This is a genomic window from Bradyrhizobium retamae (assembly GCF_001440415.1).
GTDB lineage: Bacteria > Pseudomonadota > Alphaproteobacteria > Rhizobiales > Xanthobacteraceae > Bradyrhizobium > Bradyrhizobium retamae.
The window spans coordinates 1-48,194 of sequence record NZ_LLYA01000178.1 but is presented as its reverse complement, the minus strand read 5'-3'; the positions used below and the strand labels follow the sequence as shown (position 1 = coordinate 48,194).

Genomic DNA, 48,194 nt, shown 5'->3' with positions numbered 1-48,194 from the left:
CAGCCTTGAGCCCGGCCGATCACCGGGCTACTTCAAAAATACAGTTGCTTCCCGGCGACGAATTCCTTTTGTCACCGTCACCAGCGGATTGAGATTTGTCTGAAGCCCGGTCGGGCCGACGCATCTCCGCTGGCTTGACATCAGCCACGGATGCCAGAACCACACGACTTCGCCGTACGCAGCGCCCTCAACCGCCACTCCGATCGGCGAGATGCCGACTGAGTTTCTGGCGAAGGCCTTGAAACGCCGGTCGTCTGCGTAAACGTAAAATCACTCACGGGAGAACCCGCCCTGCGACCACGATCGCGCCCGACGCCGCTGCGTCCACCGCATCCAACCCCGCGTCCGTGACGATCGCGATACGCCCCTCTTGCCGGGGTGGATGGCCGAACTGATAGCGGTGATTTGGCCTGCGGCGAAAGCGGTTATTTTTCCGGACACGACTGGACGGGTAGCATCAGGTTGATCTGGTTCAACAAATTAGCTTAAGCGCGCAGGCCTATTCAGCTAGCTCGCACTATTAATGCACTATCACCGCAATCTACTGATGTGTCCCCCCGTGGTGTCACTGCGAGCTTTGACGGAGCAATAAAGCCCCATAAAGTTCGATCCGATCGATTTGACCGTCATCGGTCGGATGGCCCGTCGTCCCTTCTCGATAAGCATTGCTTGCTCAGAAGCAATTGGAGGATAGTTCGAATGGCTGACGCTCGATGCAGTTGTGGTGCAGTCACGCTCTCACTTCCAAAAGAACCATCCAAGATAGTCGTTGCTTGTCACTGCATCGACTGCCAACGCCGAACCGGCGCGCCGTTCGGCGTTGCCGCTTATTATCCCGCTGATGTTGTCACCATCTCAGGAACCTCAAAGGAGTTCACGCACGCCGCCGCAAGCGGCGGGAAAATCCATAACTATTTTTGTCCACAGTGCGGCTCAACAGTCTACTGGAAACTCAGCAATCTGCCTGCGCTGATCGCCGTTGCAGTCGGCGCGATGGCAGAACCAAAATACCCAGCCCCCGTCATATCGGTTTTCGAGCAGTCGAAACATGATTGGGTTCAAATTGATGGTGCCGTGGAGCATTTCCGGCAAAACCGCCTTCCAAAAAATTCAAACTGAGACACAACCGAACTACAACGCGGGACTACGGTGACAGTGCACTTGAATGCGCGGCGCGAGCAATCCTCGGCTGGATTAAGTCACTGTCACCGCAATCCCCGGTAAGCTTAGAGCTTAGTGACGCTTATCACAGTCTGAGGAGCTGACCTCCCTTAACGTCCTCGCATCATCAACTGACGGGATCGCTTATTCGAGGAAGGGGAGGAAGAGCTGTGGGCGCATTCACGAGCGAACTGACGATTACGCATCTCTCCGGTAACGATACGCATGGCTGGCGCTTATGGCGCTTGGCAGAGCCCCTCATCTATGAGGTCGGAGGCCGCGGCTCCGGTCGCGTCATCCTCGTTTCGAAAGGCTTCATCACCGACGGTCCATCCATTCCACGATTACTGTGGTCGATCCTACCAGTTTGGGCAAGCTGGAGCCGCGCGGGCGTCGTTCATGACTACCTGTGCTACCGAATCGCGCTCAACAATCCCCATCCTGAAGCGCCGACGCGCGACCATGCCGACCGAATTTTCTTCGAAGCCATGGAGCTCCTCAACGTCAGCTGGGTTCAGAAGTACCTGCTCTACTGGGGCGTACGCTTTGGGACTTGGTATAAGGTAAGGACCACCATGATCGACCACAACACCACTCCCAACGCTACGCAAGTAGTTGGGCGGTAGCGTCCATGCCCGTACTTGCTTCCGACGTTGGGCCGGTGCGCGACGCGAGGTGCTGCCGCTGCACCTTGGCGACGACGCGGCCGATTATTCCTGACCCCAGCTCGGAATTTCAGTCCAGAGCACTCAAATGCGCTAAGCGAGCAACTCTGATTAAGTGCACTATCACCGTAACTCGCAATTACCGGCGAAGCGCTACACCAAGGCGGTGGGAGTATCAGCAGTCCGCGACCTTTACGGTACGATGCAACACGAGTCGGCTTCACGAGGAATTCTCGTAACTACGGCCGACTTTGGACCAGACGCTCATAAATTCTCTGCAGGAAAACCAATCACTCTTCTTACAGGCGCCCACGTACTCCATCTTCTCGACAAGCATGGCATCAAAGCAAAGATCGACATTCGAGAGGCACGGAAAGTTCTGAACTTGCGGGACTACGGACGCTAACGGGCGTTGACGCTACCGCCGGGAGATGCAGAGAGCCTGAGTCGCGGCAGAATACGCGCTACGCGAGCAATCCTCGGCCGGATTAAGTGCACTGTCCGTAATCCCAGGTCGATTGCATTCATGGGACTTCCAGAGTGTCAACGGCAGGCTGATTACTTGACCGCCATATCCTAGCGGGATCTTCTCATTGGTGTAGAAGCGTTTTCGCGCAACTCAGCCTTGAATTGTGATAAGGAAACCATGATTACTAAGTGGTTCAACTGGATGCCCCAAAAATGGCCGCAAATCGTCAGCTACTGCTAACAAGACTTTCAGACCGCCTTCACGCGTTGTTTGACAATTCAATCAACCTCTCGGACGTGGCCGACAAACCCGCGAAGGAGAGGGAAAATTTTTTCCTGACACGCGCACTCTCTGCCTTGGCGCTCATGGACGATGCGGGACTGCTGCCAGATCAGGCCGCAAAATGTGTAACTGATGGCAGCGCAGACGACGGGATCGACGCGCTTCACATCGACGACAAGAGGAAAGTTATCTACTTCGTCCAGAGCAAATGGCGATCTGGCGCAAAGGGAGTTGAGCTTGTCGATTTCACGAGGTTTCGAGATGGAGTAAAGGGCGTTCTCGAACTCAAATGGACTGCTGAAAACAAAAATCTTCATCCGTTTCGCACAAAGGTCGAATCCACACTAAAGGATATCGAGACGACCTTTGTAATGCTGATCGCACATACCGCCGACAAGAATATCGCCAAGAACATCAATAGCAAAATCTCAGATTTCGTCAGCGAGCAGAACAAAATTCAAAGTGACTTTCTGGAATTCAAGGAGATAGATTTCGCGAGCGTGACTCACATCGCCAGATCGAAGGTACGCGCTTCCGATATTGATGTGTCTGTGATGCTAAGAAATTGGGGTCGTCTGCAGAAGCCGTATGACGCAATCTACGGTGCTGTTTCAGCGGTGGACGTCGCGAAGTGGTACGAAGACAACGGGACAAAACTCTTCGCTGAAAATCTTCGGTACGTTATTGAAAAATCAGAGGTGAACGAGGGCATCGCGGAGACGGCAGACAAAGAGCCGGCACATTTCTGGTATTTCAACAACGGTGTCACCGCGATATGCGACTCCTTTGCTAAGCAGCCCATTGGAGGAACTAAGACCGACACAGGAATATTCGACGTCAAGAAGATTAGCGTAATCAACGGAGCGCAAACCATCGGCTCACTCGCTAAGGCAAAAAATGGACAGACGAGCCTCGATGACGTGCTGGTTCACGTCCGGATCATTTCGCTGCAAAATACACCCGAGGGGTTTGCATCCGGCGTCACCCGCTCGAATAACACTCAGAATGACCTCAATGCGTCAGACTTCGTTGCCTTTGATCCAAATCAAGATCGGCTGAAGCGAGAGGCCGCCCAGTTAGGAATAACATACGCCTTCAGACGTGGTGAAGCAGACCCCGCCTCCGCCTCTGGCTTCAACATTCGGGCGGCTACAGTCGCCGCAGCGTGTGCGTCAGGCGATCTTCGATTAGCTGTAGCATCAAAACGGTATATTAGCGGATTGTGGGACGACATTAAAAAGGAACCCTACATTAAGCTGTTCAATGACAGCACGACAGCCGTCTACCTGTGGAACATTGTTCAACTGATGAATACGGTAGACGACACGTTAGCGAAACAAGCAGACGGCTTGGAAGGCAGAGAGCGCCTCATCGCGGTGCACGGCAATCGGTTTATCTTGTTCTGCGTCTTTTCACATATCGATCTGACCCAGCTGGCAAAGCCGGCGACTAATCTGAGTTCACTTAGGACAACTTGCGAGCAGCTAGCTGTACAATATTTGGAGGCCGTTATCCCCGCGATTGCTGGGAATTTCCCTGACTCTTATCCGGGCAACATCTTCAAGAACCAAGATCGGCAAGAAGAGTTGTTGGGCGCGATTGAAAGCTGACGCTCAACGATACCCAAACCGCTACCTACGGGGATCGAACAGGCGAGGGCTGAAGCGGAAAGCTTAACAAGCTCTGCGCTCAACCCTCCTTCTCAGCCTTCGCCCGCAACTTCATCTCTCGTAGCGCACTGCGCCGCCCTCGCGGTTGTTTTGCGGGCTGCGCTCCACGGCCATCGCGTCATCGGGCACGTCCTTGGTGATGACGGACTCCCGAGCCGATATAGGCGCCCTTGCCGATTTTGACGGGAGCCACCAACGAGGAGTAGGTGCCGACGAATGCGCCCTCACCGATCAGCGTCTTGTGCTTGAAGAAGCCGTCATGGTTGCAGGTGATGGTGCCGGCGCCGAGATTGGCGTTGGCGCCGACATGGGCGTCGCCGACATAGGAGAGAGGTTGACCTTGGCGCCCGCCTCAATCGTCGCGGCTTTTGTCTCGACGAAATTGCCGATCTTCGCGCCGTCGCCGAGCGAGGTGCCCGGCCGCAGGCGCGCATAGGGACCGACGGAAGTGTTCTTGCCGATCGAGGCCTGAACGATGTGCGAGAATGAATGGATCACCGCGCCGTCGGCAATGCTGACGCCGGGGCCGATTACCACGAACGGCTCGATCGTGACGTCGTTGCCGAACATGGTATCCGCGGCGAGATAGACCGTCTCCGGCGCGATCAGCGTCACGCCGGCATCGAGGGCCGCCTTGCGCAGCCGCGCCTGCATCACCGCTTCCGCCTCGGCGAGCCGGTTCTTGTTGTTGATGCCGCACTTCGTCCTCGCTGGAATTACGGAGCCAGTGCATTTAATTGACGCGTGTGGGTCGGGCTCACCGGAAAGGCGCTATCGCGCGGTAGTCTTAAGAGTTAAATGCACTGTCACCGTAGTTTAAACGACGGCTGGCTGCGGGTCGACTGCGCCATGCTCGGCATGAAGCGCAGGAACGGCGAGGCCATGCGCGCCGCCGGCGAAGGCCGCCGCCGCGCGCTGAGTGGGCACGGCGCCCGCCTCTTCACCATCCCCGGCCGCGGTGGCACAATGCCGTCGCGGTGATTCCTTATGCCGGCTTCACGGCCAGCCGCCTCAACGCTGCCAGCCCGAGGACCGGCCCGGGCACCAGCATCAGGAAAACATACTGCGGTCCGGCGGTTTCGATCAGCCAGCCAAGCAGCGCGATCGAAACGATCGTGATCGAGAAGCCGATGCAATTGGCGATCGTCAGCGCCGAGCCGACGAGCCTCGGCGGGGCGAAACGGGCGTTGAGCGTGGAGAATTGCGGCGAGTCGCCGGCAATGACCACGCCCCAGAACAACAGGAAGGCGAGGAACACCGGCAAGGGCGCCAGGAACGCCAGCGGCGAGACGAGGCAGCACAGGCCGGACGCCGACAACTGCATAAAGGCAACGCGCGCGCTGCCGATCCCCTGCGAAAGATAGCCGCCGACCACGCAGCCGAGAAAGCCGGTGGCGATCGCCGCGAAGCTCCACACCGATACCGTCGCAGCGTCGCTGCCGAGGCGCGCCGCCAGCAGCACCGGCAGGAACGCGTAAAAGGCGTAGAGCTCCCACATATGGCCGAAATAGCCGAAGGCCGACGCCCGGAATTCGGCCGAGCGGAAGATCGTCGCGAATGCGGCCGGGTCGAACTTCGCGCCCGCTCTGAGATGCGGCCCGTCCGGCACGAGAAGAAACATTGCCAGACCGCCGGCGATCGATACCGCCGAGACCGACAGGATCACGCCCTGCCAGGGCAGATCGCCGCCCAGGCCGCGGATGAGATGGGGAAGCGCCGTTCCGAGCACCAACGCCCCGACCAGCCAGCCGAGCGCGAGCCCGAGGTCGCGGTCGCACCAGCCCGACGCGATCTTCATGCCAACGGGATACATGCCGGCGAGAAAGAAGCCGGTTGCGAACCGCGCCGCGAGCAGGGGCAGGAACTCGCCGCCGCTCGCCAGCGTCGCGGCATTGGCCGCCGCGCCGGCGAGCGTGGAAAGGAAGAAGATGATACGCGGCGAGTAGCGGTCGGCGATCGCTAGCCAGGCGAAGACCAGCGTGCCGGCGATGAAGCCGAGCTGCACGGCGATCGTGATGTCGCCGACGGCGGACGCCGGCAGGCCGGCGCTGCGCTGCAGGTCGGGCATCACCGCATTCCCGGCGAACCACAGCGATGTCGCGGCGAACTGCGAGATGACGATCGTCGGCAAAATGCGGGCAGGAACGGCAGGCAAGGCGGAATTCTCATCATGAGGTTTTGATGGTTCCTAACACGCTGCGGCGCGCGGCAGCAGTGACAGGGTGTCGGCCTATCCCTAGGACTTCCGACGTTCGCCCTCAGCCTACAAGGCGGCCTTCACCGGAGGGATACGTCCGGAGCGCGGACCTGGCAGAACTAAGATCCATCTCCCAACACGATGACAAAGCCTTTGGGAGAACCCGGGGCTTTTTTTGCGACGCTGCATGTCCCCTTCCCACTCAACCGGGCGTCATTGGCCCGACGCCCTCCGCACAAAATTGAGACAACTCAATAACTTAATTCCGATTTTATTATTGCCGATTGAGACAGTCCTAAGCGGAAAGCCTAACAAGCCCTGCGCTTAACCCTCCTTCTCGCCCGCATCTTCATTTCGCGGTACCGTGCCGCGCCGCCCTCGCGGTTGCTCTGCTGAGTGCGCTCCACAGCCATCGCATCGTCGGGCACGTCCTTGGTGATGACGGAGCCCGAACCGATATAAGCGCCGTTGCCGATTTTCACCGGCGCGACCAGTGAGGAGGTGGTGCCGACCGAACGCGCCCTCGCCGATCAGCGTCTTGTGCTTGAAGAAGCCGTCGTAGTTGCAGGTGATGGTGTAGGCGCCGAGGTTGGAATTGGCGCCGACATGAACATCGTTGACATAGGAGAGTTGGTTGACCTTGACGCCGGCCTTCAGCGCCGCGGCCTTGGTCTCGACGAGGTTACCCATCCGAACGTCCTCGCCGAGCGAGATGCCGGGCCGCAAGCGTATAGGGACTGACGGACGCCTTCTTGCCGATCGAAGTCTGCATAGTGCCGTCTTTAAGAAACAGTCGCGCTCTGCCGGTATGCAAGGTAGCTTGGTGCGAGGGCTCGGTTCCAACGGGACGACAGTGCGCGCCCGTACTTTTCCGGATAGACGGTCCCGAAATCCGCATCAGAATAGCCGCATTGCAGCGGCGCGGTATTCAGTTCACCTAGTGTTTGCGTTGCGCCCGGCAGTCCGAAATGGCTGCCGGGCTTTTACATGACTACCTGTCAGGCTTCTCCAGGGCAGCTTCCAATTCTGTGACGATGTCGTGCAGGAGCCCAATTGCAAGCGGGTCCGTGACTTCGCGCTCCATCACGCGAAAACGCATCACCCGCTCTTGAAGCTCACGCTGTTCCCTGTCGTCGTCCATGACGCGCTCCGCACTTGAAGCATGACGCCGAGCGAGACCGATGGTTGCAGGAACTTGAATGAATATTCATCAAGGTTAACGCGTTCCCTTCGGCGCCAACCGAGGTGGCTAGAGCATTCTCCGTTCTGATTGAATCAGAACGGAGCTCTAGTTTTTGTTTTGACGCGTTTCTTCACGCGAACCGGGATCCACTTCGCTCGAAAACGCTCTGACGAGCGGTCGCAATGCAGCCGATGCCAGCCGGGTTTGCAGGTCAAATACCGAACGAGTGCCTCATCTGCCTCAGCATCGATATGGTTGCATCGGTATACCGACCATGGGTGAGATACTGGTCTAGCTGCGACGCACCAAGCAGCATCAAGGCTGCCATTACAAAGCCTTTGAACATAGTGGGCCTCTCCAAGGAGACCGCCAACCGGGCTGGTCGGGTTAGAGCCTTTCGGAATTCGCTGTCGCCGATCGCGACCTATCCGCAATGGCGGAATGCTGGCACCAATTGGTAGCCAAACTGCTAAATCGTGTTGCTAAATCGTGCTGCGATGGCGTGGCGGAGAAAGCTTAACACGCACTCCGCTTAACCCTGTTTCGGCTTCTTCGCCCGCAACTTCATCTCGCGGTAGCGCGCTGCACCGCCCTCGCGGTTGCTCTGCGGGCTGCGTTCCACGGCCATCGCATCGTCAGGCACGTCCTTGGTGATGACCGAGCCCGAGCCGATATAGGCGCCGTTGCCGATTTTTACGGGAGCCACCAGCGAGGAGTGGGTGCCGATGAAGGCGCCCTGCCCGATCGTGGTCTTGTGCTTGAAGAAGCCGTCATAGTTGCAGGTGATGGTGCCGGCGCCGAGGTTGGAATTGGCGCCGACATGAGCGTCGCCGATATAGGAGAGATGGTTGACTTTGACGCCGGCCTCCAGGATCGATGCCTTGGTCTCGACGAAGTTGCCGATTTTGGCGCCATCGCCGAGCGAGGTGCCTGGGCGCATGCGTGCAAAGGGACCGACTAACGCCTTCTTGCCGATCGAGGAATGCACGATGTGCGAGAACGAGTGGATCACAGCGCCATCGGCGATGGTGACGCCGGGGCCGATCACCACGAACGGTTCGATCGTGACGTCGCTGCCGAATGTCGTGTCGGCGGCGAGATAAACCGTTTCCGGCGCGATCAGCGTCACGCCGGCGTCGAGCGCCGCCTGGCGCAGCCGCGCCTGCATCACCGCTTCGGCCTCCGCAAGCTGCGCCTTGTTGTTGATGCCGCGCACTTCATCCTCGCTGGTTTCGATCACGACGGCCTCCAATCCGATTTCCCTGACGATGGCGACGGCATCGACCAGATAATACTCACCCTTGCTGTTGGCATTGCCGATCCGGTCGAGAATTTCCAGCGCGCGGGCGCCGTCGAACGCCATCACGCCGGCATTGCACAGCGTGACCTTGCGCTCTTCATCTGTCGCGTCGGCATGTTCGCGGATCGCCATCAGCCGATCGCCCTGAAGCAGCAACCGGCCGTAACCGGTCGGATCGGCGGCGCGGAAGCCGAGCACCGCGAGCGCCGCGCCTTTCTGCAGCGGCGCGCGCAGCCGGGCGAAAGTTTCAGGTGAAATCAGCGGCGTATCGCCGAACGCCACCAGCAAATCGTCGGCGCCGCGCGCGATCGCCTCACGGGCGGCCAAGACGGCGTGCGCGGTGCCGAGCCGCTCGGCCTGAACGAAGGTCGCAGCATCCGCGCGAACGCGCCTGACCTCCTCAGTGACCGCCTCGTGGTCCGGCCCGATCACGACCGCGAGCGAGGCGCCCGCGCCGTGCGGGGCCGCATCCAGCACATGCGCCAGCAGCGACTGGCCGGCGACCTGGTGCAGCACCTTTGGGAGCGAGGATCGCATGCGCGTGCCCTCGCCGGCCGCAAGCACGACAGTCAGGCTGGATCGAACGGTCATTCTGGTCCTCAGGCGAACAAGGTTGTCGGCCGTCTTTAATTGTTTTCCCCCGGAGATCAAACCGATTCGGCGCCCCGAAAACGTCCGGATTCAAGTGGGCGTCGCTTTTCCTGTTAATGTTTGCCCTGTGATTCGGCGGGCCTTGAGGAGGGCCAGGGGCGCTTGGCCAAGAAACCAGACCATCTCGCAGACTTTGAGGCGGATGACAGCGGCGGTGTGCTGAGCAACCTGTTGGCCGACGAAGATGCACTCGACCGTCGCGCGCTGTGGCGGCTCGGATCCTGGGGCGCTGGCGCGACGGCTGCGGTGATTCTGGCCGTAATGGCCAACCAGTCATCCCTTGGGGTGAAGCGCGAGCAGGTCGCCGCCGCTGATGTCACCCGGCAGGCGCAGCAAATTCAGCTCGTGGCCAGAGAAACCCAGAATGAGGCGCGGCGGCTCGCCGCCGCCATCGATACGCTGAACGGCGATCGCGACCGGCTGTATTCTCGTGTCGCCAGCTTGGAACAGGGGTTCGAATCGGCCACCGGGGCCATCGCCCGCCAGGGTTCCGCGCAGGCTTCGCCCCCGGCTGCCAATGCGGAACCGCAAGCCGCCCAGAAGCCGGCATCGCCAAGCGTCTCGCCGGTCGCGACCGCCCCGCCCGCAGCGCTGGTCGCTGACAAGCCCGCTGCCACCGCCGAGGCAGGCCCGGCTCCGGTTTCGCCTGCAAAGACCGACGCAGCCAAAGCAGAGATCGCCAAGCCGGAAACGGCCAAGGCTGAGATGACAAAGGCTGAGATGACAAAGGCTGAGATGGCAAAGGCCGACTCCGTTACGCTGGAGCCCGCCAAACCGGAGTCCGCGAAACCCTCGCCCGCCACGCCACTGATGGCCGCGCAGTCGATGATGGCTCCGCCCGATCCCGCTGCCGGCAAACTGATCGAGCTGGGCAAAGGGCCGAACCCGGTGATCGCAAGCCCGATCCCGGATGTCGTCGCGTCGACGCCGACCGATGCGGAAGCGGATGACGCCGCCGCACCAAAAGTATCGCTGCAGCGGACCGAGTTCGGGGTCGATCTCGGCAGCGCCAATTCGGTGAACGGCCTGCGCGCGTTGTGGCGCGGGCTGCTGAAATCGAGATCGAACGCGCCGTTGACGGCACTGCGCCCGATCATCGTGGTGAAGGAAGGTACCAACGGCCTCGGCATGCAGCTTCGCTTGGTCGCCGGTCCGCTGAACGATGCCGGCGCCGCCGCCAGGATCTGCGCCATTCTTGCCGAAAACAGCCGCCCCTGCGAGACCGCGATCTTCGATGGCCAGCGGCTGTCGTTGAACGATCCGCCGCCCACTGCCGCCAAGCCTGGCCCGCGCCGGCGCGGCATCGCCAAGCAGTCGGCGGCGACAGTCGTTGAGGAGGTGGCGAAGAAGCCGGAGCCGCCGCCGGAGCCAACGCAGACGACATTTTCGTCCATCTTTGGCAAGAAAAATTCACAATAAGCTCTTGGCTACAGAGCGTTATGACGAAACTCTGATCTGCATTTTCACAGCGGGCGAACGCTTGTCCCGGCCGCCAATCCCGACCATATTGCGCCGATGAAAAAATCCCCGTTCCGGCTCACGCCCTATCAAGTCCAATTCCTGCTGGTGGTCGGCTTCGTCTCCGTTGGCTACGCGCTCTATCTGCGCTACCTCACGGTCGAGTTTTCGACTGTCGCGCTCGCCTGCGACGCCGGCCTGCAAACCATGCAGTGCAAATCGCGGACGCTCGCCACCTACCTGTTCAAGAATTCGGTATTCGGCATCACCGCGCTGATCATTGCGACGCTTCACGTCATGCGGCCGTCGATCGTGCTGCTGACCGGCGGCCTGATCGCGGCGGGATTCGGGATCGTGCTCTACAACATCGCGCTGTCGGGAATTGCGATCGGCCTGCTCATTTTGGGATTTGCACGGCCCGCGCCCGCCACAGCGTGAGCGCCAGCAAGAGATAGATCGCGCAGGTCCACATCGACTGCCAGTTCTGATTGCCTTCGTTGAAGGCGGTGAAGAGCGCGGCCACAACCAGCAAGCCGGCAAAGGCGGATTCGGCAATCGGGCGAACGCCCCCTTTCGGCCGGTTGAGCAGCATCAGCGCCGCGAACGGCACCACCGCCATGGTCAATGAGGCGAACGGAAAGTCGCGGTAGCGCGGATCGAACGTAAAGCCGAGCGCGGTTTCCGCCGCAATCAGCGTGGTGACGACAAGCACGAGTCCCAGCAGCGCCGACAGCACCGACTTGGTCCGGCCCTCGCGCGGCCCGAGCAGTTCGAGGAAGGTCGGCAGCGACCGCCCCGACATCGCGGCGTTCGCGCACAGCATCGGCGATGCAATGGCAGCTGCCAGCAGCGCGCCCCATTGCAGCCAGCCGCCTGCCCCGTAGCTCTCATAAAACATCTTGTCCGCGGCGACTCCGAGCAGCATGCCGGCGGTCGTCGCCGACGTCCCGACTGCGACCCACGAAGCCAGCCGCGGCTTCCACGGCCGGCGCCGCAGCGTCAGCCAACCCGCCAGGAAGACGAAGGCGCTGAGCGCCATCCCGCCTCCCATCTGCAGTTTCCAGAACGGATAATTGCTGATCGGCTCGCCAGGCGGATATTTCACCGCCCGCTGCGCGTCATTGATCATGCCCCAATAGCCGCCGACGGTGCCTTCGAGCTCACGCTTCCACGGCTGGTCGTAGGCCTCGATCAGGTTGACCCGAAATTTTTCGCGCTTGGCGAGATCGAGGATTTCGGACACCACGCGCGCCTGGTTGGTGCGCGACGGCAGCGCGCCTTCGCGCATCCGCCCCGCGCTCGGCCAGCCGGTTTCGCCGATCAGGATTTCCTTGGCTGGAAACGCCACCGCCATCCGCTTGCGGATATCGTCGACATGGCCGGCGGCGTGTTTCGCGCGCACCGGCATGTCTTCCCAGTACGGCAGGATATGGATCATGACGAAGTCGACCGCGTCGTAGATTTCGCGGTTACGCAGCCAGAACTCCCAGACGTCGGCATAGGTCACGGGCACCGTGACCCGCGACTTGACCGAGCGGATGTGAGCCGCGAGATCCGATGTCGTCATCTCGCCGCGCAGCAGCACCTCGTTGCCGACCACCAGTGCGGTGATCGTGTCCGGGTGTTCCTTGGTCAGTTCGATCGCGACCGAAATCTGGGCAAGATTCTTGATCCGGTTGCTCGAGAGCCAGATCCCCTGGATCACCTTCAGCCCGACCTTGGCGGCCAGCGCCGGAACCTGGTCGAGCCCGTTCTCGATCGAATAGGTCCGCACGCAGTCGGTAATCTTGGCGAGCTGCGCCAGGTCCTCGGCGATCTGTTCGGGAAGGATCTGCGTGGTCGGTATCAGGGGTGTCTGCGCGCCGCGGAACGGCGCGTAGGAGACGCATTGCAGCTTGGCGGTGGGATCGATCGGCGCGCGCGAAAGCGTAATCGGCGTGGCGAGCCACCACCAGAGGGCCGCGATCATACCGAGCGATGACAGGAGAAGCGCCAGCGGCGTACGAAGAGAAATCGGTTCCATCCTCCGGGCGGGGACCGTCGATTACCCGTTCATCGGCGTTCTGCCAAGATGCACGATCGCCCTATTCCGCCTCCGTCCCTGCGGCAGTTTACCAGCGCCTATGATAAAGTTGTGACTTTGCTGGACAAAATCTGAAATACCCGTCATGTGAATCGCCGGATGTTTCCGCCGCATTGGGGACCTATTTGGGCGGCAACAAGCCAGAACACCACACCGGCCGCTCGCGGCGGGAAATTGATCGGGGAATGTATGCGTCGACGGTTGCTTGATCCAAGAGTTGTTTTGAGGCGCTTCGCCGCTGCCGGCCTGGCCCTCCTGATCGGATCGGGCGGGGCGTTTGCCCAGAGCGGCAGCCCGACCCCGCAGGATCAAGGCAAGGCACCGGCCAATGCCGCCGACGCCAACAGGGACAACCAGCGCAAGACCGACGAGTTCGTCGAGGCAGCCCAGGCAATCAACGGCCCGGCCGGAAATCCCGAATGCGTCTGGCTCGGCCGCCGGGTGGTTCGGCTGATGTGGCGCGACGACCTGGATACCGCATTCCGGCACCTCGATCTCTATGACCGGTTTGGCTGCCCCGGCGGGCATGTCCAGGCTACCTTCCGCTGCCTGACCCGCTTTGGCGGACAGATCGATCCCAAGGTGGCGGAAACCCTCGACAGCCGCATCCACGTCTGCTGGATCAATCCGGGCGCCCAGCCGCAGGCTGCCGCAGCCAGCCAGGCGCCCGCTACCGCCGGCAGTGCGACGCCTGCGCCGGCCGCTTCGCCCTCGCCGGCCCCCAGCCCCGCGCCAAGCCCACAGGCGAAATAGACGTCCGGCATTCAGGATACGTTCAGCGGAACGATCCTATTTGTGCGTTTGGATTGGTCACGCCCTTAAGGCGCGGTCCTTAAAAAAGTCATGGCGTCATACCAGTTGTGAAAACGCAGGGCAGGATTATCCTTATGATGCCGCCGTGTCGGTCGAACCTAGGGGACAGGTTCGCTTCCCATAAATTGCAGCCCCGTATGGTTTAGCCCCCGATGCGCGCTGTCGTCGCCGTTCTGCTGTTTGTAACCGCAGCTCACGCCGGGCTGTGGGGCCTATTCCGGGAAAAGCAACCGGCGCCCGATTTCAGGGGTATTTTGCCGAGCGTCTCCTATGCGCCGTTCGAGGGTTCGGCGCATCCCGACGTCGACAATATTCCGCAGATCGAAAAGATCCGCGCCGACCTGAAGAAGCTCTCGACGATCACGCGCGCGATTCGTCTCTACTCCTCGACCGGCGGCGTCGAACTGGTGCCGCCGATCGCGGCCGAATTCGGCCTGAAGGTCACCGTCGGCGCCTGGATCGACAAGAATTCCGATCGCAACAAGCGCGAGATCGAGGCGGCGATCAACCTCGCCAAGCGCAACAGCAACGTCAACGGAATCGTCGTCGGCAACGAAACCATTTTCCGCGGCGAGCAGAAGATCGACGACCTGGTCGAGCTGATCAAGCAGGTCAAGAAATCCGTCAACGTCCCCGTGACGACCGGTGAGATCTGGAACATCTGGCGCGACAATCCGGAACTGGCGTCCTCTGTCGATTTCATCGCCGCGCACGTGCTGCCCTATTGGGAGAACTTCACCGACAAGCAAGCCGTCGATCAGGCGGTGGCGATGTTCCAGCTGCTGCGCGATCAGTTTCCCGGCAAACGGATCGTGATTGCCGAGTTCGGCTGGCCGAGCGCCGGATACAATTTGAGGAACGCCGAGCCCGGCCCGTTCGAACAGGCCTCGGTGCTGCGCAATTTCGTCACCCGCGCGGAAGCGATCGGCATCGACTACAACATCGTCGAGGCGATCGATCAGCCCTGGAAATTCTTCGAAGGCGGCGTCGGCCCCTATTGGGGCATCCTCGATGCCAATCGCGAACCGAAATTCGCGTGGACCGGCCCGATCGTGAACGAGAATTACTGGAAGCTGGCTGCGATCGCGCTGCTGATGGGCATCCTGATGTCGCTGCCGATCCTGCGGCTCGAGCAGCCGACAATCATGCAGGCACTGCTGCTTTCAGCGGCAGCGAACGGCGTCGGCGCCTGGGTTTCCACCGTGTTCGCCTACTGGGCCGGGCATTATTTCGTGTTCGGCTCGGCGTTTGCGCTGACGCTTGGCCTGTTCCTGCTGGTTCCGCTGATCCTGATCGCGATGGCGCGCATCGACGAAATCGCGGCGATTGCCTTCGGCCGCGGGCCGCGCCGGCTGATCACCAAGAGCGCGCCGTTAGCGCCCGCCACCATCGGCGAGAACGTCGCCTTCCCCAAGGTTTCGATTCACATCCCCGCTTACCACGAGCCGGTCGAGATGCTGAAGCAGACGCTGGATGCGGTGTCGCGGCTCGACTACCCGAATTTCGAATGCGTCTGTATCATCAACAACACGCCCGACCCGGAATTCTGGCGGCCGATCCAGGATCACTGCCGTGCGCTCGGCGAACGCTTCAAGTTCATCAACGCCGAGAAGGTGCAGGGCTTCAAGGCCGGCGCGCTCCGCATCGCCATGGAGCGCACCGCGGCGGACGCCGAGATCATCGGCATCATCGACGCCGACTACGTCGTGCACCCGGACTGGCTGAAGGATCTCGTGCCGGTGTTCGCCGACCCGCGCGTCGGCCTGGTGCAGGCACCGCAGGAGCATCGCGACGGCGACCGCTCGCTGATGCACTACATCATGAACGGCGAATATGCCGGGTTCTTCGACATTGGCATGGTCCAACGCAACGAGTTCAACTCGATCATCGTGCACGGCACGATGTGCCTGATCCGCCGCTCCGCGATGGACATGGCCGGTGGCTGGTCCAGCGACACCATCTGCGAGGACACCGATCTCGGCCTGACCATCCAGCAGCAAGGCTGGCTGACGCACTACACCAACGTCCGCTATGGCGAGGGCCTCCTGCCCGACACCTATGAGGCGTTCAAGAAGCAGCGTCACCGCTGGGCCTATGGCGGCTTCCAGATCGTCAAGAAGCACTGGCGGCGCTTCCTGCCCGGCGCCAGCCGGCTGACACCGGACCAGCGCCGCGAATTCTCGCTCGGCTGGCTGAACTGGCTAGGGGCCGAAAGCCTGGGCGTCGTCGTGGCGATCCTCAACCTGATCTGGGTGCCGATCGTGGCCTTTGCCGACATCGCCATTCCCGACAAGATCCTGACGCTGCCGATCATCGCCTCCTTCGCCGTCTCGCTGATCCATTTCGTCGCGCTCTACCGCTTGCGGGTGAAGATCAAGGCCGGCCAGATGCTGGGCGCCATGATCGCGGCGATGAGTGTGCAGTGGACGGTGTCGCGTGCGGTGGCCCAAGGCCTGATCACCGAGCACCTCGCCTTCGCCCGCACCTCCAAGGGCGGGCTGTCGCGGATGTCGATCGAATTCCAGGCATTCTGGGAAGCCGTGATCGGCGTGCTGCTGCTGATCGGCGCCGCCGTCCTGGTCGTCACCAACGGCTACAAGGAAGTGCGCGAGATCTATATCTTCGCGGGCGTGCTAGTGCTGCAAAGCCTGCCGTTCCTCTCGGCGGTCGCGATCGCGCTTTTGGAAAACTCCCGTATCAATTCCTTCGTTTTCTGGCGTAACAGCGCGGTGCGGACGGCGGAACTGATCGGGCTGCGCCCGGTCACCCTGCCGACGGTCAACACCCACTCCCAGCCGGTCGCCTCCGAGATTCGCCGGGAGGTCAACTAATGCAGCGTTTTTCGAGCGAAGTGAATCCCGGTTCGCGCCAGGAAGACGCGTCAAATAGGAGGCGATCACGGTTCTGATTTCAATCAGAACCGCGACTTTCCCGTGGATCGATTGGCGGCGGCCGGTTGAAGAACCCGAACTAACCTTTAGCTACCTAAAGAGAATTGGGATCAAACGAACCACGAATTTGCCGCAGGGTTGCTATTGACCCGCAGGGGCCCGCCCCCTACACAGCGCGGCGAGTGAGCGCGTAGCTCAGGCGGTAGAGCACGTGACTTTTAATCATGGGGTCGAGGGTTCGAGTCCCTCCGCGCTCACCAAGCAAAATCAATCACTTAGCCCGCAAAAACCTCTTCTTGATCGGAAGAGGTTTTTTCATGTGCACACACCCTGCACACACATGGGTGCGTGATGGACATCATTCTGGTTGCTGCAATCGCTGTTGTCGTGGCCATGGTCGCAATATTGGGGGCGATCGTTTCAATCGGGGTCAAGATCGAAAAGCTCGGCAGCGGCATCGAATGAGCCTCAGCCAATTCTGTAAGGCTTGTTGAGAAAGTAATCGCGGTTGCCTAGCGCCTTCTCGGCGTACTGGTCGATCGCGACCGTGATTGCCTGGACGTGTTGATAGCAGTAGCCCTCGCGGGTCGCGCGCTGACGCAGTTCAGCGAGTGCATCGATCCACGGCGAGTTGTCCGCGTTCTCGTCGTACCATTTGAGCGGCTCTGCCATCACCAACTCCGGCCGCCAAGCACGCGCCCTTTCGTTGGACCGCCCTCCTCCTTCTTGAGTCGGTCCCGCTCGTCACAAAGGCCATCAATCTTTGCCAGCATCCGTTGTAGCAAAAGCTCAGCCGATGCAGTCGAGATGCCGGCGCGTTGAAGCTGGAGAATCTCCTTACGCTGTTTTCCGACTTGCACGCGCATGTGCTCGATTTCGGAACGGACGTGATCTAGGCCCATAGCGCTCCCCCAATACCCTCTGAATCGTTCGAACGAGCCCCTCGGCGCGGCGCCCGAGCTCGTCGTAGAGGCGTAGCCGCCTGAACAGGATCTCGATTTCCCGATCGGTCTTCATTTCACAATAGTACAAAACGTGAACAAGATGACAAGCCGCTAGGGATAGGCTTTGCTGGGATGGAACACCCAAGATCATTGCCTGAGCATTTTTATTGCCCTGGTCGACCTCGTTTGAGGATCCAATACCGCTTCCGAATGGCCGGCAGCTCCTGACCTTGAGGGACGCCGCCAGCTACATCATGAAGCTGCCGAAGGCGGAGCACTCTGCGCCAGAATGGCTGGCCGCCATGGAGGCGCTGATCCTCGTCGCGGGGAGCGGCGGTCCGACGATGTTGGCCCGGATCGGCGTCATGCGGGCATTGAACCGCGGCCGCGTCCCCGAGTTCACGGAGAGCAAAGGACATCATTGGGGGCGGAGAAAGCTCAAGAGGGACCAATGACCGTGCTGATTTACGTCGATACGAGCAAAGAGGTCGGAGACCCTGACCACCTCAAGGTGTTCGCAAATGCGGACGGCGCCGCAACCTGGTTCGCGGAGAATGACCCCGAAGGCGTGGCCTTTGAGTATGAGGTTCTGGAATGAAGGCCGCCAACTGAGGGCGACGACAGACAACGCAACGCCGCCTAGCGTTGAAACGATCGCTGGCGGCGCTGAATCTCTTTCCCGAGAGGGATTAACAAAATCCCGGGTTACATGTTGGTCTGTGCTGCCGCGCCCAAGGTTCACGCAAGCTGCTCCCGTAAGACTACGGCCCGCCAGCGTGAACCGGCGGGCCAAGCGGCAAGAACTACGCGGCCAAGGTCTGGAGCGATTCGACTAGGTTTCGGTGTACGAAGTAGTACCAGCTACGTCCGAACTTCGTTTTTTCGTCGTCGGGATCGACGAGATCGGTAGGCCATCCAGCGCCCCGCCTCTCCACCTCGGCTGCGTATTGGAGTAGCGCGGCGATTCCCTGCAGCGTCGTCGGCACTACGGAGGCAAGAACGCACTCAGCCTCGCTTTCTGCTTCGCGTAGCCGGTGCAATTCGCGCTGATGCTGGACCCATTGCGGGTCATCGTCCTCTGCCGGGTTGTCCAACTCGGCCGTGGTAGTTTGCCGCCGATTGCTCGGAATAGCCTCTTCAAGCTCATCCGTCCGAGGCATCTCCACGTCATACGCGGTGAAAGCACGCTTGTGTGAATCAATCGCTGCAAAAATGGGGTCCGCAGCAGCCGCTTGCCGCGAAAGGGAGGCACTTTGAGCAATCATCACGCTTGGGTCGCCATAGTGTATCCACTCGAACGAAAGGCCGTGAGACGCCATGAAGTAGAGGGTAGCACCCCATTCCTCGTCGTCGTCGGGACACCCCTTGCGGAAGTAGCTCAACGCTCGTTCGGCCGCTGCCTCATCCATCGTCCACCCTTCGCAAACATGCCGCGTTCGCAGCACATTTACCGCCTGCTCAAAGCGCGCCAGTTCAGCTTCCAGGCTGCTAGGCTTGTCCGACATCGGGCTGGCGATCGACGGGCTCGCAACTGGCACGGCCGCGGCGATGGGAAGGGAAACGATCGAGTTCATTAGAAACCTCCTGCTAATTGTTGACTTGCCCGCCCCTTCCGAATGAATCGCCGATCCGCGGGATGGTTCTGGTTGGTTTTTGACTCCCTGATATGCAGGGGGATGACTTCCGAGAATCACTGGAGGTGAGGACAATTGAACGGCGCCTGGGGCGCTCTGACATATGGGCGCGTTTGTGGGTGGCGTGCTAAGCACGCGTTCAGCCTTAGGCATGGGTCTCGTCCTTGCTTGGGGTTAGAGCCGGGCAGGATGTTTCCGCACTTGCCCGGCTTGCCATTTTATGACATCATAAATTTATGAAGTCAAGAATAAATAACATTAAAAAATCACGCGGCCGCCCTCCTGTGGAGAGCGAGGCTGTGACGGTGCGCATTACGACCGATGGCCTGCGAGAGATCGACGACTGGCGCCGCCAGCAGGATGATCTGCCGGGGCGGCCCGAAGCCATCCGCCGGCTTGTAGAGCTGGGGTTGAAGGCGAAGAAATAGTGCCGGCTAGCATCATCCCCATCTTGCGGGTTCAAAGTCAGCCGTTTTGATTTCCGTTGCCGGGTCGGCATGCTCTTCCCATGAATGAACATATATTCGAATTGAGAACGGATCGGCATCGGGCCGCAAAAAGGCTTTAGCGCACATATCCCGGTCCTTATTCACAGCAACAGTTCCGCCGGTGTACTGAAAATCAGAATGAGTTGTGAACTCGATCAACCCCTTCTCATGAGCGGCAACGACTATCGAAAAAAAATCAGACCGGCCATCGGCTACAATTTTGTAAGTTATCGCTGAAAATGGAGGGGCGTCCTTAAATCGGAATCGGAAAACCTCATTGTTTTCGCTTGGTTTGAAATAGTGACTGAAGCCTAGTTGTGGTTCGCGGTAAACGAATCGTAGGCCATGCCATTCACCATCGCGATGGATCACAAAAGGGGCGATGACCAGCCGGACTAGGAAGATAACCAGAAAGGCAACGGCAGTATAAATCAGGCCTGACGCAACAATTCCTTGCCATCCCTCACCAGGAAGAAAGCTGAAGCCGCGCAGCTCTGCGAAAGCGCCAATCACTCCGGCACCCAGGATGCCGCCCCAATTGAGCGAACTCTTGTAAGCGCCAGCGATAGCAAAGCGCATACACTTGCCGCTGTACCAGCAGATCCTGCAATATTTTCTATAGACGCCCATGCCGCCTCCGCCCTCTGGCTAGTCGTGGCAGACGAACCTATAAACCGATTCTCGCCACAACTCCTCCAGGCGCATATAGTGCCGCATGACTGTTTCGCGCGGTGCAAACTCATGTTGAAAATCTCAAAGGCCGGTAGCATGCGGTCGCCAGTCATCATTGTCGGCCCTCTCGCCTTCAAATTCGCTAAGAACCAGCGGGGACGAGCGAGCAACCTGTATGAGGCGAATCTGTACCGCAAATCGAACGACACGCGCCGAGCATTGCTGTGTCCGGCTCTCTGGGTGTCACCGAAAGGGGCGGTTCTGATTATGCGAGCGGCCGAGCCGCTCACCGAAATGAGCGACGAAGAATATCAGGAAGCTTGGAAAGCATGGGAGTACGCGCCGGGTGAAGATAGCCCATTCGAGCCGAAAGCTTGTGATTGGGGATGGTTCGAAGGGCGGAGAGTTGCCCTCGACTATTCGACCCCCGCCTGGGAAGACGATGACTGAATCGATAGCTCGCTCACAGCAATCAATGCTTCAAGCTTTCCGGCACTGGCGGCGCGGCCAAGGCAATCCGGTCAAATGCCAGCCCGATCAGCCGCTGCGCCATGTCGTGCAATAACTCCGCGTCTTCGTCACCGCGCTTGAAGCAGACTGCGGCGGCAGCATGCAGGGCGCGGCCCCAGGCAAGCAGGCCCGCCAGATCCATATCTTTCGCACCCGCTACGGCCTCGGCGATCTCAGCGCTGACCTCCTTGCCCATCGGGCCGGCAGAGACGGCCTCGATCAGACGATACTCGAGATGCAAGGCCATTTCGCCTAGGTTGGGGATGGAAGCGCCAGACATTGCTCTTGATCCTGTTTCACAAGCTGCCGATGAATCCTGCGCAGGTCCTCTGCGCCGTCTTCCCACGGCCTCCCTACAAACCGGGTCCACCGTCGAATGGTGGTAACATCGGCTGTACTCAAACCGGGGTCGCTTATTCGAAGCCCGCATTCTGAAACGATCCTCTTGTGTTCAATCATGGCGGCGGACCACTCCGGTGAACCGGGAGGCGGTGGCGTTATCGTCAGGCGATCGAGTGCAGCCTGTGCCGCCGCCCTCTCTCCTTCGCTGGAGCTATCAAGCAGCCGCGCGATTTTTTGCTTGCGTGTCAACATCAGCCGCCCTCGCTACCAGTTCCTGAATACGATGGTCCCGCAGATAGATCGGCATCTCGCCCGAGATCACGGCATTGATATCTCCGTCGTCAAAGCCCACGGCGCCGAGAGCCGCCTGGATTGGATCCGGGTTGTCAGCACCAACCGCCAATTGCGCGAGCGTCATGCAGATCGGGCTTGCGACGTTGATTGGCTCGGGTGTGAGCCAGAGCGCTTCCCTCTCCTGTTCTGAAACGCCAAGCCGGTCAAGCAACGCAGCTACTCGCCTTGCATCCTCCGGCTTCCAGTCCGGCCGCCCCGCTTCGAAAACCTCGTTCTCGGCCAGGCATTGCCTGGTCCACACGTCAGTCGCCTCATGATACGCAGCATCGTACCGCGCCCTTAGCTGTTGAGCGTAAGCGCAGACCTCGCGATACTGCGGATCGGCAGCTAGCGTCGCTTCGTCCTGACCTTGGAAATGGTGCGTCGCTCGATTGATGAAGTCCTCCAACTCCTGCCAGCATTGAAACGACGCGGCCGTAGCCACCAGCCGCCTCCCCCTGAGTTCTGACAATTCGGCGGGCGTTTCCAGATCGGAGCGTTCGATCTGCTTTGCCGCTTCCCTGACAGTGACCTCTGCCCTTGCCTTCGAAGGCTTGGCAACGGACTGCCCGGTCACGCGCTCGGCCAGGATAGTCCCGGCGTTCTCCAGGGACATCCACTTTCCATTGGACTTGGCAGGGACCGGAAGAGAGGTTGATTCCGACTCTTCCATGAAGACGGGGGCCAGCCGCTCCGCAGCTTCCGTCAATGTCAGCGCTTGTGCCACTTAGATATTTCCTTTGAAGGTTCGGAATGCAGCGTTGTCGGCATCGTTTAGAAACCGCTTGATGAACTTGCGATCTCGCTGCTTCATCGGCTCGGCAAGCTTGTCAAAGAACAGGTTCATCGGCACGCGCGCCACCACCTTGCCGTCGCCAAACCGCTTCCCAAGGGAGTCATTGAATTTGGCCTTGTTGTCCGCCAGGAGATCGTCAACGGGCGTTTCCGTCTTCACTACCCAGGCGTTGCCGATATCCATGAAATAGGTGACGGTGCCGTCCGGATCGGTTGAGAGAACTTTCCATTCTTCCATTGCGCATTGGCTCGCTTGGGAAGAGGACGGGCCGAAGCCCGTCCCCCTCTGTCAGATCACTGATCGGCGAAGGCCGCAGCGCTCGCACTCGCGCTCACAACCATGCCGCTGACATTCCAGGTCACGCCATCTGCGCATTCGATCCGAACCCGCGTCCCAACGTCTGGCGTTAGAACGGTAAATTTGGAGTTCGAATTGCCATCACTGCGAGCCGGAAGACATTCATCCGCCCCGGCGCCCGCATCGGCATCGACGTGAAGCACTCCGCCTTTGTAGTAATTCGTGTCGGAGCCGGTATTGATGAGCCAGTCTTGCGCATCGGCAGCCGCGCCAACATAGGCGAACTCGAACCAGAGGCCAAAGTCGGGGCTTGGCAGAGTGATCGTAATATCCGCCGTCAGGTCCGGCATGTAGTGCACAAGGCCGGCATCGGTGGCCTTGACGGTGTAGGTCGCCGCATCGGGGACCGAGATTGGAAAGTGAGTAACGGGCATGTTCGTTTTTCCTTTAGGTGCTGGCAGTCAAGCCGAAGGTGTCGGCAATGCAGGTTGATGCGAGTTCGTTCTTCATGACCAAACAGAACTCGGTCAGAACAGCACGCTTCTCTGCGTCTCCGGTCTTTGCCAGTTTTACCGTGTGCATCGAGCGCAGCACGCCGCGCTTTACGTAATCCGGGTCGATGACCAGGATGTTGCGGGCTGCAGCCGCCGAAGTCAGCATCACGCGATTGGGGACCACGGCCAGTTCGCCAAAATCGGACAAATACATGTCCGCCGCCGCAACGATGGTGGCCTGTTTCTTCTCCTTGAGCGCCTTGCGGTTCGGGACGACATCGGCGTCATCCATGAAGCGCGAGAACACCTGCTTGTTATATGGCGAAACCATCACGGTCGTGGGGTTGCCGCCGTTGCTGTAGCAAGTCGCTACAGCGGCATCGAGCAGAGCCTTAGTGAAGGCGCGCTGGGTGCCGTTGGTCGCAGCATTCACCAGGCCCGTGCCAGAGTTGAAGCCGCCGGACGAGCCGCCAGCACCACGAAGGCCGTTGGTCGTGTTCGCCGAGGTCACCCACGCAGGGAAGCCGGCCGATACGCGCCCGGTCGTTTCACTACCAGCAGACGAAGCGACGTTGGAGAGCAAACTAAGCTCCACGTCTTTCTTGAGTTCGGTGCCCATCTTCGCAAGCTGGTAGCCAAGCTCCGATGAACGGCCGGCCTTATCGACCTTCTCCTGAGTGTCGGAAACAATCAGCGTGTCGGACGCGATCTGAGTGAAGTTCGCCACCCGAACCGAGGGCGGCTTGGTGACGAAAGAGAAATCGTCGCCTTCAACCTGAGCATTCGCGGCCGGCGTGCGGAGCGTGTCCGTCTGCCATTCATGGCGCTTCCCCGAGACAGAAGACGAACTAATGAGAGAAACAAGCGGCGTTTCTTTCGGAGAGATGTTGTAGACAACATCTTCCAGGTCTTCGCGGTTGCCTACGCGATCGTAGGTCTGCAGTGTTCCACTGACGACAGTCATTTGGTTCAGTCTTTCATGCGTTTGGCGAGGATCGCTGCTGCGTCATCCAATCGCCCGGTGTTTCTGAATTGCTCAAACTGAGTCCGGTTGGCGCGGGTGGACCTTTCGGCCCTGTCCATGCGCTTCTTGCCCGTCAGCACCGGCAACCCAGCAACGTTCCCCTTCAATTTGGGGGCCGATTGCAAAGCCTTCCGGTAGCGGATCAGGTCGCGGACGATTCTAAAATTCCGCAAATCTTCTAGGCTGGAACTCAGCTCCTCAACCGAGAAGCCATACCCAGCTATCGTGTCGATCGCGTCTTCCTGGAATCTGCGGGCTTCATTCGCATTCGTCAGTTCGGGCATGGCCTCAAACAACGCTTCGCGCTGCTGTTGCCTCGCCATCAACCAACGGTGCGAGGAATCCCGTTCCTCCGCATTACGTGCTGCTTGCGCAGCACTGGACTGTGCCTGAGCGGCTTGCTGGGCCTGCGCGAGCAAGCCCACCTTGAATTCGTAATCGTCCTGCAGCGCTTTCCATGTTTGCGGATCAACATCGACCATCGAGCGGTCGGGTTGTTGAGGCATTAGCGCATGGGCTGCGATCTCCAGCGCGTTGTACATTTCTGCACAAGCTCTGGCGTAGTGCTGTGTTTGTACGCGGAGTTCCTCGAAGCGAGCCCGCTCATCGGCGAGGGCTTGGGTCTTCTGCGTGAATGACTTCCGCGAGATATAACCTCGCTTCAGCTCTTGAATTGAAAGCTCGGCACCGTCCTTGAGAGTAACCTTTGTTTGGTCACTCAATGCCGGTGGATCGGCTTCCTTTTTTTCCTCGACGGCCAGCGGGCGGCTTTCAACCGGGCTGGATTCGTTCTGGAATTCTCGCGACAAGGCATCCGCCGCCTCGGCGACGGTCAGCTCAGTGGACTCAGAGACGGGCGCTAATGCGCGAGCGTCGTTCAATGCCTTGCTTCCTTGCTATTCCAAAAAGGACGGCAGGGGATTAACCCCGCCGCCAGTCTTGGACCCCGACCTAGGCGGAGACCCAGGCCAAGCCGTAAATTCTCAAACCACCCACGAAACATTCATGGGGGCATCATGACTGCGATCGACCTCGGCCAGCCCCAGCCGCGTTGCAATCCGCGCCGCGTTCTCTCCAGGCTGCAAAACGTAGGATCCGGCCTTGCCGCCGATCGGGGCGCCCTTGTCGTTGGTCAGCGTCACCGCGTTGTCTTCGAGCGTGTAATGAATATCGATCACCGCGCCGGGGTCGCCGATTTCCTCATTCGGCGGTCGCGTTTGCGCCCATGCCGTATGCACGACGGGACGCGGCTTGCGCGGCCTCGGCTGCTTGCTCGCACTGTGCGCCCTGATCTTTGATGCCCAGCTTGCCATCAGTGCAGCGTCGGCTCGTTGCCGACCCCATAAGTCCCCTGATCGAACTGGTAGCCGTCAAAGAGGCCCATCGTTTATGAATCCTTCCCGCGCGTATCGATCCACCCGCGAAGCATAAAGTCGATGCTGGTAGAAGCATTAGCCGCCGCGACGCCAATTTGAGCTGACGTATTCGTGCGCACTCGAATTTGCCCGGTAGCACCGCTACCCGTGGATGGATCGTAGAGTGCCTGATCAGATTGACCGTAAGCGGAGACAGTCCCGGAGCTATCGCCGATCCGATACCATCCTGTACGGCTCGTCGTGCCTGAGGTGTTTGCGAACCCTGTCCCGAATACTTCGACCATGATGCCAGAAGGGCTGCTAAGCGTATAATTCGTGCCGCTAGTGCCGGGAGCCTGGGTGTTGATGTCGCGAACTGGGGTCACAAGCCTGAACTCGTCTCCAAACTGCGTGAACAATTGCAGCGCCCCAGAAACGCGCCGGATGGAGCCAATACGCCGCTTGCGGTCATAGTTTGCCGGCATAGTTGGCGCAGAGACAGACGCCGAGAACAGCGCGTCAACTACGCCGGTATCCGAGCGCTGGATCAGCCAGAGATGATATGTGCCGTTGGCAATCGCTCCAGTATCTAGCCCGCCCTGGTTCGTCCCAACCGCCCACGCTGCATCAAGGCGCTTCGTCAAAGCAGCCGCGAGCTTCATCAGTGCGACGTTGGTTGAATCCATTGCCGCGCCGGGGGCAATATCGATATCGTTCGTTGCGTCAGTTCCGTTGTTGGCAAGGCCAAGTCCGGAAAGGAAGTTTTGTAGCAAGCCTGAGTGCAGATTGTTGAAGGCCGTGTTCTGACTAGCAACATCCGAAAGATTGTTCGCGGCCAGCATGTCCCCGGCGCCTGCCGGCGTTGCCCAAGTCCCATCACCGCGCCAGAACGTCGAGGATGACGCCAACGTGCCACTATTGAGGTTCGTAACGGGAAGATTACCCGTTACACCCGTGGTGAGCGGCAGCCCCGTGCAGTTCGTCAGCGTTCCAGACGCAGGCGTGCCGAGCGCAGGCGTTACCAATGTCGGGGATGTCGCGAAAACAGCCGCGCCCGTCCCGGTTTCATCGGTTAGCGCGCCTCTCAGGTTCGCGCTGGATGGCGTAGCCAGGAACGTAGCCACGCCCGTTCCGAGGCCGCTGATGCCCGTCGAAACCGGCAAGCCGGTGGCGTTGGTCAGCGTAACTGAGGACGGCGTTCCGAGAGCCGGAGTAACCAGCGTGGGAGATGTCGCAAAGACCAGCGCCCCCGATCCGGTTTCGTTTGTGACGGCAGAGGCGAGATTGGCGGACGACGGCGTGGCAAGGAACGTGGCAACACCAGCGCCGAGCCCACTTATGCCAGTCGAGACCGGAAGGCCGGTGCAATTCGTTAGTGTCCCAGATGCCGGCGTTCCCAGCGCACCGCCGTCATACAGAACGGTCCCGCCAGTACCGAACGCGACCGAACTGGCATCCGTACCAGTGAACGTCAGCGTGTTGTTGACAGTGAAGGTCTTGCCAGCGCCAAGCGTCAGCGTGCCCGTGCCAGCGGTCCAGGTGTTGCCGTTGTAGGTCTTGTTGGTCAGGGCCTCGCTGCCCGCAACCGTTGCCAATGTGCCAGTCGTCGGCAGCGTCAAGCTGGTGGTTGCTGTTACCGTGAACGTGGTGCCAAACGCGCCCGAGATCGTGAGCGTGCTGGCGTCGTTGTTGACAACGCCCGTCCCTCCTTGCGATGGGGAACTAACACCCGTCAGAACATGGTTGGCATCCCAATCCGCGCCGTCAACAATGGCGTCGGTATCAACACCAGTGCCTGTAACCGTCGAGTGAGTTATTACAAGCGTCATTTTGGCTGCGTCCCAGCGTTCGGCTTGGCTGGCGCGCTCGGCTCAGGATCCACCGCCGGAAACGTGCGGCTTGAGAACGTCAGCCCAGAGAAAACGCGACGAGGCCGGTCAACGGATTCCGGCGTCTCGCTCTGCCTCTCGGTCATGCCGCTACCTCGCCGTTAGCGGGCCGCTGAGAGTCGTCCGTGTCGCGGGCGGGGATGCCGGTAGGATCGAGTCCCAGGGCTCTCAGGCCATCGTACGTGAATCGGCGGACAATCCCGCTCGTTGTGGTGCCCTGCCGCGTTGCGGCATCAGCGACCATCTGTGCGGCTCTGGAGGGGAAGCGGACTTGGATGGGTCGATCGCTCATCAGTTGCCAGCCTCAACTGCCGGCGCCGTGATCGTGTAGCCGCGATGCTGCATCAGCTCGAATACCGCCCGCGCTTCCATGTTCGATAGCTGCACAAGCGGCGTGTGCGCCTGAAGCATTCGGACAAGCTCGCCCAATCCATCTTCCGTCATCGCCAAATCCCGTGATCGCGGCGCGAACTGCGCTCGCTTGCTAGACCACGTAACACATTATCACGGGATTGCACGTAATTTGTAATGTTTTATCAATGGCTTAGGTAACGCAATGGAATTGCTTCACACGCCATGCACACTATTGGAAAGAGATGCGACAAAATGCGCGCGCAAAAAGCCCTCGATCAGGCCGAACACATGCTCTGGCGTCTCGTCGCTCGGCGCGATCTGTTCAATCAATTCAGACACGCGCGCAATCGCACTCCACGCCTCAGGCGAAAGGTCAGCCGGCGGCGGGGTTGGATTGTAGGCGATCTGCCGTGGCGGCTCCTCGGGCCTCTCTGGCGCTTGCTCGGGGGTTTGGTTGTCGTCTCTGGGGTCAACGATCACCCGTTCAATGCGACTTATCGGAGGGCGAACACCAACCAACTCGATCCGGTTTATGCCGCCGGCCTCGCCAGCCCCCTGCCAACGCACTGAAACCTTGCCAGGCGTCTGCGGCACTTCTGCCGGTCTGTCGCCGTATTGGCGGCCGAACAGCTTGCTCGCAATCCATTTGAGGCTGTCCACCTTGAGCCGATCGCGTTGTACCTTGGCGTGGTTGGCAACGGCGGTAGTCTTGTCGCCCACCTGCTCCAGCACGATATCGCCGGACTCATCAAAGGCGATCTCCCGGATCAGCTCGGCAAAGTAATCCATCTGGGCTTCGCGCGCACGCGCGTACCTGTCTCGGAAGCTGTCGCGGCTATCCAGCCACCTGTAAACCGTCCCCCTTGCCGGCATGTCCTCATCCTTGCAGATTTGGAGCAAGCCTTTGCCTTCAATCATCCGTTCGCAGATTTCCGCTGCGATCTCTTCCGAATATTCGATTGGCTTGTTCATTGCCGTACCTGTTTCATTGGTCACGCCTGGTAACGTCATGGTCACGTCACGGTCACGGATTGGGTTGGTCACGCGGTCACGTCACGGATTGCCCCCCTATAAGGGGGGCATCCGGACCGTTACCGTTACCCGCTGCATTTCCATCTGCCGGCGTATTCCCGAACCAGCCCTTTGTCCTTCAGGGCCATGCGGGCTTCGTAGTGGCGCTGCTTGGTGGTGATCCCGTTCTCTTTGGCGAACTCGTTCCACTCTTCCGTTGCCAAGCCGCCGGAGCCGGCCTCAACCAGCAGGCGGTACATGACGCGCTGATTGGTGGACAGCTTGGGTTCGCTGGGTTTCGGTGCAGATTGAACCGAAACTTCGTCACCGTTCACAATGTTGACCGTGATCGGGTCGCCGTCCTCGTCAGTCCCGAACTCGTGGATCTCTGACTTGAAAGAGAACAGCGGCCCCTCTGGCATATCGTTGGCTTTGGTGACGGTCGCGGTTTTGATCTCGTCACCGGATACCGTCACCATCACATCGACGTCGCCCAGGAGCGCATTGGAGCCCCTGGCGCCGCGGCCTTCGTCCTTGCCGGTATGGCCGATAAGGGCGACGTGACAGCCAACAGCGTCCTTGATGCGCTGGACGTTGGCGAACACCCTGCCCTGGTCCTTGGCAAGGTTCTCGTCGCCTCCGCCGGCCGCAATCAGCTTCGCGAATGTATCGAAGACGACGAGGTAGACTAGTTCACCCTCCTCCTCGATCGCCCGAATGAGCGCCACCACGTCCTTGACCGTGGCAGCGTTCATGAGGTCGACCATTCCGGGAACGATCGCTATTGGCGCAATACCGCCGATGTCGTCGCTGGAGCGCACCAGATATGCCCGGAGGCGACGCTTCACGAGATCGGCCCGCTCTAGGGCGAAGTACACCACACCGCCCGAATTCTTTGACTTGTAGCCGTGCCAATCCCGCTGAGCGGCCACGCAAAAGGAAAGCTCCGCCAATAGCGCCGACTTCAAGCCGCCAGGCGGCGCAATCCATGCGCTGGTTTCACCAAGCGCGACCACGTTCTTGATGAGCCAGCGCTTCTTAGGTGGACTGTCACCGATTTCGTGCAGCATCTGATACTTGAAGCGGAGATCGCGCCCCCTGTCTTTCTGCACCACGAGCCGGTCTAACGTCGCATTCTCGGCTTTGTAGTCCGAGGCACCGTCGAATGGATCGTTCTGCACTACCGCCAAACCGTCGTCGCGAAGCTTGGGAATGTTCATCGCGCCTCCAGTCCGACCGCGATCAAGTCTTCAATCAGCGCGCCGCCGTGCGTCGAGAGCAGGCTATTGGTGACCGCGATCTGATAGAGGCAATCAACCACCTCCCGCTTGCGGTGCGGGTTGCGTTTCGCCATGCCGCCCAGGTTCAAGCATTCCTGCTCAAACTGGCTTAGCTTGGCTATGGCGACATTGCGCTTTGCTTCCACCGTCGCCGCGGTGATGTCGTCGGTTTCGGTTATGGTGACGTGCTTCAAGTCGCCCTCCAGGCACGAATGCGGGAAGGCGTACGACGACGAAACCGTGTGATCGGCTCGCGCACGACAACGAAGCTACGGCCGAACGTGGCGGAGATCAGGTCTTGCGGTAGCTCGGCTGATGATTTAAGTTCCGAAGAGATCGAAGCGCCTGCCAGATCGTCTTTCGGAGCCCCGCACGCCGCCAGCGTTGCGGGGTTTTCCATGCGGATCTGCATCAGGCGGCAACCTCCCGCGTGTCGGAGGTAGATTTGCGCTTGCCGGCCTCCAGCCACTCGTCCAAGTCGTCAAGGTCGTAGCGAACGACCCCAGCCTTCTTGATGAAGATCGGCCCGCCCCCCTTGCAACGAAGCTTGTTGAGATAGCCCTCGCCGAATCCGGAATAGACTGCGGCGCCTTTCACATCGACGGGCGGTCGGTGCGTCTTGGTAGTCTTGTCCATCTGTGAACCTCGGTAGTTGGTTGTTACCGAGAGCAAGATGCACAAGTTCAAAATTGTCCGCACACCGCGATTGCGCCAACAATCAAACGCTTGGTTTGGCTTCCCAGATGGTCCTGACTGCGCGGGGGGTCATACCCCACGATCGCGCTACGTCTGCAATGATCTTCTGCCGCTGCCGGCCGTACAACCGAGGCAGTGTTTCAGTAGAATAAAGCTCTCCCGAAGCCTTTCTGTTGTCGCGCACAGCATTGATTGCGGCCTCGACACGAACGGGCAGGTTTTTCGGAATGCTCTTTTCCGGGTTGAGGCCGTACTCCGAAACGATCGGATTATATTTCCTCCGATATTCGATAAGCCTTTCTGGTTTCCAATCCGGGTTGCCCAACTCAGTTGGAGTTCGGGCGGCTTTGTCCCTCCCCCAATCTACTCCCCGCCTCTCGAGCTCGCGATTGACGCTCGCTTCCCATTGCTTCCTTCGCGCTGCTCGCGCGCGCTGCTCGCAATCCTCACGAATAAGTGCCGCATCTTCTGGCGGAATGTCCGGCTTGCGACCAGCTCCCAACCTGCGGCCACCGCGCGGCATCAGGCATGCTCCCGACGTTCATCAAAATTGACCACGTTATTTGCCGGCGGATCGAGGATCAGCGCGACCAAACCCGCCAGCGCCTCAAAAGCCTTCTTTTTCTCCTCCAGGTATTCGTAACGGTCGTACGTCTCCCGCACGCCTCCGATAACATGCCCCATGCAGCGCTCGGCGTGATCGGCGTCCACCTTAGCCCGGCTCATGAGGCTGCGGCCGGTGCGGCGCAGGTCGTGCAGTTGCCATTGCTTCATCGGCGGGCGCCCCTCCGCCTTCCGGTTCTTGGCAATGATCCGGTTTAGCTCTTTCTTGGCCTTGCTAAAGCCGCTGAAAGCCTTCTCGCCGTCCGTGGTCGAGAATACAAACCACGAGTTACGCTTCCCCTCGGGCTTCCAATCGATGAGGGCGCGCATTGCCGGAGTGATCGGGACGACGTGATCGCGCTTATTTTTGTACCGGCTTGCAGGAATTGTCCAAAGATCGCCCTCCAGCTCGTCCGTGTGCATCATGGATGACTCGTTGCGACGGGTGAGGCAAAGCAGCAGCGATTTGACGTAACGCGGGTAGCAGGTCGGCGCCTCGAACTGATCCAGAGCCTTCCAGATGTCCCGGATCTCATCATCGGCCAGGGTACGCTTGCGCGCCCTCTCCTTCGGCTTCGTCTTTGCCATCCCGCGGACGATCGGAGACTTGAACTCGTCATCCTGCACCATCTGCCAATTGAAGGCCTTGCGGACGTGCGCCAGCACACGATCGGCCATAACCCGCCCGTGTTCCGTGGCGATCTCGTTGAGCATGGTTGTGATGTCGCTGCGCTTAAGGCCGTAAATCGACTTATCCCCAATGCGCGGCCGGACATAGACGGTAAAGGCCCGCTTCACCTGATCGCCGCTGCGGAGCCCGTCAACGTGATCCTTTTCGAAGGCATCCAATACGGCGTTGACGGTGTTTTCTTCTGCCAGCCTTTCCCGCTTGGCTTCCGCCCGGCTCTCCTGAAGCTCTCCAACCGGGTCCTGCTTGTTGGCAACCTCGCCGGCCGCCTTCTTTGCGAAAGCGCGCGCCTGGTCCGCAGTGATCGAGCCGTGCAGCCCCAGGCCAAGCCAGCGCTGCTTGCCGGTGGTCTTGTCGCGGTATCGATAGCCGTATGTCACCGCGCCGCTGTCGAGGCATCGGGCCACGAAGCCCTTAACCTCCTTATCCGCCAGAATTTGCCCGGCGGTCATCGCGTCAACTTTGGTCTTGGTGATCTTGGCTTGCATGCCCTAGCTCCCGTGCACACCAAATCGTTATGGGGTCCATGTGCACACTCTATGCACACAGCCACGGGTAAACGCAAGACATTTCTCGGAAGGTATGGGAATTGGAGGAAAAGCCTGCTATCAAAGCGTTTCCGGCGATTTCAGGGAGAAACTCAATGATTGCAGCTAATTGGCCTGTGTGCATGCCCCTAACTTTTAATCATGGGGTCGAGGGTTCGAGTCCCTCCGCGCTCACCAATGAAAATGGGGGTTTTCGCAATCGGCGCGCCCTTGCACATTTCGTTGGGGGCACAAAGGGGGCACAAAAGCCGTGACCGCCCTGCGCTGGCTTGACGTCGCTGCTCAGGTGACGTCGCTCACTACAATCTCTGCCGCGTTCATGGAGCCACTGCACGACGCCCAGCCAAGGCGCAGCTTGTGGACGCCGCGCTCTCCGTGGACCTGCGCTGCCCCGCTGAGATCCCGGATCGGCGACGGAAGTTTGAAAACCCCGCCGGGGACCATTTCTGGCCAAGTCCGACGGGAGGCTATATCGATCGATATCCCGGGGCGAGCTCACCACGCGCCGCCCAATGTGATCGGCAAGGGCACGGCCGCCGCTGATCCGCACCGATAGGCAAACTATCGGATCCCCTGCAAAGCTGACTGAGTAAGCATTGATTGGAAAGATCTTTTACTAAACAAGGATATATTCGACTCCTCACCGCGGCGTAAGATTCCGGACAATAGAAAATGGATGTGCGCCTTCATACGATACTTGCAGTCGCTATCTGCTTGGTTGGTATTGCAGTTTGGGGCTCCAGCCTCTGGTTAATGGCCCCGCCTGATCCAAACTACAGCGACACCGTTGCCCCTTCGCTTTGGTACGCCGGGAAGATCGCGGCTCCCGTCGGTACCTTACAACATTCCCTATTCCCTCAGCTCCCACTCCTGCTCCCACGGATCCTAGGTGCGCTCGACCAGTCGTGGGCTCTTTCCGTGGAGGTAGCTCATGATGTTCTTGCGGGCCTTTTCTTAGTTTGCGGTCTCGGCGCCATTGGTATCCTAGCGGTTAGACTGTCATCGGCTCGCGGCTATGGAGCGGCTTTCGTCGCGACTTTTGCGATCGTAGTGTTCTTACAGAGTTGGGTAACAGGACTTAACGTTGGCTATCCTTTGTATGTTCAGTATCCAAGCCATCTGCTTGGCAGCTGGGGAATTGCCGCCTCACTTTTCGTTTGGGTCATCTGGATTACGTCCGGACAAAAACTCATAACTCTATTGATATGTGCTGGACTAGCGGGGCTGCTTACTAATCTGCACGCAACGTACGGACTTATTGTTATAGGCATCATTCTCACCGGTATCAGTATTGAAGCGTTGATCGTTCGCAAACTCGCACCTGCATTGCAGCGTATTGTGTTGGCGATGTTTTTCTTCTCACTTGGTGCTTTGCCGCAAGGGCTTCTTATACTTTATCACCTGCCGCCTTCCAGCCTGCCCACCGGGTTGCCCGACACAGCGTGGTGGACACTTATGAGCTTTCGTAAGCCATTCCACATCTATCTTTGGGGCTCGGGCGGCATTGTCCAACCTCTGTGCTGGATAATTGCTTTTTGGTGCGCCTTTATTGCGGCACTGTCATCAAGACTACCTGCCATCTACACTTACCGACTAATTGCGACGGGAGTCGCAGTTACCATTTTTTGTGCAATAGCGTACGCCGCCTTCGCAATTGTTCCTATACCTACACTGATCGGGGCCGTCCTATCGCGCTCGGCATTGATACCATTGGCCGCGATCCCCGCGCTTGCAGCGACTCTTACAATACTTTGCTTGAGACGCTGGAACGAGCAGCAAAATACATTGAACGCGTTGCGCTTGATTCTCGCTTCGCTAACAAGCGCCGTACTGGCTCTTCCGATGGCCAGCGATTTCGTCAAAGCATTGTCATTGATAGCGTTAGTAGCAACAACTATACTTATGCACCTACCCGATACGGCACCGACCGTCGCTGTGCGACGCACAACGCAACTTCTCCGAACTGCGCTCGCAGTTCTCGCCGTTGCTGTGCCATTTCTTATGTTGCCCGCTAAATGGCAAAGAGCGCTTGCCATGATGCCGCGCCACCCCGGCACTTCTTGGGCAGAGGTCACAGATTACGTTCGAAACGTTATCCCACGCGATCAGATCGTTCTGATGCCGCCATATCCTTACGCCACTGTTTCGTCTCGACACATAAATCCGGCGGATTACGGGTACATGGGGTATTCCGTTTACGCGCGCGGACTCTTGGCATTCGAAATTGACCAGATCAAACTTCTACTAAAAATCAACCTCTTGAATTTTTCGCCACAAGCCATTCAAGCTTACATCGCAAATAACGGCCAAATACTCTGCGTCTTTGAAAAGGGTTACGTGAAGCTCACTTCGGACATTTCTCGCTTACACCAACTTCGCTCGCAGTACCCATCGCTACATTACTTTGTGGCGATCAAACCTGGAGCGGCACCTGCGCAATGGACATGCGGGCCGGCCGAAACGCAAGACCTGGATCTCCCTCGTGTCTTTGAAAACGACACCTATGTTGTGTATCAGCTTTCGGAATAAGCAGGATTGTCATGTCGCAGGATTTGAAAAGCCACGTTAGATCGTTTTTGGAAAGCAAGCCGTTATTTGTGGGCGAAAGCACGTACGATCCAGGCACTCGCGAGCCGCTGCACGGTTTCATGTCCCGAAGATACGGCCTGATGATCGCGTGCACGTCGTGAAGCCAATGTGATTGTGCGCTTAAACAAGGCTGTCGGCTGAGGGGGCGCCCTTATCGCTGCTTTGACATCGTACTCGTCTATGCCATTGACGACCGAGCTACTACCAACGAACGAAACTCATCGTTCTGGTTCTCGCATCAAGGCACATGACCTTAGAAAGGGACGGCTAGAAATTCGAGCCAACGTTCAAGCAAGTTGTTCTTCGCGGCATCAGGTCAGCGCTATATGTCGATGATAGTTAGGCGATTCTTGGGATCCCTCGCTGAGCGGTTTCGCTGGTGTACATGCTACATGCGCTCCGCACCAATCCTCAAAATCCGCGTACCGTGATGATCCCATATGGAAGGGCACATGGCGCGGCACGGGAACGGGCGCTCCGCTCACACCTGTGATCCGATCCTCGATCGTTATCTTCCCGTCTTTCGCGACGGAAATGCGCCGATGCAGCCGACCCGGATGGCTCTTTTTCTTGCGAATGAGTGTCGTGACCAGCAGGTCTTTGAGCCAGCGCGATACAGCCGGGAAGCGCCCCAGCGTGGTGGTGAAGAGGCGGAACGCGACGAATCGCCAAGGATCGAACCGCATCGAGGGAATGCCACGAAAGGAAGTTTCCACATCAACATGCAGCAAACGCTCGGGATCGGTCTCGATCTGACAGCTCCCCTCACCCTGGCTGATTACGAAGCCTTTCGGCGACGCGACAGCATATCCGCAGTCCTCATAGATCAAGGCGCCTGTCATCGCGAACAGTTTGACCGAGCCACCCATCTGGCCACCCATCGCAACAATGCGATTATTGGCATTTGCTATGGCAAGGCCCGCATCCGCAAACACTGCGACAGCACCTGGGGTCCGCCAGGGAAGCTCCGCCGCATGCGAAAGATCGCCAGCGGCATCGGCCGCGAAAAGCAGGTTGTTAAGCAGCGGAAACTGATTCCACGCGTCCATCTCTTGCGCTCCAACGCCACGACCCGCTGACAATTTCTCGCGCATGTGCTTGGCAACCGCGGCAGATGATGGCACACGCGCTGCCAGCATTTCGAACGCAGCCGGATAAGCGAACTTCGTTCCTCGGCTCGCATACTCTCCCCCGAGACTGCCGTCAGGATGAGCGAACCAGCTCACGAAATCGCTGGCACGGATCAGACGTCCGAACAGTTCCTTATCGCCGGTCCGACGTTCGATCTCGGCAAGATAGAACATCCCGTGGCTTTGATAGCCCGGATCCGCACCGCCATACTCTTTCATCCATCCTTCATCAGGATGCTGATGCTTGTAGATCACGCCGAGATAGCGATCCCGCGCGACCTTGAACTTGTCAGTGCCGATGACGTCACCCGCCACCTGCAAGGCAGCTGCGGACGCCGCGAGATGGTTGGAGAGGATGCCGTGATGTTCGCCATTATTTGCGAGCCAGGTCGCGCCACGCTCGATCGACGAAAGTGTTTTCAGCTCCGTCGCTGGGTCTACCCTATCTCGTATCCGCTCCAGCGCGATCCCAAGATAGAAGCCGGTGAACGCCGTCGCGGCCAAACTGCGCTCAAACGGATAAGCCTCGTCAAAACTTCCATCGCTGTGCTGAAGCCTTGTCCAGAAGCGCAGGGCGCCACCGGCAAGCTCTGTCATGCGGCCCCTTGCCTCGACGGGCGCCGGCGATCTTGGGGATGACGCCAGCCAGCTAAGCACATGCGCGCCTTCTTGGAACCGGGTGGCCGAAAAATCGGTAAACTTCCAGCACCACCACGTTCGATCGAAGCTACCGTGTGTCGGCGATGTTGGCTCGGCATCGAGCCCCGAAAGGGCACGGCCCAACAGCGGCCAGATGGCGGCGAGATAGCTGTCCGAATTGTCCATTGGCCCGTTTCACCTTTTGCCATCTCGAATTACAACAAACATGTTTCTAAGAACATCAGGCCTTGATGTCATTCAGCGGCTTGCGGGCAATTGCTGTCAGCAAAGTCATGGAGCCAACGCGGCGCGCGAGCGCGAATACGCTCTGCACCGCAACACGCAAAACGGGCTGCGCTACAGCCAGCTCAGACGATTCCAGCTCGCGGCCCTCTATTCTCACTTGTTCGAAGCCTGCTTTCTGCAACAACGCCGTCAGCGACGCCTCGGTAAAATACTGAACATGAAAGGGCGGCCAGAGACGCTCTTGCAGAGGCCGCAGCAATCCAGAGAATTTCGCAAGCCCCCGGCCGATCCGATAGATGAGGCCATCGTAATTTGGCGTTTCCAGTGCCAGCGTGCCGCCTGGCTTCAACACACGAAATGCTTCGCGGAGGAAGCGATCAGGATTATCGACGTGCTCGATGAGATCAAATCCGCAGATAATGTCGGCACTAGATGCCGCCAACGCAGCGGTTTCCAGCGTACCGACCCGCAAGTCGCGGCCCGCGGCCCGGCCGAGCTCCACCACCTTAGGAAAAATGTCGATGCCGATCGCTGTCATATGCCGACTTTCTACGGCATAGGCGACGAGGATTCCGAGATCGCACCCGACATCGATCAGGGCTTTGCCGTCAAGCGCGCCGATTTGGCGCTCGACCCGCGACAGTTTTGCCTCGCATGCCGCACGCAGCACGGAAGTCAGTTCACGCCGCGCGATGAAATACGGATGGTTGAAATAGTTGTCGCTGCCATGCAGTGCCGTCAGATCGAGTGCGGAGGGACGCGGTTCCAGCAATCCTGATCCGCAACTGCTGCACTCGCGGATGCCGCCGTACCCCAGCGAAACTCGCAACGGCCGCGGGTCAGACGAACCGCAAACAACACATGGTACGATCTCCCCTGTCATGCCTCGGCTCACTCAATCTCGTCTTCGGATCCAACGCCCCGCAAAGCCTCAGTTACTGCGAGGGTAACCTCCGTGGTTGCAATCAGGCTTTCGATCGAAATTGCGGGATTGCCCGTTCGACAAGCCTCCGCGAAAGCGGCCGCTTCCGCCGCAAATCCCTTGTCAACATTCAAAGAGCGGCGGCGCGATGTTTTGTTTTTGGCCACAAGATCGAGTGCACGGAGATTGTCCAGCAGCGCCATGCGCTCTTGCGCAAAGGCTTCGAACCGTTCCTTCGGGTAGCTAGCGTCACCATTCGACCAGTAGTGCACGGTGCCAATCGACCCGTCTTCGAATTTCACCGTAAAGGTAACGATATCGTCGGCGGCAACGTCAGAACGTCGTGGACTAACATGGGCCACCTGAACGGACTCTGGAAGTGAACCGCAAACGCTCTGCATAGCATCGATGAAATGGCAGGCTTCACCGATAATTCGGCCGCCACCACTTTCCCGATCGTGTACCCAGCCAAGTTCAGACTTAAGTGCAATACGGCCAGCGTTGACGCGATAGAGCATAGCCATTGGTTCCGAGCGCCCCTTGAAATGCGCAGCCATTGCTTGCACTAAAGGTGAGAACCGCCGGTTGAAACCAACAGTCAATGTGCCTGAAGAGGCGCGCGCCGCTGCCTCAACATCGATAAGTTCTTGGCGCGAGATTGCCAGCGGCTTCTCGACGAAGACATGCTTGCCGCGGTTCAAAGCTTCAACCACATAACGCGCGTGGCTGTCGTGACGGGTGGCGATGACGACCGCCTGAACGGAGGGATCATCTAGCAAAGCATATCCATCGTTGTGGGCCATGCTGGCGCCATATCGCTCGGCAACACTTTTTGCCGAAATGCCCTTTCCGGTAGCTACGCCGACCATGTGGAAAGCCTGAGCGTCCATCAAAGCGGGCAGCAGGATACCTTTTGCAAACGTTCCTGCCCCTATGACACCAAGGCCAATCCGACCGGATACGGGCCGTCGCGACGCCGAAAGGGCAAGCGACTTGGAGGGACTCATTTCGGATGGATACTCAAGGACAATGCCTACGCTGAAATCCTGTTTCTTGCCGGTGACCAGATCGTAGCCCTCGGTTGCATCCGCGATTGAAAATTTATGAGTCGTAAGCCGCGCCGGATCCAACCTGCCATCACCAATCAATTCAAGAAACGTTGAGAGGTTGCGCCGCTCAGTCCAGCGCACATAGCCGATCGGATAATCCTGACCTTTCGCCTCATAGGCGGGATCGTATCGGCCCGGTCCGTATGAGCGTGACTGAAGAATTTCCAGCTCTTTCTCGAAATAGGTTCGACGCGCTATGTCCATCTTGACATCGCCGACCACGACTACGCGCGCCCGGTCACGACACAGCTTCGCAACATCTTCGAAAACTGCGCCGCTATCGCGCGAACCCACAGTTAGCAAAACTGAATCCACACCAAAACCACCTGTCATCGTGGCTATCTGAGTCGCAAGCGCAGGATCAGACGGTATTGTGGCAACGGTCGCACCCGCTGCTCGCGCCATATCGAGTTTGCGAGAATCGAGATCGAGGCCCGCAACCCGCATACCCGCAGCGACGCATAACTGCACGGTCAATTGACCGACCAAGCCCAATCCTACGACCAGAACAGTCGCGCCCAGTTGCTGATCCGCCTGCCTCAAGCCATGGAGTGCAATGGCGCCCAGCGTCACATAACTGGCTTGTTCGTCGGTAACCGCTGCTGGCACACGAACACAGAGATTCTTGGGAACGGCCACTAACTCCGCATGATTTGCAAAGCCAAGGCCGGCGCAAGCAACGCGATCGCCCACCGAAATGTCGTTCACGTCGCGCCCAACCTCCAGCGCGGTGCCGACAAGGGAATATCCGAGCGGGATCGGTTCTGCGATCAGATTCTTCACTACTTTATACGTTGGCCAAAGGCCTTCGGTGCGCGCCCGGTTTATAACCTTCATCGCAAGATCGGGACGGTCCAGAGCCTTGCCGAGATATCCCTTCTTGCCCAAGCCGATTATCGCGCGATCGGTGCCGGAACTGATGAGCGAACTATGCGCCCGAACGAGAACCTGACCGGCACCCGCACGCGGCGCGGGAACATCGGCAACCGACAAAACGCCAGACTTAAAATTTTGCACCACAATCTTCATAAAAGCACCTTCTGTATAACGCGCAGTTCAAGTCCAGCTTGAAGACGGTGCGAATCGTTCGAACCACAGCTCCAGCATCACGATCGAGAACAACCGCTTGAGTGGTAGAAAACCCTGGGCAGGATCCGCGGCGCGCTGCGCGGCAATCCATTGAGGACTGAAGAGACCGCGCTTCTTGACACGCACGGGATCGAGAGCCCAGTCGAAAATGTCAGCAAGAGGCCTGGTTGTCGCATACGCCTCAAGCGGAATGTAGAATGCGCGTTTAGGCGCCTGCAAGACCTCCGACGGCAGGAGACCAACTCCGAAGCGCCGCAACGCAAGCTTGTTGCCGGACGCCCCCAATTTGGTCGCATCCGGCAAGGCTGCCGCGGCTGCGATGACCAGCTCGTCCATAAAAGGTACCCGCCCTTCGAGCGAATGGGCCATGGTCATCTTGTCGGCCTTCATAAGAATGTCGTCCGGTAGCCAATCGGGGTACTGCATCGCCACCAGAGATTGTAGTGCCGTTTCACCGGGTAATCTCTCCAAAACCGGACCGACGCTGCGGTCCGCCTCACGGGCAAGCGCATGACCTCCCGCCATCGCGCGGATATCATCCGCGTCGAAGAGCGACACAGCCGATCGATAGAGATCCGTCAGCGGAGCATCACCCATGCGCTCCAGCATGGACACGATCTTGCGACGCCCCACTTTGCCAAGCGCGCCAGGATAGTCGAAAAGCCTCTCAAGGATCGCGACCGGTATAATCGAGGCGAGGCGTGCGGCAATTGGAAACGAATGCGCCGGCACAAACGACTTCACTCGCGCAATTTGCTGAAGCTTGCGGTGAAACATGTATCCGCCGAGAATTTCATCTGCGCCTTCACCGGACAATACGACCTTGACCTCTTTTCGGGCCTCGCGCGCGAGCACATACATGGGAACAACAATTGCGTCTCCCACCGGCTCGTCCAGCGCAAAAGCGATCTCCGGCAAGCTGGCCATATCCTCGGCGCGGCAATCGATCGCGTGATGGTCCGCTCCGATGCGACGCGCCGTTAGAGCCGCAAGCTCGCGGTCGTGATCGGGGAAATCGGGAAATCCGATTGAGAACGTCTTGACCGGGCCAGCCGCAACCTCGGCCATCAAGGCGACAATTACGTTTGAATCGATGCCCCCGGACAGGAAGGCGCCTACCGGCACGTCAGCAATCATGTGCCGGTGAACGGATGCGCGCAGGGCCGTGCCAAAGCGATCCGCGGCCGCTTCGATATCAAGGCCAGCTTCCACCGAGTCCGCGCCGGGCGGAAACCACCAGCGCTTCACCTCGATGTCGCCTTGGCACCAAACTAGGTCATGCCCGGCCGCAAGCTTTTCGACGCTAGTCAGTAGCGAACCGGGGCCTGGCACATATCGAAGGGAAAGATACGAACGGATTGCGGCCAGATCGACCTCGGACGAAAACCCGCTGTCTGCCTGAAGCGCCTTGATCTCGGACGCGAACAGCAGGCTCTTGCCCTGACGACAGAAATACAAAGGCTTGATGCCCGGACGATCGCGAACCAGCAATAGCTTCGTTCGACTGCCGCGTTCATCAACAATGGCGATCGCGAACATGCCGTGAAGGCGCACCCAGGCGTTGCGCCCCCATGCTAGATAGGCGTGAAGCACAACTTCGGTATCGCTCGTGGTGATAAAGCGATGACCCAGCTTCTCAAGCTCGGTACGCAATTCACGATAGTTATAGACCTCACCATTATAGACGATGTGGACGCGATTCTGATCGCCATGCAGCGGCTGATCGCCAGTGTTAAGGTCAATAACGGCAAGACGCCGCATTCCAATGCTTATTTCGGCACTTGGGAAATCGTGAAAGCCAGCGCCATCGGGTCCGCGGTGGGAAATCCTATCGGCCATGCGGCGTACCAAAGCCGGATCATACCGGCCTGCTGTCCCAACAATACCGCACATTTCGTTAGCTAGCTTTCACGGGAAATGCCAATTCAGCAGGCTTTGCTGTCGGCGGAGTCCTCGCACCGTATCCTTGCATCCAATTTGTTCGCGCGAGCTCTCGTAGCTGAAAGAACAAAATAGAAAAGCCTGCAAAAAGCAGAGCAATAACGAAGAGAATCAGGCCGACCAGCGCGAGATAGATCGCGGGCGCTGCATGCGTGACAAGCATGGCGACAGCAGCTGCGATGAATCCGCAGCCGAGCAGAGCGATTAGCGCTGTTAAGAATGCGAAGTGCCGAACAGGTTGGGCGATAGCGATAAAGCGTAGATGGCTAGTGATAGTCTTGAAAATTTTCGTAGATGACTTGCGCTTGGCCGCACCGTCGCGTTGGAGTTTGTGATCGAGCCAAGTCAAAGTGGCAGGGATCTCGCGCGCACGAAAGCCGAGGCCAAGAAGCTTGAGAAGCACCTCAAGATGAAACTCTTTGCCATTCTCCTCCGTCAGGAGCGGTTGAATAACGGCGGCGCGATAACCACGAGTCATGCCCGTATTCATCGTGACGCTGCTGTCGAAGAAAAGACGGATCAGCCTGTTGCCTGCTTGAGTCAGGAACACCCGCGCGGGTGATACGTTCACCAAACTTCCGCCTTCGCGATGGGGCGACGCAATTACAAAATCTGCCTCGGGATGAGCCACTAGCTCTGCGTGTAAGCGTTGAACTATGTCGTCGCCCCACGAGCAATCGGCCTCTGTTGTTACGATGATAGGAGCCGTCGCTTCGTCGATACCGATTTTGATAGCGCGCCCTCGTCCCTGGTTGATCGGATAAGACAACACTCGGACCTGCTTTTCTGCACGTTCGGCCACGAGCACGCCGAACAAGCGTTCCAGCGATTTATCCTTTGATCCGTCATTGACCAAAATCAGCTCAAACGCATCGCCGAATTGCTGGCGGAGATTCATGAGCATGCGCTGAACGGCGCGCTCGATAATCGCCTCTTCGTTGAAGAAGGGACAAACAACAGAAACAGCGGGGTAAGTAGCAATTGTCTTGGGCGCGTGATGATCCACGATAGATGCCTAATTGCCCGAAGGGTTGAATGGGTTTCCAAAGCACGGCAGCTATACCAACGCAACCACGGCACAGGAACGGTTATACACGCCAGTTTGGGGCCGAGTTAGGGACCCTATGCGCTACATTTACAAAATATAAGTTTTGTCAATAGGTTATACATAGATGGCGGAGGTCCGACGAACTGATGATTGTTGACGGTTGCCACCGGTCGCCTCTGACTTCCGTCACATTCGGTCTGTACCTCAGACACCCTTAAGCTTTTCGAGCTGTTAGTTCGGCGGCAATTTGTCTCGCAGACAGGCCAGCTTTCACTAGCTGTGTAAGGACAGGAGCGAGACTCATCGCCCGTTCAGCAGCGGCTGCCCGATAAGCGGGCGCTAGGCATTCAGCGCCATTGCGTCCAATTTTGACACCCCTCGCCTTCGCCGCCCGAAGTGTCGCGCGCGTTCTTTCCGCGATCATCTCCCGTTCATGCTGCGCCGCGGCGGGCGAGACCAACAGTGCCAACATGATTGCGAGCCCGGCGGGCTTCATTTTGCCCTGAGCCGGCAGCCTGGCCGTCCCTCGTCGATCAATTCGACGCCGGCCGCCCCGAGCGCATCCATCACTGCCTTGATGGTATCGATCCCGCTTCCCAGCGTTGCGGCGCCCTTCCCTTCCATTGCCGAAATTGTCGTCACGTTTAGTCCGGCCGCTGTCGCAAGCTGGGCTTGACTGAGACCCGCAAGCGCGCGGGCGGCCTTTAGTTGGTTTCCTATCGTAAGCATACTGGCGAGGCTCCTAAAGCTGATGGTTTGACCCTGTTTTGTATCGGCTAGACCCATCGGCCTGACATCAATCGCCCGTCGCTTTTGATGTTGCCGATATAAAAACGGGTGCAGCCGAGAGAAACACACACGCAACCGATACTATTAGCGGCTCTGCCGTCATTTTCGTTTCGACTGTTTCTTCAGCCGTACGCCGGCCCCGCCCCCATTCTCTGCAATGAACTCGACGCCGGCTTTCTCTAGAGCCTTCTGAACGGCGTTCCGGACGTCCTCCGAGACGGCCGGGCCCTCGCCGTCGTCCCGCTCCAGACGTTTGATGGTTGGCAACGAACGGCCAGCCGCTCCCGCCAACTGGGTCTGAGACCAGCCGAGCAGTCCGCGAGCTGCTCGTATCTGTTCGATCGAAATCACCGCAAAAACCTCTTGACACTTTTTGGATCATAGACGATGATCCATTTAGTATAACGCAGACAAACCAAGTGCAACCCCATGACCAAAACCACCGCTTCAGCGGACGGCGGAGCTATGCCCAAAATCGACCGCACGGCACTAATGACCCGCGCCTGGGCAATCTTCCGGCAGACCTATCGCTATCCGGAGATCAAGTTCTCGGACATCGGGCGCAAGTGCTTCGCATGGGCGCTGCGGCAGGCATGGATTGAAGCCCGCGCTGCTGCCCAACTGGCCGCCCTTTCCGCTACCGCGAAGGTTGATCGCATCAAGGTGCTGGAAACCACGATAGCCCGCGCTGACTACATCGAAAGCGGGGCGCAGTGGAAAGCTACCACCACCGCCTGCCGTGACGAAATCCGAAGGCTGCGAGGATGAAAATCCAAGCCCGCTACCTGATGCCGGGCGATCAAACGGGCTCCGGCGAAACCATCGTCAGCGTCAGCGCTGGCATTCGTACCCCGCGCGGCAAGGTCGAAGTCACCCTGGAGAGGGTCGGCCGGCGCCGCATGTCGCTCTGGGGCGCTTCAACCGTCATCAGCGTGCGGAGAGCCGCACGCTGAGCGCGACGCCCCGTCAGTTATTCGCGGTGTCAGCGCTCATCGGCGAATGCCAGGCGCTCGCCGTCTCCGGGATTCTGAACCCGTCTCAGGCAGCCGCTCTGCGCTGTCTGATCGCTCACGTTCAATCAGCCTTCACTCCCTCAGACGCTGGCGGCGGCAGATCGGAGGTGAAGCAAGATGCATGAACGAAGCGGGGCTGGCGCGCTGTCGGCCTCTCCACCCACCGAAAGACCGCGACAAAGGAACTTTCAGATGACCACGTGCAACCAAACCACCACAGCCGAGACAGGCGCCCCAGGCGCCGTTCAATTGTCTTCACCTCCAGTGATTCCGACCAGTCCGCCTGATGCATGTCAGACCGTCCCTGTGGATCGAGAACCTGAAGCAGGTTCGCGGATTCATTCGGGCGGGGCTGCAATGAACAGGAGATCAATTATGAACATGATAGTCGGCGCAGCCATCACGGGCGCCACCATTCCGGCCGCCGCGCTCGCGATTATCGAAGATCAGCCCTTGCTGGATCTCGAGCGAGACATTCTTGAGGCTTACCGGCAAGCGACAATAGACGACGACGAGATCAGCGAGTGTGTACACGCCTGGAGAGATGAGTGGCTTCGATTGGATTGCGAGGTCAAAGAGGGGCGGATCAAAATGACCCAGGATGAGGTCAGTGAGGCTATCGGGAGAATGCCCGAAGTTGCGCGACAGGCAGAGCTGAACAGGCTCGCGCAGCCCCACTTCGATCGCCTGGATGAATTGGTCAAGGAAATGTGGGCGATCCCTGCGCGCACTGCCGAGGGCAAGCGGGCGAAGCTGGAGGTGCTGTTAACCTGTATAGCGGGTGCCGGTTGGCTGGATAATGACAAGGACGCCGACTACGACGTCAGGATGACGCGCTCGTTGATTTTAGAACTGCTCGGCGGTGAGCAGGCTGAGCGTTTCAAAGAACAGTTTGCGGTCTGACGCTATCAGGCCCGCCGGTTCACGCTAGCGGGCCTTGTCATTGGACCTCGGCTCAAGCGTGTGATAAGTTAAGCTAATTTTTTAAGAGTGTGTGGCTTTAGCCGCCACAGTTGTTTTTCTGTTGCGCGAGAATTTTGATGACGGAAGCGATTGAGAAGCAGCGTGCATTTTGGAACGATTGGAACGCCTCGACGCGCGAGAAGAGTCTCAACGAGATATCGATTGAGCAGACCGAAGTCATCGTGTCTTGGCTCAGTAGCTTGAGAAGAAGAGATCTCAAGATAATTGAGATCGGCTGCGGAGCAGGTTGGCTCTGCACACAGCTTGTCCAATTCGGCCAAGTCACCGCAACCGACCTTTCGGACGAAGTGTTAGCGCGTGCTGCGCAGCGTGTTCCGCAAGCCCGCTTTATTGCTGGTGACTTCATGACCACGGATGTTGGTTCCGGGTACGATGTTGCGATCAGCCTGGAAGTGCTTGCGCACGTCGCCGATCAGGCGGCATTCTTGTCGAAAATCGCAGGACTGTTAAAGCCCGGCGGCCATCTCATGTTGGCGACGCAGAACAAGCCGGCCTTGGTGCTCAACGATATCCCGGCTCCCGGGCCGGGGCAATTGCGCCATTGGGTCGATCGGCACGAGCTCCACGAACTGCTGGCGCCGCGCTTCCGGGTGAAGGAGATGTTTTCCATCACGCCTCGTTTTAATCGCGGAGTGCTCCGTATCCTCAATTCGTACCGCCTTCAACGCGCAGCCGACCGTGTCTTCCTTGGCTCACTGATGCGCGGAGTCAAATGGATCGTGAACAAGATGTGGTTGGGTTGGACTATAATGGGTTTGGCAGAAGTCCGGCGGTAGGTCTCGCGGACCGCGCTTTGGGCCTGCCTGTGCCTTTTGACGCTGGCTGGCCCGTGGTCTTGTAGCGCTCGCGCGCAACAAGAGCGACCCTTTCAGTTTGTTACGCTGGATTGCCTATTTCGCGGCGCTCTAATCACGACGATGGAAAAGGGGACCTCACCAAAGGTCCGAGTTGGGGCCATAAGCGGACAGGGACCGAGGCAAATGCGACGGTTCAGCTTGCCCGAGCAGAACGATTGTGCACACGCATCCGGCCCCAGCTAGCTTAAGCGCCGGTCGCCCAATCTTTTCTCCACAAAACTTGATCGCCCCAGTATTCGATGCAGCGAGCACCTGCGTTGGCTTCGACTTCGAACCAGTAACAATCACCCCAAACAGCCTGTGATCCTGTCGTTATGCCACCGAGAACAACGTCGCCGCCTTCGTTCAGGCCGACAAAATCGACGTACCAAGTCATGGGGGTGCCAACAATTGTCGTCTTTATCGACCCAAGTTCACTAGTCGGCGTAAACTCAACCGCGTAGTCGCCTTCTAGGCCGACGAATTTGGCTATAAATGGTTGTAGCGATATAGGTGCCATACGGGACACTTTTTACGTGCGAGAAGTTGAACTGACTGAACGGGCTCTCGTTCAAGAAGCGACAACCGACCATTGGGTGGCAGTCATCTATCGAATGATTTCCGCCTCGCCGATGAAGCCACCCTCCCAAAGATAAAACCGATCACTCAATCTGAGCGCCAAGGTTGCCTCAGCGCCTGATAAAAATACGAAACCAAGCCTTCGGCGTTCGCCTGGCATCATCTCGCTTTGAAGCAAGGGGTAGCCGTCCCAACCTTGTTGCAAGCTGTTTTCCTTGCTGCAGGGACAACCCCAACCGAGCTTTATCGGACCTTTTCTTCCTCCTGCTTCGGTCGGGTACAGGTACAGTTCAGGAGTCAGGTCAGGCGTTGCAAGGCGCTCCCGCAATACGGTCTCACGCGTCATTTTCCCTCCGAAGCACGCACTCGCTCAATGATACTAAGTTGGGCGAACGCACGCAGCAAGTATGCTCGTTGCTGACGCAATCAGGAGTCCGCCTTGGATCAAGAGACGAAATCCCTGTCCATCTTATCTATGTCTCCTATTCCATCGAAATCG

48 protein-coding genes, 1 tRNA gene and 2 pseudogenes are annotated in these 48,194 nt (G+C 58.9%); 18 read left to right on the top strand and 33 right to left on the bottom strand.

Going from position 1 to position 48,194, the window contains the following annotated elements; genetic code table 11:
• Window positions 1–699: 699 nt before the first annotated feature.
• The 4 genes from CQ13_RS41675 (at window position 700) to CQ13_RS28805 (ending at window position 4,187) form a co-directional block, all read left to right on the top strand.
• Window positions 700–1,119 (top strand): GFA family protein, encoded by a 420-nt coding sequence (locus CQ13_RS41675; RefSeq protein WP_082637705.1) that lies wholly within the window; start codon window positions 700–702, stop codon window positions 1,117–1,119.
• Window positions 1,120–1,331: 212 nt separating this feature from the next.
• On the top strand, window positions 1,332–1,787 hold the full coding sequence (locus CQ13_RS28810) for a DUF1353 domain-containing protein (RefSeq protein WP_057846205.1): 456 nt from the start codon (window positions 1,332–1,334) through the stop codon (window positions 1,785–1,787).
• A 154-nt stretch (window positions 1,788–1,941) separates the two neighbouring features.
• Window positions 1,942–2,232: a restriction endonuclease gene (locus CQ13_RS47290; protein WP_082637703.1), complete on the top strand. Its 291-nt coding sequence runs from the start codon at window positions 1,942–1,944 to the stop codon at window positions 2,230–2,232.
• Window positions 2,233–2,507: 275 nt separating this feature from the next.
• On the top strand, window positions 2,508–4,187 hold the full coding sequence (locus tag CQ13_RS28805) for an AIPR family protein (protein ID WP_156433973.1): 1,680 nt from the start codon (window positions 2,508–2,510) through the stop codon (window positions 4,185–4,187).
• Between the two features lie 79 nt (window positions 4,188–4,266).
• Here CQ13_RS28805 and CQ13_RS28800 read toward each other — a convergent pair.
• The 5 genes and pseudogenes from CQ13_RS28800 to glmU form a co-directional block, all read right to left on the bottom strand.
• Window positions 4,267–4,962 (bottom strand): annotated as a pseudogene (locus tag CQ13_RS28800) (DapH/DapD/GlmU-related protein); the annotation flags it as partial.
• A gap of 270 nt (window positions 4,963–5,232) precedes the next feature.
• Entirely contained in the window at window positions 5,233–6,402 is a 1,170-nt protein-coding gene (locus CQ13_RS28795; RefSeq protein ID WP_057846203.1) for an MFS transporter, read from the bottom strand.
• 350 nt (window positions 6,403–6,752) lie between these two features.
• Window positions 6,753–7,216: pseudogene (locus CQ13_RS28790) on the bottom strand (DapH/DapD/GlmU-related protein); the annotation flags it as partial.
• Between the two features lie 219 nt (window positions 7,217–7,435).
• Window positions 7,436–7,585, bottom strand: a complete 150-nt coding sequence (locus CQ13_RS44650) for a hypothetical protein (RefSeq protein ID WP_197427475.1) — start codon at window positions 7,583–7,585, stop codon at window positions 7,436–7,438.
• Window positions 7,586–8,159: 574 nt separating this feature from the next.
• Window positions 8,160–9,518: a bifunctional UDP-N-acetylglucosamine diphosphorylase/glucosamine-1-phosphate N-acetyltransferase GlmU gene (glmU, locus tag CQ13_RS28785; protein ID WP_057846201.1), complete on the bottom strand. Its 1,359-nt coding sequence runs from the start codon at window positions 9,516–9,518 to the stop codon at window positions 8,160–8,162.
• A 162-nt stretch (window positions 9,519–9,680) separates the two neighbouring features.
• On the opposite strand from glmU, the gene CQ13_RS28780 reads away from it, so the two are divergent.
• Both CQ13_RS28780 and CQ13_RS28775 read left to right on the top strand, forming a co-directional pair.
• Window positions 9,681–10,997, top strand: a complete 1,317-nt coding sequence (locus CQ13_RS28780; protein WP_057846200.1) for a hypothetical protein — start codon at window positions 9,681–9,683, stop codon at window positions 10,995–10,997.
• Window positions 10,998–11,093: 96 nt separating this feature from the next.
• Complete coding sequence (locus CQ13_RS28775) at window positions 11,094–11,474, top strand: hypothetical protein (protein ID WP_057846199.1); 381 nt, start codon at window positions 11,094–11,096, stop codon at window positions 11,472–11,474.
• Here the strand turns inward: CQ13_RS28775 and CQ13_RS28770 are convergent.
• Complete coding sequence (locus CQ13_RS28770) at window positions 11,434–13,059, bottom strand: glycoside hydrolase family 17 protein (protein WP_057846198.1); 1,626 nt, start codon at window positions 13,057–13,059, stop codon at window positions 11,434–11,436. The genes CQ13_RS28775 and CQ13_RS28770 overlap by 41 nt on opposite strands.
• A gap of 249 nt (window positions 13,060–13,308) precedes the next feature.
• On the opposite strand from CQ13_RS28770, the gene CQ13_RS28765 reads away from it, so the two are divergent.
• The 3 genes from CQ13_RS28765 to CQ13_RS28755 all read left to right on the top strand — a co-directional run bounded on the left by CQ13_RS28765 (window position 13,309) and on the right by CQ13_RS28755 (window position 17,083).
• Window positions 13,309–13,872 carry a hypothetical protein gene (locus CQ13_RS28765; RefSeq protein WP_057846197.1) on the top strand — a complete coding sequence of 188 codons (564 nt, stop codon included), beginning with the start codon at window positions 13,309–13,311 and terminating at the stop codon, window positions 13,870–13,872.
• Between the two features lie 212 nt (window positions 13,873–14,084).
• A complete protein-coding gene (locus tag CQ13_RS28760) occupies window positions 14,085–16,763 on the top strand; it encodes a glycosyltransferase (protein ID WP_057846196.1) in 2,679 nt (892 codons plus the stop codon).
• 244 nt (window positions 16,764–17,007) lie between these two features.
• Window positions 17,008–17,083, top strand: a tRNA-Lys gene (locus CQ13_RS28755).
• Window positions 17,084–17,291: 208 nt separating this feature from the next.
• Here the strand turns inward: CQ13_RS28755 and CQ13_RS28750 are convergent.
• Window positions 17,292–17,495, bottom strand: a complete 204-nt coding sequence (locus CQ13_RS28750) for a hypothetical protein (RefSeq protein WP_057846195.1) — start codon at window positions 17,493–17,495, stop codon at window positions 17,292–17,294.
• Between the two features lie 502 nt (window positions 17,496–17,997).
• Here CQ13_RS28750 and CQ13_RS28740 point away from each other — a divergent pair.
• On the top strand, window positions 17,998–18,222 hold the full coding sequence (locus tag CQ13_RS28740; protein WP_347337065.1) for a hypothetical protein: 225 nt from the start codon (window positions 17,998–18,000) through the stop codon (window positions 18,220–18,222).
• Window positions 18,219–18,365, top strand: a complete 147-nt coding sequence (locus CQ13_RS44645; RefSeq protein ID WP_197427474.1) for a hypothetical protein — start codon at window positions 18,219–18,221, stop codon at window positions 18,363–18,365. Before CQ13_RS28740 ends, CQ13_RS44645 begins: the two co-directional genes overlap by 4 nt.
• Before the next feature lie 205 nt (window positions 18,366–18,570).
• On the opposite strand, the gene CQ13_RS28735 is transcribed toward CQ13_RS44645, so the two are convergent.
• The gene (locus CQ13_RS28735; protein WP_057846192.1) at window positions 18,571–19,341 is read right to left on the bottom strand and encodes a hypothetical protein; all 771 of its coding nucleotides are present in this window, start codon (window positions 19,339–19,341) and stop codon (window positions 18,571–18,573) included.
• A 359-nt stretch (window positions 19,342–19,700) separates the two neighbouring features.
• Between CQ13_RS28735 and CQ13_RS46535 the strand changes: the two genes are divergently transcribed.
• On the top strand, window positions 19,701–19,829 hold the full coding sequence (locus CQ13_RS46535; protein ID WP_283807533.1) for a hypothetical protein: 129 nt from the start codon (window positions 19,701–19,703) through the stop codon (window positions 19,827–19,829).
• A gap of 12 nt (window positions 19,830–19,841) precedes the next feature.
• Here CQ13_RS46535 and CQ13_RS28730 read toward each other — a convergent pair whose 3' ends face one another.
• Entirely contained in the window at window positions 19,842–20,519 is a 678-nt protein-coding gene (locus CQ13_RS28730; RefSeq protein ID WP_156433972.1) for a hypothetical protein, read from the bottom strand.
• A gap of 111 nt (window positions 20,520–20,630) precedes the next feature.
• Between CQ13_RS28730 and CQ13_RS28725 the strand changes: the two genes are divergently transcribed.
• Window positions 20,631–21,011, top strand: coding sequence for a hypothetical protein (locus CQ13_RS28725; RefSeq protein ID WP_057846190.1), 381 nt, complete (start codon window positions 20,631–20,633; stop codon window positions 21,009–21,011).
• A gap of 22 nt (window positions 21,012–21,033) precedes the next feature.
• Here CQ13_RS28725 and CQ13_RS28720 read toward each other — a convergent pair whose 3' ends face one another.
• The 15 genes from CQ13_RS28720 to CQ13_RS28650 form a co-directional block, all read right to left on the bottom strand.
• The gene (locus CQ13_RS28720; RefSeq protein WP_057846189.1) at window positions 21,034–21,351 is read right to left on the bottom strand and encodes a hypothetical protein; all 318 of its coding nucleotides are present in this window, start codon (window positions 21,349–21,351) and stop codon (window positions 21,034–21,036) included.
• 276 nt (window positions 21,352–21,627) lie between these two features.
• Window positions 21,628–22,419: a hypothetical protein gene (locus CQ13_RS28715; protein ID WP_156433971.1), complete on the bottom strand. Its 792-nt coding sequence runs from the start codon at window positions 22,417–22,419 to the stop codon at window positions 21,628–21,630.
• A gap of 54 nt (window positions 22,420–22,473) precedes the next feature.
• Window positions 22,474–22,779, bottom strand: coding sequence for a hypothetical protein (locus CQ13_RS28710; RefSeq protein WP_057846187.1), 306 nt, complete (start codon window positions 22,777–22,779; stop codon window positions 22,474–22,476).
• A 56-nt stretch (window positions 22,780–22,835) separates the two neighbouring features.
• Window positions 22,836–23,273 carry a hypothetical protein gene (locus tag CQ13_RS28705; protein ID WP_057846186.1) on the bottom strand — a complete coding sequence of 146 codons (438 nt, stop codon included), beginning with the start codon at window positions 23,271–23,273 and terminating at the stop codon, window positions 22,836–22,838.
• 13 nt (window positions 23,274–23,286) lie between these two features.
• Window positions 23,287–24,297, bottom strand: a complete 1,011-nt coding sequence (locus CQ13_RS28700) for a DUF5309 domain-containing protein (protein WP_057846185.1) — start codon at window positions 24,295–24,297, stop codon at window positions 23,287–23,289.
• A 5-nt stretch (window positions 24,298–24,302) separates the two neighbouring features.
• Window positions 24,303–25,238 carry a hypothetical protein gene (locus tag CQ13_RS28695; protein ID WP_057846184.1) on the bottom strand — a complete coding sequence of 312 codons (936 nt, stop codon included), beginning with the start codon at window positions 25,236–25,238 and terminating at the stop codon, window positions 24,303–24,305.
• A 102-nt stretch (window positions 25,239–25,340) separates the two neighbouring features.
• Window positions 25,341–25,670 carry a hypothetical protein gene (locus tag CQ13_RS28690; RefSeq protein ID WP_057846183.1) on the bottom strand — a complete coding sequence of 110 codons (330 nt, stop codon included), beginning with the start codon at window positions 25,668–25,670 and terminating at the stop codon, window positions 25,341–25,343.
• Between the two features lie 74 nt (window positions 25,671–25,744).
• Window positions 25,745–27,541, bottom strand: a complete 1,797-nt coding sequence (locus CQ13_RS28685) for a hypothetical protein (protein WP_057846182.1) — start codon at window positions 27,539–27,541, stop codon at window positions 25,745–25,747.
• 351 nt (window positions 27,542–27,892) lie between these two features.
• A complete protein-coding gene (locus tag CQ13_RS43530; RefSeq protein WP_156433970.1) occupies window positions 27,893–28,045 on the bottom strand; it encodes a hypothetical protein in 153 nt (50 codons plus the stop codon).
• 123 nt (window positions 28,046–28,168) lie between these two features.
• Window positions 28,169–28,999, bottom strand: coding sequence for a terminase small subunit-like protein (locus CQ13_RS28675; RefSeq protein WP_197427473.1), 831 nt, complete (start codon window positions 28,997–28,999; stop codon window positions 28,169–28,171).
• 53 nt (window positions 29,000–29,052) lie between these two features.
• A complete protein-coding gene (locus CQ13_RS28670) occupies window positions 29,053–30,036 on the bottom strand; it encodes an AAA family ATPase (RefSeq protein WP_245309393.1) in 984 nt (327 codons plus the stop codon).
• 146 nt (window positions 30,037–30,182) lie between these two features.
• Window positions 30,183–30,440 carry a hypothetical protein gene (locus CQ13_RS28665; protein WP_057846178.1) on the bottom strand — a complete coding sequence of 86 codons (258 nt, stop codon included), beginning with the start codon at window positions 30,438–30,440 and terminating at the stop codon, window positions 30,183–30,185.
• 217 nt (window positions 30,441–30,657) lie between these two features.
• Window positions 30,658–30,882, bottom strand: a complete 225-nt coding sequence (locus CQ13_RS28660) for a helix-turn-helix transcriptional regulator (RefSeq protein ID WP_057846177.1) — start codon at window positions 30,880–30,882, stop codon at window positions 30,658–30,660.
• 82 nt (window positions 30,883–30,964) lie between these two features.
• Window positions 30,965–31,465, bottom strand: coding sequence for a hypothetical protein (locus tag CQ13_RS28655; RefSeq protein WP_057846176.1), 501 nt, complete (start codon window positions 31,463–31,465; stop codon window positions 30,965–30,967).
• Window positions 31,465–32,721: a tyrosine-type recombinase/integrase gene (locus CQ13_RS28650; RefSeq protein WP_057846175.1), complete on the bottom strand. Its 1,257-nt coding sequence runs from the start codon at window positions 32,719–32,721 to the stop codon at window positions 31,465–31,467. Before CQ13_RS28650 ends, CQ13_RS28655 begins: the two co-directional genes overlap by 1 nt.
• A 732-nt stretch (window positions 32,722–33,453) precedes the next feature.
• On the opposite strand from CQ13_RS28650, the gene CQ13_RS28645 reads away from it, so the two are divergent.
• Window positions 33,454–35,310, top strand: a complete 1,857-nt coding sequence (locus CQ13_RS28645; RefSeq protein ID WP_057846174.1) for a hypothetical protein — start codon at window positions 33,454–33,456, stop codon at window positions 35,308–35,310.
• A 371-nt stretch (window positions 35,311–35,681) separates the two neighbouring features.
• Here CQ13_RS28645 and CQ13_RS28640 read toward each other — a convergent pair whose 3' ends face one another.
• The 7 genes from CQ13_RS28640 to CQ13_RS28605 all read right to left on the bottom strand — a co-directional run bounded on the left by CQ13_RS28640 (window position 35,682) and on the right by CQ13_RS28605 (window position 44,634).
• Window positions 35,682–37,325 carry a hypothetical protein gene (locus CQ13_RS28640; RefSeq protein WP_057846173.1) on the bottom strand — a complete coding sequence of 548 codons (1,644 nt, stop codon included), beginning with the start codon at window positions 37,323–37,325 and terminating at the stop codon, window positions 35,682–35,684.
• Window positions 37,326–37,380: 55 nt separating this feature from the next.
• A complete protein-coding gene (locus tag CQ13_RS28635) occupies window positions 37,381–38,157 on the bottom strand; it encodes a class I SAM-dependent methyltransferase (protein ID WP_057846172.1) in 777 nt (258 codons plus the stop codon).
• A 119-nt stretch (window positions 38,158–38,276) separates the two neighbouring features.
• A complete protein-coding gene (locus CQ13_RS28630; protein WP_063800175.1) occupies window positions 38,277–40,445 on the bottom strand; it encodes a bi-domain-containing oxidoreductase in 2,169 nt (722 codons plus the stop codon).
• Window positions 40,446–40,472: 27 nt separating this feature from the next.
• The gene (gene asnB / locus CQ13_RS28625; protein WP_082637701.1) at window positions 40,473–42,398 is read right to left on the bottom strand and encodes an asparagine synthase (glutamine-hydrolyzing); all 1,926 of its coding nucleotides are present in this window, start codon (window positions 42,396–42,398) and stop codon (window positions 40,473–40,475) included.
• Between the two features lie 4 nt (window positions 42,399–42,402).
• Window positions 42,403–43,452: a glycosyltransferase family 2 protein gene (locus tag CQ13_RS28620; RefSeq protein ID WP_057846169.1), complete on the bottom strand. Its 1,050-nt coding sequence runs from the start codon at window positions 43,450–43,452 to the stop codon at window positions 42,403–42,405.
• Between the two features lie 534 nt (window positions 43,453–43,986).
• Window positions 43,987–44,223 carry a helix-turn-helix transcriptional regulator gene (locus CQ13_RS28610; protein ID WP_057846208.1) on the bottom strand — a complete coding sequence of 79 codons (237 nt, stop codon included), beginning with the start codon at window positions 44,221–44,223 and terminating at the stop codon, window positions 43,987–43,989.
• Between the two features lie 159 nt (window positions 44,224–44,382).
• Window positions 44,383–44,634, bottom strand: a complete 252-nt coding sequence (locus CQ13_RS28605; RefSeq protein WP_057846167.1) for a helix-turn-helix domain-containing protein — start codon at window positions 44,632–44,634, stop codon at window positions 44,383–44,385.
• Window positions 44,635–44,712: 78 nt separating this feature from the next.
• Between CQ13_RS28605 and CQ13_RS28600 the strand changes: the two genes are divergently transcribed.
• The 4 genes from CQ13_RS28600 to CQ13_RS28585 all read left to right on the top strand — a co-directional run bounded on the left by CQ13_RS28600 (window position 44,713) and on the right by CQ13_RS28585 (window position 47,056).
• Window positions 44,713–45,051 carry a hypothetical protein gene (locus CQ13_RS28600; protein WP_245309390.1) on the top strand — a complete coding sequence of 113 codons (339 nt, stop codon included), beginning with the start codon at window positions 44,713–44,715 and terminating at the stop codon, window positions 45,049–45,051.
• Window positions 45,048–45,236, top strand: a complete 189-nt coding sequence (locus CQ13_RS28595; protein ID WP_057846166.1) for a hypothetical protein — start codon at window positions 45,048–45,050, stop codon at window positions 45,234–45,236. Before CQ13_RS28600 ends, CQ13_RS28595 begins: the two co-directional genes overlap by 4 nt.
• A gap of 435 nt (window positions 45,237–45,671) precedes the next feature.
• Window positions 45,672–46,199 (top strand): hypothetical protein, encoded by a 528-nt coding sequence (locus CQ13_RS28590; RefSeq protein ID WP_156433969.1) that lies wholly within the window; start codon window positions 45,672–45,674, stop codon window positions 46,197–46,199.
• Window positions 46,200–46,336: 137 nt separating this feature from the next.
• Window positions 46,337–47,056 carry a class I SAM-dependent methyltransferase gene (locus CQ13_RS28585; protein WP_057846164.1) on the top strand — a complete coding sequence of 240 codons (720 nt, stop codon included), beginning with the start codon at window positions 46,337–46,339 and terminating at the stop codon, window positions 47,054–47,056.
• Between the two features lie 265 nt (window positions 47,057–47,321).
• Here the strand turns inward: CQ13_RS28585 and CQ13_RS44640 are convergent, their stop codons facing one another.
• Both CQ13_RS44640 and CQ13_RS28575 read right to left on the bottom strand, forming a co-directional pair.
• A complete protein-coding gene (locus CQ13_RS44640; protein WP_197427472.1) occupies window positions 47,322–47,513 on the bottom strand; it encodes a hypothetical protein in 192 nt (63 codons plus the stop codon).
• A 210-nt stretch (window positions 47,514–47,723) separates the two neighbouring features.
• Entirely contained in the window at window positions 47,724–48,041 is a 318-nt protein-coding gene (locus CQ13_RS28575) for a hypothetical protein (RefSeq protein ID WP_063800174.1), read from the bottom strand.
• Window positions 48,042–48,194 lie beyond the last annotated feature (153 nt).

Excerpts from the sequence above, each read along its gene's own strand:
- CQ13_RS28590 (WP_156433969.1), top strand. The coding sequence starts at position 45,672 with ATGAACATGATAGTCGGCGCAGCCATCACGGGCGCCACCATTCCGGCC.
- CQ13_RS28735 (WP_057846192.1), bottom strand. The coding sequence starts at position 19,341 with ATGAACTCGATCGTTTCCCTTCCCATCGCCGCGGCCGTGCCAGTTGCG.
- CQ13_RS28640 (WP_057846173.1), bottom strand. The coding sequence starts at position 37,325 with ATGGACAATTCGGACAGCTATCTCGCCGCCATCTGGCCGCTGTTGGGC.
- CQ13_RS28585 (WP_057846164.1), top strand. The coding sequence starts at position 46,337 with ATGACGGAAGCGATTGAGAAGCAGCGTGCATTTTGGAACGATTGGAAC.
- CQ13_RS28600 (WP_245309390.1), top strand. The coding sequence starts at position 44,713 with ATGACCAAAACCACCGCTTCAGCGGACGGCGGAGCTATGCCCAAAATC.
- CQ13_RS28645 (WP_057846174.1), top strand. The coding sequence starts at position 33,454 with ATGGATGTGCGCCTTCATACGATACTTGCAGTCGCTATCTGCTTGGTT.
- CQ13_RS28715 (WP_156433971.1), bottom strand. The coding sequence starts at position 22,419 with ATGGAAGAGTCGGAATCAACCTCTCTTCCGGTCCCTGCCAAGTCCAAT.
- CQ13_RS28775 (WP_057846199.1), top strand. The coding sequence starts at position 11,094 with ATGAAAAAATCCCCGTTCCGGCTCACGCCCTATCAAGTCCAATTCCTG.
- asnB (WP_082637701.1), bottom strand. The coding sequence starts at position 42,398 with ATGTGCGGTATTGTTGGGACAGCAGGCCGGTATGATCCGGCTTTGGTA.
- CQ13_RS28705 (WP_057846186.1), bottom strand. The coding sequence starts at position 23,273 with ATGCCCGTTACTCACTTTCCAATCTCGGTCCCCGATGCGGCGACCTAC.
- CQ13_RS44645 (WP_197427474.1), top strand. The coding sequence starts at position 18,219 with ATGACCGTGCTGATTTACGTCGATACGAGCAAAGAGGTCGGAGACCCT.
- CQ13_RS28685 (WP_057846182.1), bottom strand. The coding sequence starts at position 27,541 with ATGACGCTTGTAATAACTCACTCGACGGTTACAGGCACTGGTGTTGAT.
- glmU (WP_057846201.1), bottom strand. The coding sequence starts at position 9,518 with ATGACCGTTCGATCCAGCCTGACTGTCGTGCTTGCGGCCGGCGAGGGC.
- CQ13_RS44640 (WP_197427472.1), bottom strand. The coding sequence starts at position 47,513 with ATGACTTGGTACGTCGATTTTGTCGGCCTGAACGAAGGCGGCGACGTT.
- CQ13_RS28670 (WP_245309393.1), bottom strand. The coding sequence starts at position 30,036 with ATGCTGCACGAAATCGGTGACAGTCCACCTAAGAAGCGCTGGCTCATC.
- CQ13_RS28710 (WP_057846187.1), bottom strand. The coding sequence starts at position 22,779 with ATGGAAGAATGGAAAGTTCTCTCAACCGATCCGGACGGCACCGTCACC.
- CQ13_RS28730 (WP_156433972.1), bottom strand. The coding sequence starts at position 20,519 with ATGGGCGTCTATAGAAAATATTGCAGGATCTGCTGGTACAGCGGCAAG.
- CQ13_RS28770 (WP_057846198.1), bottom strand. The coding sequence starts at position 13,059 with ATGGAACCGATTTCTCTTCGTACGCCGCTGGCGCTTCTCCTGTCATCG.
- CQ13_RS28610 (WP_057846208.1), bottom strand. The coding sequence starts at position 44,223 with ATGCTTACGATAGGAAACCAACTAAAGGCCGCCCGCGCGCTTGCGGGT.
- CQ13_RS28660 (WP_057846177.1), bottom strand. The coding sequence starts at position 30,882 with ATGGACAAGACTACCAAGACGCACCGACCGCCCGTCGATGTGAAAGGC.
- CQ13_RS28650 (WP_057846175.1), bottom strand. The coding sequence starts at position 32,721 with ATGCAAGCCAAGATCACCAAGACCAAAGTTGACGCGATGACCGCCGGG.
- CQ13_RS44650 (WP_197427475.1), bottom strand. The coding sequence starts at position 7,585 with ATGGACGACGACAGGGAACAGCGTGAGCTTCAAGAGCGGGTGATGCGT.
- CQ13_RS28805 (WP_156433973.1), top strand. The coding sequence starts at position 2,508 with ATGGCCGCAAATCGTCAGCTACTGCTAACAAGACTTTCAGACCGCCTT.
- CQ13_RS28760 (WP_057846196.1), top strand. The coding sequence starts at position 14,085 with ATGCGCGCTGTCGTCGCCGTTCTGCTGTTTGTAACCGCAGCTCACGCC.
- CQ13_RS28700 (WP_057846185.1), bottom strand. The coding sequence starts at position 24,297 with ATGACTGTCGTCAGTGGAACACTGCAGACCTACGATCGCGTAGGCAAC.
- CQ13_RS28720 (WP_057846189.1), bottom strand. The coding sequence starts at position 21,351 with ATGTCTGGCGCTTCCATCCCCAACCTAGGCGAAATGGCCTTGCATCTC.
- CQ13_RS28575 (WP_063800174.1), bottom strand. The coding sequence starts at position 48,041 with ATGACGCGTGAGACCGTATTGCGGGAGCGCCTTGCAACGCCTGACCTG.
- CQ13_RS28725 (WP_057846190.1), top strand. The coding sequence starts at position 20,631 with ATGTTGAAAATCTCAAAGGCCGGTAGCATGCGGTCGCCAGTCATCATT.
- CQ13_RS43530 (WP_156433970.1), bottom strand. The coding sequence starts at position 28,045 with ATGACGGAAGATGGATTGGGCGAGCTTGTCCGAATGCTTCAGGCGCAC.
- CQ13_RS28630 (WP_063800175.1), bottom strand. The coding sequence starts at position 40,445 with ATGAAGATTGTGGTGCAAAATTTTAAGTCTGGCGTTTTGTCGGTTGCC.
- CQ13_RS28595 (WP_057846166.1), top strand. The coding sequence starts at position 45,048 with ATGAAAATCCAAGCCCGCTACCTGATGCCGGGCGATCAAACGGGCTCC.
- CQ13_RS28750 (WP_057846195.1), bottom strand. The coding sequence starts at position 17,495 with ATGGCAGAGCCGCTCAAATGGTACGACGAGAACGCGGACAACTCGCCG.
- CQ13_RS28655 (WP_057846176.1), bottom strand. The coding sequence starts at position 31,465 with ATGCCGCGCGGTGGCCGCAGGTTGGGAGCTGGTCGCAAGCCGGACATT.
- CQ13_RS41675 (WP_082637705.1), top strand. The coding sequence starts at position 700 with ATGGCTGACGCTCGATGCAGTTGTGGTGCAGTCACGCTCTCACTTCCA.
- CQ13_RS28690 (WP_057846183.1), bottom strand. The coding sequence starts at position 25,670 with ATGGCAAGCTGGGCATCAAAGATCAGGGCGCACAGTGCGAGCAAGCAG.
- CQ13_RS28765 (WP_057846197.1), top strand. The coding sequence starts at position 13,309 with ATGCGTCGACGGTTGCTTGATCCAAGAGTTGTTTTGAGGCGCTTCGCC.